Annotated in this window: 35 protein-coding genes (1 of these 35 running past the window's edge); 17 read left to right on the forward strand and 18 right to left on the reverse strand. The window is 68.8% G+C overall.

What is annotated here, in order from left to right; translation table 11 throughout:
- From AB0P18_RS11730 to AB0P18_RS11745, 4 genes are all read right to left on the reverse strand, one after another.
- A protein-coding gene (locus AB0P18_RS11730) for an NADP-dependent oxidoreductase (protein WP_363360157.1) crosses the window boundary here: on the reverse strand, positions 1-537 show its 5' portion. Its footprint begins 492 nt before the window's first position; only the first 537 of its 1,029 coding nucleotides appear in the window; it begins with the start codon at positions 535-537; its stop codon lies off the left edge, out of view.
- Between the two features lie 135 nt (positions 538-672).
- Positions 673-1,128, reverse strand: a complete 456-nt coding sequence (locus tag AB0P18_RS11735; protein ID WP_363360158.1) for a MarR family transcriptional regulator — start codon at positions 1,126-1,128, stop codon at positions 673-675.
- An 11-nt stretch (positions 1,129-1,139) separates the two neighbouring features.
- Complete coding sequence (locus AB0P18_RS11740; RefSeq protein WP_363360192.1) at positions 1,140-2,801, reverse strand: MDR family MFS transporter; 1,662 nt, start codon at positions 2,799-2,801, stop codon at positions 1,140-1,142.
- 211 nt (positions 2,802-3,012) lie between these two features.
- On the reverse strand, positions 3,013-3,678 hold the full coding sequence (locus tag AB0P18_RS11745) for a YqaJ viral recombinase family protein (RefSeq protein WP_363360193.1): 666 nt from the start codon (positions 3,676-3,678) through the stop codon (positions 3,013-3,015).
- Between the two features lie 327 nt (positions 3,679-4,005).
- Here AB0P18_RS11745 and AB0P18_RS11750 point away from each other — a divergent pair, with 327 nt between their 5' ends.
- The 3 genes from AB0P18_RS11750 to rplL all read left to right on the forward strand — a co-directional run bounded on the left by AB0P18_RS11750 (position 4,006) and on the right by rplL (position 6,256).
- Positions 4,006-4,932, forward strand: coding sequence for a hypothetical protein (locus AB0P18_RS11750; RefSeq protein ID WP_363360159.1), 927 nt, complete (start codon positions 4,006-4,008; stop codon positions 4,930-4,932).
- A gap of 373 nt (positions 4,933-5,305) precedes the next feature.
- Entirely contained in the window at positions 5,306-5,821 is a 516-nt protein-coding gene (rplJ, locus tag AB0P18_RS11755; protein ID WP_344055394.1) for a 50S ribosomal protein L10, read from the forward strand.
- A gap of 45 nt (positions 5,822-5,866) precedes the next feature.
- Positions 5,867-6,256: a 50S ribosomal protein L7/L12 gene (gene rplL, locus AB0P18_RS11760; RefSeq protein WP_179434199.1), complete on the forward strand. Its 390-nt coding sequence runs from the start codon at positions 5,867-5,869 to the stop codon at positions 6,254-6,256.
- A 79-nt stretch (positions 6,257-6,335) separates the two neighbouring features.
- Here rplL and AB0P18_RS11765 read toward each other — a convergent pair whose 3' ends face one another.
- A complete protein-coding gene (locus tag AB0P18_RS11765) occupies positions 6,336-7,385 on the reverse strand; it encodes a LacI family DNA-binding transcriptional regulator (protein WP_363360195.1) in 1,050 nt (349 codons plus the stop codon).
- A 253-nt stretch (positions 7,386-7,638) separates the two neighbouring features.
- Between AB0P18_RS11765 and AB0P18_RS11770 the strand changes: the two genes are divergently transcribed.
- From AB0P18_RS11770 to AB0P18_RS11780, 3 genes are all read left to right on the forward strand, one after another.
- Complete coding sequence (locus tag AB0P18_RS11770) at positions 7,639-8,970, forward strand: ABC transporter substrate-binding protein (RefSeq protein WP_363360160.1); 1,332 nt, start codon at positions 7,639-7,641, stop codon at positions 8,968-8,970.
- Between the two features lie 110 nt (positions 8,971-9,080).
- Positions 9,081-10,076 carry a sugar ABC transporter permease gene (locus AB0P18_RS11775; protein ID WP_363360161.1) on the forward strand — a complete coding sequence of 332 codons (996 nt, stop codon included), beginning with the start codon at positions 9,081-9,083 and terminating at the stop codon, positions 10,074-10,076.
- Positions 10,073-11,026 (forward strand): carbohydrate ABC transporter permease, encoded by a 954-nt coding sequence (locus AB0P18_RS11780; RefSeq protein WP_363360162.1) that lies wholly within the window; start codon positions 10,073-10,075, stop codon positions 11,024-11,026. The genes AB0P18_RS11775 and AB0P18_RS11780 overlap by 4 nt, the downstream gene beginning before the upstream one ends.
- A 54-nt stretch (positions 11,027-11,080) precedes the next feature.
- Here the strand turns inward: AB0P18_RS11780 and AB0P18_RS11785 are convergent, their stop codons facing one another.
- Positions 11,081-13,318 carry an alpha-galactosidase gene (locus AB0P18_RS11785; RefSeq protein WP_363360163.1) on the reverse strand — a complete coding sequence of 746 codons (2,238 nt, stop codon included), beginning with the start codon at positions 13,316-13,318 and terminating at the stop codon, positions 11,081-11,083.
- Positions 13,319-13,382: 64 nt separating this feature from the next.
- On the opposite strand from AB0P18_RS11785, the gene AB0P18_RS11790 reads away from it, so the two are divergent.
- Complete coding sequence (locus AB0P18_RS11790) at positions 13,383-15,845, forward strand: HAD-IC family P-type ATPase (protein WP_363360164.1); 2,463 nt, start codon at positions 13,383-13,385, stop codon at positions 15,843-15,845.
- On the opposite strand, the gene AB0P18_RS11795 is transcribed toward AB0P18_RS11790, so the two are convergent.
- Genes AB0P18_RS11795 through AB0P18_RS11805 form a run of 3 tightly spaced genes read right to left on the reverse strand, consistent with a single transcriptional unit; the run spans position 15,796 to position 17,599 of the window.
- Positions 15,796-16,194, reverse strand: a complete 399-nt coding sequence (locus AB0P18_RS11795; RefSeq protein WP_363360165.1) for a hypothetical protein — start codon at positions 16,192-16,194, stop codon at positions 15,796-15,798. The two genes, AB0P18_RS11790 and AB0P18_RS11795, sit on opposite strands and share 50 nt — an antisense overlap.
- A 4-nt stretch (positions 16,195-16,198) precedes the next feature.
- Complete coding sequence (locus AB0P18_RS11800) at positions 16,199-16,876, reverse strand: DUF305 domain-containing protein (protein ID WP_344055385.1); 678 nt, start codon at positions 16,874-16,876, stop codon at positions 16,199-16,201.
- Positions 16,877-16,879: 3 nt separating this feature from the next.
- Positions 16,880-17,599: a DUF3105 domain-containing protein gene (locus AB0P18_RS11805; protein WP_363360166.1), complete on the reverse strand. Its 720-nt coding sequence runs from the start codon at positions 17,597-17,599 to the stop codon at positions 16,880-16,882.
- A gap of 303 nt (positions 17,600-17,902) precedes the next feature.
- Here AB0P18_RS11805 and AB0P18_RS11810 point away from each other — a divergent pair, with 303 nt between their 5' ends.
- The 4 genes from AB0P18_RS11810 to AB0P18_RS11825 all read left to right on the forward strand — a co-directional run bounded on the left by AB0P18_RS11810 (position 17,903) and on the right by AB0P18_RS11825 (position 24,219).
- On the forward strand, positions 17,903-19,132 hold the full coding sequence (locus AB0P18_RS11810; RefSeq protein WP_363360196.1) for a multidrug effflux MFS transporter: 1,230 nt from the start codon (positions 17,903-17,905) through the stop codon (positions 19,130-19,132).
- Between the two features lie 114 nt (positions 19,133-19,246).
- Positions 19,247-19,927 (forward strand): phosphatase PAP2 family protein, encoded by a 681-nt coding sequence (locus AB0P18_RS11815; RefSeq protein WP_363360167.1) that lies wholly within the window; start codon positions 19,247-19,249, stop codon positions 19,925-19,927.
- A 9-nt stretch (positions 19,928-19,936) separates the two neighbouring features.
- Positions 19,937-21,847: a helicase HerA-like domain-containing protein gene (locus AB0P18_RS11820; protein WP_363360168.1), complete on the forward strand. Its 1,911-nt coding sequence runs from the start codon at positions 19,937-19,939 to the stop codon at positions 21,845-21,847.
- Positions 21,848-21,918: 71 nt separating this feature from the next.
- Positions 21,919-24,219 (forward strand): FdhF/YdeP family oxidoreductase, encoded by a 2,301-nt coding sequence (locus tag AB0P18_RS11825; RefSeq protein WP_363360170.1) that lies wholly within the window; start codon positions 21,919-21,921, stop codon positions 24,217-24,219.
- On the opposite strand, the gene AB0P18_RS11830 is transcribed toward AB0P18_RS11825, so the two are convergent.
- Genes AB0P18_RS11830 through glp form a run of 3 tightly spaced genes read right to left on the reverse strand, consistent with a single transcriptional unit; the run spans position 24,220 to position 26,269 of the window.
- Complete coding sequence (locus tag AB0P18_RS11830; protein ID WP_363360171.1) at positions 24,220-24,486, reverse strand: DUF6457 domain-containing protein; 267 nt, start codon at positions 24,484-24,486, stop codon at positions 24,220-24,222.
- Positions 24,483-25,073, reverse strand: coding sequence for a molybdenum cofactor guanylyltransferase (locus AB0P18_RS11835; protein WP_363360172.1), 591 nt, complete (start codon positions 25,071-25,073; stop codon positions 24,483-24,485). Before AB0P18_RS11835 ends, AB0P18_RS11830 begins: the two co-directional genes overlap by 4 nt.
- Positions 25,070-26,269 (reverse strand): gephyrin-like molybdotransferase Glp, encoded by a 1,200-nt coding sequence (gene glp, locus AB0P18_RS11840; protein WP_363360173.1) that lies wholly within the window; start codon positions 26,267-26,269, stop codon positions 25,070-25,072. Before glp ends, AB0P18_RS11835 begins: the two co-directional genes overlap by 4 nt.
- A gap of 178 nt (positions 26,270-26,447) precedes the next feature.
- On the opposite strand from glp, the gene fdhD reads away from it, so the two are divergent.
- The 5 genes from fdhD (at position 26,448) to AB0P18_RS11865 (ending at position 33,586) form a co-directional block, all read left to right on the forward strand.
- Positions 26,448-27,326 (forward strand): formate dehydrogenase accessory sulfurtransferase FdhD, encoded by an 879-nt coding sequence (fdhD, locus tag AB0P18_RS11845; RefSeq protein ID WP_363360174.1) that lies wholly within the window; start codon positions 26,448-26,450, stop codon positions 27,324-27,326.
- A 241-nt stretch (positions 27,327-27,567) separates the two neighbouring features.
- On the forward strand, positions 27,568-28,197 hold the full coding sequence (locus AB0P18_RS11850) for an N-acetyltransferase (protein WP_363360175.1): 630 nt from the start codon (positions 27,568-27,570) through the stop codon (positions 28,195-28,197).
- Between the two features lie 9 nt (positions 28,198-28,206).
- Positions 28,207-29,748, forward strand: coding sequence for an SDR family oxidoreductase (locus tag AB0P18_RS11855; protein ID WP_363360176.1), 1,542 nt, complete (start codon positions 28,207-28,209; stop codon positions 29,746-29,748).
- A 99-nt stretch (positions 29,749-29,847) separates the two neighbouring features.
- The gene (locus AB0P18_RS11860; protein ID WP_363360177.1) at positions 29,848-32,508 is read left to right on the forward strand and encodes a multicopper oxidase domain-containing protein; all 2,661 of its coding nucleotides are present in this window, start codon (positions 29,848-29,850) and stop codon (positions 32,506-32,508) included.
- A gap of 58 nt (positions 32,509-32,566) precedes the next feature.
- The gene (locus tag AB0P18_RS11865; protein WP_363360178.1) at positions 32,567-33,586 is read left to right on the forward strand and encodes a cytochrome P450; all 1,020 of its coding nucleotides are present in this window, start codon (positions 32,567-32,569) and stop codon (positions 33,584-33,586) included.
- Here the strand turns inward: AB0P18_RS11865 and narI are convergent.
- From narI to AB0P18_RS11885, 4 genes are read right to left on the reverse strand one after another with little or no spacing between them, the layout of a single operon-like run.
- Positions 33,583-34,344, reverse strand: coding sequence for a respiratory nitrate reductase subunit gamma (gene narI / locus AB0P18_RS11870; protein ID WP_363360179.1), 762 nt, complete (start codon positions 34,342-34,344; stop codon positions 33,583-33,585). The genes AB0P18_RS11865 and narI overlap by 4 nt on opposite strands.
- Positions 34,341-35,048 (reverse strand): nitrate reductase molybdenum cofactor assembly chaperone, encoded by a 708-nt coding sequence (gene narJ / locus AB0P18_RS11875; protein ID WP_363360180.1) that lies wholly within the window; start codon positions 35,046-35,048, stop codon positions 34,341-34,343. Before narJ ends, narI begins: the two co-directional genes overlap by 4 nt.
- Positions 35,045-36,730, reverse strand: coding sequence for a nitrate reductase subunit beta (narH, locus tag AB0P18_RS11880; protein WP_363360181.1), 1,686 nt, complete (start codon positions 36,728-36,730; stop codon positions 35,045-35,047). Before narH ends, narJ begins: the two co-directional genes overlap by 4 nt.
- The gene (locus AB0P18_RS11885; RefSeq protein ID WP_363360182.1) at positions 36,730-40,476 is read right to left on the reverse strand and encodes a nitrate reductase subunit alpha; all 3,747 of its coding nucleotides are present in this window, start codon (positions 40,474-40,476) and stop codon (positions 36,730-36,732) included. The genes narH and AB0P18_RS11885 overlap by 1 nt, the downstream gene beginning before the upstream one ends.
- A 192-nt stretch (positions 40,477-40,668) precedes the next feature.
- On the opposite strand from AB0P18_RS11885, the gene AB0P18_RS11890 reads away from it, so the two are divergent.
- Positions 40,669-41,910, forward strand: coding sequence for an MFS transporter (locus AB0P18_RS11890; protein ID WP_363360183.1), 1,242 nt, complete (start codon positions 40,669-40,671; stop codon positions 41,908-41,910).
- Between the two features lie 54 nt (positions 41,911-41,964).
- Here AB0P18_RS11890 and AB0P18_RS11895 read toward each other — a convergent pair whose 3' ends face one another.
- Positions 41,965-42,582: a vitamin K epoxide reductase family protein gene (locus AB0P18_RS11895; RefSeq protein WP_363360184.1), complete on the reverse strand. Its 618-nt coding sequence runs from the start codon at positions 42,580-42,582 to the stop codon at positions 41,965-41,967.
- Positions 42,579-43,652 (reverse strand): tellurite resistance/C4-dicarboxylate transporter family protein, encoded by a 1,074-nt coding sequence (locus tag AB0P18_RS11900; protein WP_363360185.1) that lies wholly within the window; start codon positions 43,650-43,652, stop codon positions 42,579-42,581. The genes AB0P18_RS11895 and AB0P18_RS11900 overlap by 4 nt, the downstream gene beginning before the upstream one ends.
- Positions 43,653-43,787 lie beyond the last annotated feature (135 nt).

Here is a 43,787-nt window from a genome sequence, read left to right on the forward strand (position 1 = left end):
GCTGCCGGCGTGGATCAGCATCCGCTGACCCTCGTGCGCGTGAGCGGTCTCCACGACCAGCCCCCACGCGGTCAGCGCCGCCAGCGGAACGCCGGCCGCCTCGACGTGGGACAGCGCCGAGGGCTTGCGGGCCACCGACTGCGAGGGGACCACGACGTACTCCGCGTAGCTGCCGCCCGTGCGCGGGAAGGGCACCATCCCGAAGACCGGGGTGCCGGGGGCGAGCGGGTGCGACTCGTACGGGGAGCGCACCACGATGCCGCTGAAATCGAAGCCGAGCGCACTCGGGAAGTCGGTGATCGCCGCCGCGACGCCCTTGCCGCTGCGCGTCTTGGCGTCGATCGGGTTGATCCCGGCGGCGACGACGCGCACGAGGAGTTCGCTCAGCACAGGGGAAGGAACCGGCACGGTCGCCTCGTGCAGCGCGGCCGGGGTGCCGGTCTCATCGATCACCGCCGCGCGCATCGTCTCGGGCGGATCCGCCACCGGGGCAGGCGTCTCGGCGGCGGGGGCTGGTCGCAGCGGCCGGAATCTCATGGGTCGCTCCTTCCGGGTGCATGTCGGCTTCGGCAGCACTCTTCTGCTGTTCCCACAGTCAAGCGCGACTATGTCTCTGCCGTGTTACGCCGGTGCTACCGGCTCGGGAAGCCCGCCGGTGAGTTCGCCTTCAGCTCAGGGCATCTCGCCCGAGGTCAGCGCGTGCAGGAGCCGGGTGAGGTCGCGGATCTGCTCGACCGGCCAGCTCTCCAGGGACTCCATCAGGATGCCCTCCTGCGGCGCACGGGCGAGCGAGAGGCGCTCCAGTCCGAGCGGCGTGGGGGAGAGCAGGCTCGATCGCCCGTCCGACGGGTCGGGAGTTCGGGAGACGAGGCCGAGGTCCTCGAGTTCGCGGACCGTGCGGCTGATCTGACCCTTGTCGGCCATCAGCGAGTCGGCGAGGGCGGAGAGGGTCACGCTCTCCCGACGGACGATCGTGGTGAAGACCTTGTAGGCCCCCGGCAGCATCCCCGGACTGACGCGATTCGCGTTCTCCGCGATCACCCTCCGCACCCGCGTGATCAGCTCGCTGAACTCGGACTCGAGGGCGCGCACCGCCTCGGCGCGCTCCTCGCCCGTCGTCTCGTCCATCACCGTCGAATTTACCGTGCGCGGCGCGAGGCCCGTGTCGGGGTCGCGGGAGCCGCATCCGCCTTCGCGTCGTCAGCGGTGGCGGCGACGGCGTCCATTCCCTCGGAGACCGACACCGTGGCGAGGTCGGCCTCGCTCGCGCGGATGCGCTCCGTCGTGGTCATTCGGGTCAGCGGCGTGTTGGGCAGGAACACGATCGCGATCAGACTGATCACGGCGAACGGCACCGCGATGAGGAACGAGTGCGAGATGCCCTGCGCGTAGATGTCCTCGAAGATCACGCGCAGCGCCGCGGGCATCGCCGAGACCTGCGGGAGGGTTCCCGAACTGAGCGTGTCCGCCCATTTCTGCGCGTCCGCGCCGAGGCTCATGACAGTCGCGGTGATGTCGTCCTTGCCCGCGGTGACGAGCTCGCTCACGCGCGAAGCGAGGGCCGCGCCCATGAGGGAGACGCCGATCGTTCCGCCGAGGCTTCGGAAGAACGTGACGCCCGCGCTCGCGACGCCGATCTCGTTGGGGTCGGACGTGTTCTGCACCACCAGCACGAGGTTCTGCATCGTCATGCCGACACCCGCGCCGAGCAGGAACATGTAGAGCGAAACCAGGAGGAAGTTCGTGTCGTAGTGGATCGTGGAGAGCAGGAACGAACCGGCCGTCAGGAAGACTGCACCGAGGATCAGGAACGGCTTCCACGTCCCGAGGCGGGTGATGAGCGCCCCCACTCCGACGGACGCGATCAACAGCCCCGCGATCATGGGGATCGTCATGAGACCGGCCTCGGTCGGGGTCGCTCCACGGGCGAGCTGCATGAACTGGCTGAGGAAGACCGACGCGCCGAACATCGCGATCCCCGTGGCGATCGACGCGATCACGGCGAGCGTGAAGGTGCGGTTGCGGAAAAGCGACAGCGGGATCAGCGGCTCCTTCGCGCGCAGCTCGGTGACCACGAACAGCACGGTGCCGAGGATCGCGCCGCCGACCATCAGGACGGTCTGCAGGCTCCACCATTCGAACGAGTCGCCGACGAGGGTCACCCAGATCAGCAGCAGGGCGACCGCGGTGGACAGCAGCACGATCCCGACGTAGTCGATCGACACCTTCCGGCGCGCACGGGGGATCACGTGCAGGGTCCGCTGCAGGATGATCAGGGCGAGCACGGCGAAGGGGAGGGCGACGTAGAAGTTCCACCGCCAGCCCAGCGTGTCGGTGATCACGCCGCCGAGCAGCGGGCCGCCGATCGTGGCGACGGCCATGACCGCCCCGAAGAGCCCCATGTAGCGGCCGCGCTCCCGCGGGCTGATGATGTCGGCCATGAGCACCTGGCTGAGCGCCGCGAGACCGCCGGCGCCGATGCCCTGCACGGCCCGGAACGCGATGAGCATCTCGGGCGACTGGGAGAAGCCCGCGGCCGCGGTCGCCAGGACGAAGATCACGATCGCGATCTGGATCAGGAGCTTGCGGTTGAACAGGTCGGCGAGCTTGCCCCAGATCGGAGTCGAGATCGCCGTGGTCAGCAGCGTCGCGGTGACGACCCAGGTGAAGGACGCCTGCGTGCCGCCGAGGTCGTGGATGATGACCGGCAGCGAGGTCGAGACGACGGTCGAGGCGAGCATCGAGACGAACATGCCGAGGAGGAGTCCCGAGAGGGCTTCGAGCACTTGGCGGTGCGTCATGGCGGGCTTGTCGGGAAGCTCGACGGTTTCGGACGTCGTGAGAGAAGTGGCGGACATGGCGATCCTTCGGCGGGAGGCGGCGGGACGCGGCGACGGTGGCGCGACAAGTTGATCTGAGTCAACTGTTGATCTGTGTCAACCATAAGGTAAATGGTTGAGACGCGTCAACTATTCCCGTTCCGCGGCTGCTGATCGCGCGCCGGGCACGGGGTCAGTCAGCGAGAGCGAGGGCGCGGAAGGGCTCGCGCGGCGGCCGAGGGGCCGGCATCCGCTCGGCGGGAGGCTGCGAACGAGCGAGCATCGTCCGGCGGTGGAGTTCGTCGATGAGGGTCGTCGCCAGGTGCACGAGGCGGCCGATCTCGACCTCGTCGCGATCGACCCACGCGCACTTCGGCTCGTCGCCGACCGGGACGAAGCCGTCGTGCTCCTCCCACGCGACGAGCGTGCGCTCGGCGCCGAGGACGTGCTGCTGCCACCAGATCTGCCGCAGATACGTGCGCGGGATGCTGCGCCACGACTTGTTGGTCGTCTTGATCTCGCAGAGGATCACCCGACCGTCGCCGTCGACCGTGACGCCGTCCGGGGTCGCGAGGTGGCGCTTCTCCACTTCGGCGTGGAAGAGCGCGCTGGAGGGCAGGATGCCGTGGGTGGCCGCCACCCAGCGTGCGATCTCGGGTTCGCGGACCCGGCCGTGCGCGGTGTAGGCGTTGCCCGAGAACCCCGAGCCCATGAGCTTCGCATCCGCGGCCTTCGCGATCGCGTTCGGCGAGGTCAGCGTGGCGACGTCCGTCGCGGTGATGCCCCGCGATCGAGCGCGGATCCAGGCCACGCGATCGCGCGAGTCCGCCACCACCCGGGCGGCGAGCCCGGGGTGCAGGGCGGCGAGTTCGGGTGACACGCCTTCGAGGCTAACCCCGCTCGCCCCCACGCGGTGGCGCGACACCCGCGTCCGCGGCCCCTGCTGCGCCGAGTGCACGAGTTCCTGCCGAGTGCACGGCATGCGCACGTTGAAAAGTCGTGCGCTCGGCGCGGACCCGTGCGCTCGGCGGGTGCGATCGTCTCCTCCACACGGAGCGCGCGCGCTCCGGGTGTCCACAGATGCCGGGATCTCAGACTGCGGGTCGCTGCGGGGCCTGACTCTGAACCGATGCGACGTGCCTTCTCCCTAGCGGAACTGTCCCCCCTCGTTCGATCGAGATCCGGTTTGCGCGAGGACGGGTGGACCGACCGCGCGATCGCCGGTGCGGTCGATCGCGGTGAGCTGCTCGTGCTGCGTCGCGAATCCTTCCTCGAGGCGGCGGATGCCGCGCAGATGTGGCCGGAGGGTCGACATCTCGCGCACGTGATCGCGGTGGCGAGGGACTCGCGCGGCGGTGCGGTGGCCTCCCACGAATCCGCCGCCGTGCTGTGGGGCCTCCCTCTGTACCGTCACCGACCCGATCGTGTGCACCTGACCACGCCCGCCCCGGTGCGGATCTCGAGCGGCTCGGATGTCCGCAGACACGTCGCGCCGTTGCGCGCGGACGACATCGTCGTGCGGTGGGGCATCAGGTGCACGTCACTCGCGCGCACGGTCTTCGACGTCATCCGGACACTTCCGCTCGAGACCGCGCTGGCTTGCGCCGATGCGGGCGAGCGTCAGATGGCACTGCGGGGGAGGGCGTGGGATCAGGATGCCGTACTGGCGTGGCGGGAAGGTCTGCAGCGGCGGCTCATCGATGCCGACGGCGCACGGGGGATTCGGCAGGCGCGGTGGGTCGCGGACTTCTCCGACGGCAGAGCGCAGCTCCCGGGCGAGAGCGTGAGTCGCCTGCGACTGGTCCGATTGGGATTCGCGCGCCCCCACCTGCAGGTGCCGGTGCCCGCTCCGCGCGGACGTCGGTACTTCGTCGACTTCGGCCTCGATGACGTGCGCACGTTCGGGGAGTTCGACGGCCAGGGCAAGTACACGGACGAGGCGATGCGCCGCGGCATCCCGCTGCAGCAGGTGCTGCTGGAAGAGAAGCGACGTGAGGACTGGATCAGAGGCACGACCCAGTGGAGATTCGTACGCTGGGAGGACGAGCACATCGTGAGCGCGGCCGCGCTCGGCCGGAGGCTCGCGTCCTTCGGCATCCGGCCGCCTTCGTGACCTGCGAGCAGTCCCGCGGCCGAGCGCACGACTTTGCACCGACCGCACGGCCTCGCGCCGCGGCCGAGCCGTGCGCTCGGTGACACGTCGTGCACTCGACGCCAGGCGGCGCGGATTTGGAGCGAACACCGGGGGTGCGTACACTGGGATACAGCCGAAGACCGCTGGTCATCGACGTGCGCGCAAGCGCATGACGATCGAAGCTCTGCAGTGCAGGGGCCCGCGCAGGTGTACGACACGAATCTCGTTCTGAGAATCCAGCTCCGTGCGCTTGCGCCGGAGCTTTTGTCATTCCGGGGCGAGATCCGATGAGCGGATGCCGTCGGCCGACGCCCCGGCACCCCGGAGCGTCTCGTACACACAAGGAGTGGCCATGGCGCAGAAGGATGCATCGGTCGCCGAGCTCACGAAGCATTTCGAGGACTCGACCGCCGTTCTGCTGACCGAGTACCGCGGTCTGACGGTTGCCCAGCTCAAGGAGCTGCGCAACAGCATTCGTCAGGATGCGGAATACGCCGTGGTGAAGAACACGCTCACCAAGATCGCCGCCAACAAGGCGGGGATCTCGTCGCTGGACGAGGACCTCAAGGGTCCCTCGGCCATCGCGTTCGTGCACGGAGACCCGGTCTCCGTCGCGAAGGGTCTGCGCGCCTTCGCCAAGGCACACCCTCTTTTGGTGATCAAGGGCGGCTATTTCGATGGCAACCCCCTCACCGCGGAAGAGGTCAACAAGCTCGCCGATCTCGAGAGCCGTGAAGTCCTGCTGGCGAAGCTCGCCGGTGCGATGAAGGCCTCGCTCACCAAGGCGGCCTATGTCTTCAACGCGCTGCCGTCGAAGGCCGTTCGCACGGTCGACGCGCTGCGTGAGAAGCAGGAGTCCGCGGCCTGATCTCAGGTCCCGGCATAGCAAAACCCCGAATCAAGGAGAATCATCATGGCAAAGCTCAGCACTGAGCAGCTGCTCGACGCGTTCAAGGAGCTCACGCTCATCGAGCTCAGCGAGTTCGTCAAGGCGTTCGAGGAGACCTTCGACGTCACCGCCGCCGCGCCCGTCGCCGTGGCCGGTCCCGCCGCCGGTGGCGCGGGTGCCGCCGCTGAAGAGGTCGAGGAGAAGGACTCGTTCGACGTCGTTCTCGAGGCCGCCGGCGACAAGAAGATCCAGGTCATCAAGGTCGTCCGCGAGCTCACCTCGCTCGGCCTCGGTGAGGCGAAGGCCGTCGTCGACGGCGCTCCGAAGGCCGTCCTCGAGGGCGCCAACAAGGAGACCGCTGACAAGGCGAAGGCCGCTCTCGAAGAGGCCGGCGCGACCGTCACGCTCAAGTAATCTCGTCCTGAGATTCACGAAGACCCCGGATGCTGCATCCGGGGTCTTCGTCGTCGGTCGGGGAGAAGCGGGGTGAGAGTCAAAGGCCGCTCTGCCGCCGGCCATCGATCGCGACCGCCGACGCGCGGGGGTCCAGCGCCGCGGTGGAATTGCGTACGACCAATTGGGACGTCATGCGCACGGTCTTCGGGGGCTGCGTCGGGTCGTCCAGGTGCTCCAGGAGCAGCTGCACCGCGACCCGCCCCTGCTCGCGCGGAGTCTGCCGCAGCGTGGTGAGGGCGAACATGTCGGCGAACTCGTGGTCGTCGATGCCGATTACGCTCAGATCGCTCGGCACCTGCACGCCGAGGCGCCCGGCGGCGATGATCGCCCCGATCGCGACCTCGTCGCACGTGGCGACGATCGCGGTGGGCCTTCCGCGCGCTTCCCCGAGCGCGTCCACGGCCGACGCATAGCCGCCCGGCAGCGTGACGTCGGAGTAGATGTGGCGGACGTGGTCGGACAGGCCGGCGGTCTTCATCGCATTGAGGTAGCCGTCCAGCCGGCGCCGGTCGACCTGCGCCCAGTGGGTGCTCAGCCCGCCGCCGATGAAGGCGATGTCACGATGGCCGAGTGCGATCAGATGCTCGGTCGCTCGGCGCGCGACATGGTCGTCGTCGATCTCGACCACGGTGGTCACGTTGCTCGATCCGACGACGCTCACGATCGGCCGGCCGATCGCGACGAGTCTGTCCAGCTCCTGGTGATCCGGTTCGAGTCCGACGGCGATCAGGCCGTCGAACCGTTTGCGGGCGAGGAAGTCCTCGAAGATCCGATTGCGTCCCTCGGTCCCGGGCTTCGCGTCGTACAGCGTGAGGTCCAGGCCCTGTGCCAGGAGCACCTGCTGGATCCCCTCAAGGACTTCGGCGAAGAACCAGCGGTTCACGTACGGCATCACCACGCCGATGTTCTGCGTCCGTCCGGTCGCGAGGCTCACGGCGCTCGTGGACGGTACGTAGCCGATCGACGCCGCGGCCTGATGGACGCGCTGACGGGTCTCCTCCGAGACGTAGCCGGTGCCCCCGAGCGCGCGGCTCGCGGTGGACTTGGAGACTCCCGCGAGTCGTGCGACCTCAGCGATGCCACTCACGTCCGTCACCGCCTCCGAGGCCGCTCTGCCGATCCGCACGCCCGTGCGGCTGGCGATCAGCATACGAGATCCGAGCGTTTCTGGGAACGGTTCCGGGGATAGAACCCATAACGATCGCCCGAGTTTGCAACGATCAGAGCGCATTCGAAGAACAACTGTTGTGTACCGGGGCGATTTCCCCTAGCTTGTGTGGAAGCGGTTCCCGAAGTGACCGCGACGCGGACACGCGTGAACTCGAAGAGGAGAAGCACACATGGGCATGTCACAGCGCAGACGTATCCTGATCCCGCTCGCCGCCCTGGGCGTCGCGGGCATCGCACTCGCCGGCTGCACCGGCGGGGGAAGCGACGGGGGCGGCGACAGCGGCGGCAGCGGTGGCGAGGTCACCATTCTGGGCGGGTTCACCGACGCCCAGGCCGAGGCCTTCCAGGCCGACCTTGACAAGTGGGGCGAGACGTCGGGCATCAAAGTCCGCTACGACGGCAACACCGACTTCCAGACTGCAGTCATCGCCCGCGCCACGGCAGGCAACCCGCCGGACATCGCGATCTACCCCCAGCCGGGCGTGCTGAAGAGCCAGACCCAGCAGCTGTTCCCGCTGGAGGACCTGGGCATCGATGTCGAGGCGATCACGGCGGACGAGGCGAACGGCCTCGGCGACATCGCCGTGGTCGACGGCCAGACCTTCGGCCTGCCGTACTCGATCAACGTCAAGTCGCTCGTCTGGTACAACCCGGCGGCCTTCGAAGCGGCGGGGCTCACCGTTCCGACGACCGATGAGGAGCTGACCGCAGTCCAGCAGCAGATCATCGACCAGGGCCTCGGCTACCCGTGGTGCGTGGGTCTCGAGTCCGGCGGCGCGACCGGATGGCCGGCCACCGACTGGCTCGAGGAGTACGTCCTCCGCTACGGCGGGCTGGAGGAGTACAACTCCTGGATCGCTGGCGACACGCTGTTCAACAGCCCGACGGTCAACAAGGCCGGCGACAAGGTCGCCGAGGAGCTGCTCACCGAGGGCAAGATCAACGGCGGCGGCCCGGCTGCGGCCACGACCGCCTTCCAGACCGCGGGCAACCAGCTCTTTGTCAGCGGGAAGGAGAACGGCCAGTGCTTCATGATGCGCCAGGGATCGTTCATCGCGGACTTCTTCCCCGACGACATCAAGGCGCAGATCCAGGAGGGCGACCTGTCGAACATCGACTTCTTCCAGCTGCCCTCTCCCGACGGGACCGACACCGCGATGCTCGGTGGTGGTGACCTGGTCGGCGCCTTCACCGACTCCGATGAGGTCAAGCAGGTCGTGGAGTACATCACGGGGAAGGACTTCGGCACGAACGGCTACGCCAGCCAGGCCATCTTCCTCTCTCCGCACAACGACTTCGACACCTCGAACTACACCACGGAGTTCCAGAAGAAGGCGCAGGAGCTGCTCGCTGCATCCACGCTGTTCGGCTTCGACGCGTCCGACCAGATGCCGGGTGAGGTCGGCGCCGGTACCGAGTGGAGTGAGCTGACCAGCTGGTTCGCCGGTCAGAAGACGATGGAGCAGGCCTTCGACGCGATCGACGCGTCCTGGCCGCGGTAATCCTCCGTCACCGCTCCGAGTGAGCGAACAAGGAGCGGCGCCGGTGATGTGCACCGGCGCCGCTCCCCACTAGCATCACATCAACCTCACAACGACGTCAGGCGGTATCGATGGCCATCTTCAGTGCACTCATATCCGTGGTCTTGGGCCTCGGTATCTCGTTCGTGATCTTCTGGCTCCTCAACTTCTTGGTCGAGCGAACCAACGACAAGACCAAGGCCCGGCTGCTGCCGTATGTCTTCCTGCTTCCGGTGATCGTGCTGGTCGCGGTCTTCCTGCTCTATCCGGCTCTGCGCACGTTTGTGGAGAGCTTCATGAAGCAGAGCCAGCGCCGCGGGGAGAGCGCGACATTCGTCGGCTTCGACAACTACATCTCGCTGTTCACCGACCCGAACTTCATCAGCGTCCTGATCAACAACCTGCTGTGGGTTCTGGTGGTTCCTGCCGCGACGGTGCTCGTCGGACTCCTGGTGGCGATCCTCACCGACCGTCTCGGCAAGCGGCGCGAGCAGTCGTTCAAGGCGATGATCTTCATCCCGATGGCGATCAGCGGCATCGCGGCGGCGGTCACCTGGCGCTTCATCTACTTCTACGCGCCGCCCGGAAACCCGCAGATCTACCTGCTCAACGCGATCTGGACGACGGTGACGGGGCAGGATCCGATCCCCTGGCTCACGATCGACGCGGCCCGGGTCAACAGCTTCCTGCTGATGTTCATCGTGATCTGGCTGCAGGTCGGATTCGCGATGGTGCTGCTGTCGGCGGCGATCAAGGGCGTGCCCGAGGAGACGATCGAGGCGGCGCGCCTGGATGGCGCGACCGAGCGGAAGACGTTCTTCCTCGTGATCGTCCCGCAGATCCGCGGCACCGTGCTCGCGGTGTTCGTCACGGTCACGATCTTCGTCATGAAGAGCTTCGACATCATCTACGCGATGACCGGCGGGCAGTACAACACGAGCGTCCTCGTGGTCGAGTTCTACACGCAGCTCTTCAGCTTCCAGAACCCGGGCAAGGCCGCGGCCGTGGTGATCGTCCTCATGATCGCCGTGATCCCGCTCATCGTGTATCAAGTCCGTAGCTACAAGTCGCAGGAGGAACTCCGATGACATTCGTACCGACTCCGATCGTCGATGAAGATGCGGGCAAGCGCGAGATCGTCGACACCCAGAAACGGGCGAAGAAGCTCAATAAGGACGGCACGGAAAAGGCGAAGCCGCGCGTCCTCATCACGATCATCATGGCGATCATCGCGATCGCCTGGCTGTTCCCGCTGCTGGGTCTGCTGATCACGAGCTTCCGCAGCAAGGCCGACGTCGACGCCAGCGGATGGTGGACGGTCTTCCTGAACCCGTTCGGTCAGGACTGGACCTTCGACGCGTTCTCGCAGGCCTGGACGGCGCTGGACGCCGGGACGACGTTCTGGAACTCCGTGGCGGTCACGGTGCCGGCGACGGTCCTGCCGGTCATGATCGCGGCCATGGCCGCGTACGCGTTCACGTTCTTCCAGTTCCGTGGCAAAGAGGTCTACTTCGCGATCATCCTGGCGCTCATGGTGGTGCCGATCCAGATCGCGGTGATCCCGATCCTGCAGCTGTTCGTCTGGTTCGGGAACACCACCGGCATCCAGATCATCGGGCAGTATCCGGCGGCGTGGATCGTGCACGCGACGTTCGCGATGCCGCTGGCGATCTACATCCTGCGCAACTACATGCAGACGCTGCCGAACTCGCTCATCGAGGCAGCGCGCGTGGACGGAGCGAGCCACTTCCAGATCTTCTGGCGGCTCATCGTCCCGATGTCGGTGCCGGCGCTGGCCTCGTTCGCGATCTTCCAGTTCCTGTGGGTGTGGAACGACTTCTTCGTGGCGTATCTGTTCATCCAGAGCGGTCCCAACCAGGTGCTGACCCAGGGGCTCTACACGCTCCTCGGTCAGTACGGTCAGGGCTGGCAGCGGGTCGCGGCGGGTTCGTTCATCACCCTCGTGGTCCCGCTGGTGATCTTCTTCGCGCTGCAGCGTTTCTTCGTCCGCGGTCTCACCGCCGGATCGGTGAAGTAAGCCGCACGAACGCGAAAGGCCGGGAGCGACGCTTCCGGCCTTTCGTCGTGGGCCTCAGTCGACGGCCACCGCCCGGTAGAGCACGGCCTGATCGGGGTGGATGCGGGGCGCGGCCACGCCGACGCGCGCGAGCACGTCTCCGCGGAACCGCGCGCCCGGGTACGACACATCCTTGCGCTGCGCGCGGTCCCAGTACTCCTGGGCGGCGAGCGCCTCCGCGTCGCTCGGCTCGCCCCACCAGCGCGGGGGGATGAGCCCGGACGGCAGCGGTCCGATGATCAGCGGCTGCAGGTGGTACGTGCGCTCCGGATCGAGGGCCCGCAGCTTGAGCCGAGCGGCGGGTTCGGGAACGGTGGTGTCCAGGAGAGCGGAGGAGAACAGGGCCTCGGAATCATCGGGCGCGATGATTCCGTGGACGATGACGCGAGGGTCGATCGTATCCATGCGCACGACCGTCCCGCCCATCAACAGCGCGCGATGCTCCTTGTGCAGGGCGATCCAGCGTCGCAGCAGAGTGAGCTCGGCATCCGTCGCCTCGTTCAGGTCCCACTCGATGCCGAGGTGCCCGAAGATCGCCGTGCTCGCCCGGAAGGACAGGTCCAGTCGCCGGCCGGTCGTGTGCGAGCGGTCCGACGCGATGTGGGCGCCGAGGTACTCGGGCGGTGCGAGTTGCACCGACCAGCGCATCATCGACTGCCGGTCGTGGGGGTCGCTGTTGTCCGAGACCCAGATGCGGTCCGTGAGCTCGAGCACCCCGAGGTCGACCCGGCCCCCGCCGGACGAGCACGACTCGATCTCCAGTCCCGGGTGCGCGTCCTTCAGCTCGCGGAGGAGTCGGTAGAACGCGAGGGTCTGCGCGTGCACGACCGGCCGACCGCCGTGCTCGCGGTCGCCGGCTTCGGTGAGGTCGCGGTTGTGATCCCACTTGATGTAGTCGATCGGGTACTCGTCCAGCAGCGCGAGCATCTGGGTCTTGACGTGCTCGTACGCACCGGGGGCGGCGAGGTTCAGGACGTGCTGCGCGCGCGATTCGACCGGCAGCTCGTCGCGCGCCGCCATGATCCATTCCGGATGCCGTCGGGCCAGGTCGCTGTCCAGGTTGATCATCTCGGGCTCGAACCACAGCCCGAACTGCATGCCCTTCGCCCGGACGTGGTCCACGAGCGGGTGCAGACCGTCCGGCCAGACGTCGGAGGCGACCACCCAGTCGCCGAGTCCGGCGCGATCGGTGCGTCGTGCGCCGAACCAGCCGTCGTCCAGCACGAAGCGCTCGATGCCGATGTCGGCGGCCTTGTCGGCCAGGGCGATCAGCTCGCCCGCGTCGTGGCGGAAGTAGACGGCCTCCCACACGTTCAGGGTCACGGGGCGCTCCGCCGGTCGGCCGGAGCCCACCGCGCGCAAGTGGTCGTGGAAGCGGTGGGCGACCTCGTCGAGCCCATCGCCGTACGAGCCGTACACCCAGGGCGTGACGTACTGCTCCGCCGCCTGCAGCACCACTTCGCCGGAGAGCAGCACCTCGCCGCCACCGAGGACCTGCTCGCCGGTGTACACGCGCTCGGCGTAGTGGCGGTGATTTCCGCTCCACGCGGTGTGCACCGCCCAGACCCGGCCCTTCTCGAAGCCGAAGCCGGCCTCGCCGGCGTGCAGCACGAACGCGCTGTCGGCTCCCGTGCGTCCGCGCCGGTTCTCCCGGAGATGGATGCCGGCCCGGAGCGGCCCGCGCTGCGGGAAGCGCTCGTAGTTGTGCTGGCCGGTGAAGTCCAGGAGCTCGGTGGCCTCTGCGGGGAGGGGGAAGGCCAACGAGACGTCGTCCACCGTGTAGGCAGCGTCCCGTTCGTTGCGGAGCGCCGCTCGTGCTCGGATGAGCCCGCTGTCCAGGAGTTCGAGCTCCAGCCGCAGCGACAGCTCCCCGCGGTCGTCGACGGCGTCGAAGACGAGGAGTCCGGCATCCGCCTGGACGAAACCGTCGACCCGCGCCCCGTCGAGCGTGAGCGCAGTCGTGCGGAACAGCGGCGACCAGCCGCGCCCCTGCGCCGAACCCGAGATGCCGGGCCGGCCGGTCCACCCGGTGTGGTGCTCGGGGAGGAGGGCGACGCGCGGCGGAGTGTCGACGTTGTTGGACCCGACGACAGGGACCGTCGCATCACTCAGGCTCGCCAGCGCGGTCTCGTCGAACTCCTCGAGCTGCTCGCCCCAGTGGACGATCGCGGGGAGCGCGCCGGCGCGGGCGTCGACGACGAGGGAGACGCCGGCGTGCGCGAGGTGGATCAGGGCATCGGGAGGGGTGCTCACAAGCGACCATTCTCCGGCATCGACCGCGCCACCGCACGGCCGTGCGGGTCATACAGTGTGATCCATGGATGCCGCCACCGACGTCGCCGCGGACGCGCCCCGCACCGATCCCGACCGCGGGCTCGCCCCGGGGGAGGTCGCGGAGCGTCAGGCGGACGGCCGCTCGAACGCCTTCACCGCCGATACGAGTCGCAGCGCATGGAACATCGTGAGCGCGAACGTCTTCACGCTCTTCAATGCGATCGTGGGCGGCTGCTTCCTCGTGCTGCTCCTGCTCGGCCGGTGGCAGGACGCGCTGTTCGGCCTCGCGGCGTTCGCGAACGCGATCATCGGGTGCGTCCAAGAGTTCCGGGCGAAGTCCAAGCTCGACAGGCTGGCGCTGCTGAACGCCCCCCGCGCCCGCGTCCGGCGCGACGGCGTCGAGGTCGAGATCGCCCCGGGCGACGTGGTGCAGGACGACATCCTGGTCCTCCGGGCCGGGGACCAGGTGCCCGCGGACGCGGTGGTCGTCCGCGCCCGCGCACTGCAGATCGACGAGTCCATGCTCACCGGCGAGTCCGACGCGGTCGACAAGAACGACGGCGACGAGGCGCTGTCGGGCTCGGTCGTCGTCGCGGGGGAGGGCGATGCGCAGGCCACCCGTGTCGGAGCGGATTCGTACGCGAACAGGTTCGCCGATGAGGCCAAGCGCTTCTCGATGGTCGCCTCCGAGCTGCGCACCTCGATCGACCGCGTGCTCACGTGGGTCGGCTGGGGCATCGGGCCGATCGGCCTCCTCGTGCTCAACGCCCAGATGATGGTCGCAGGCGGCTGGGTACAGGCCTGGCAGAGCGGCACGTGGGTGCAGGCGGTCGTCAACACGATCGCCTCACTCACCGCGATGATCCCGCTGGGCCTCGTGCTCGTGACCTCGATCGCGTTCGCGGTGGGGGCCGCGAAGCTCGCGGGCCGCCAGGTACTCGTGAACGAACTGCCCGCGGTGGAGGGGCTCGCCCGCGTGGATGTCATCTGCCTCGACAAGACGGGCACGCTCACGGGCGGCGAGATCGCATTCGACGACGCCCACGCGCTGGACGTCACGGCTCCCGGGTGGGAGAAGACGCTCGCCTGGTACGGCGCCGCCCCGGACGCGAACGCGACGGCGCGCTGCCTCCGCGACCCCTTTCCCGTGTCCGCGCCCGAGGCGGTGGCTGCGTACATCCCGTTCTCGTCCGCCCGGAAGTGGAGCGCCGTCTCCTTCGCGGGTGCACCCGGTACGTGGGTGCTCGGCGCGCCGGAGATGGTGTTCGGGGATGCCGCGAGCGACGTCACCGCGGAATTCGGGCGTACCGTCGTCGAGCGCGCGTCGTCAGGTCGGCGCACGCTCGTCCTCGGCTTCACGCCCGCGAGCCTCGACCCGGGCGATGTCGACGCAGAGCGCCTGCCGGACGGAGTGGAGCCGGCGGTCGTGCTCACCTTCCGCGAGCAGGTGCGGCCCGATGCGCGGCAGACACTGTCGTACTTCGGCGAGCAGGGGGTCGGCATCAGGATCATCTCCGGCGACAATCCGCGCACCGTCGCGGCCATCGCCCGCGAAGTGGGGCTGGATGTCGCGGACGGCTTCGACGCGCGGATGCTCCCCGAGGATGATGCGGCGCTCGCCGAGGTGCTCGAGGAGCACACCGTCTTCGGGCGGGTGACCCCCGAGCAGAAGAAGCGCATGGTGCTCGCGCTGCAGTCGCGCGGGCACGTCGTCGCGATGACCGGCGACGGCGTGAACGACGCTCTCGCGATCAAGTCGGCCGACATCGGCATCGCGATGAACTCGGGCGCGGCGGCCACGAAAGCCGTCGCGCGTCTCGTGCTGCTGGACGGGCAGTTCTCGCACCTTCCCGATGTCGTCGCAGAGGGGAGGCAGGTGATCGCCAACATCGAGCGCGTCTCGATGCTGTTCCTCACCAAGACGGCGTACGCCACCGGACTCGCGGTCCTGTTCGGGATCCTCGTGATGGAGTTCCCGTTCCTGCCGCGTCAGCTCTCGATCACCGACGGCCTGACGATCGGCATCCCGGCGTTCTTCCTCGCGCTCATGCCGAACACGCAGCGCTACGTCCCGGGGTTCCTGCGTCGGTCGCTGAGCTTCGCGATCCCGTCCGGCCTCATCATCGCGATCGCCCTCACCCTGTACACGCGGGGTGCGATGGCGCTCGGCGTCGACGAGCCTCAGCTGCGCACGGGGTCCACGATCATCCTCGCGATCGTCGGCATCTGGGTCCTCACCGTGCTCTCGCGGCCGATCAACCGGTACAAGGCGGTCGTGATCGGCGCGATGTTCATCGCGCTCATCGCGATCTTCACGATCCCGCTGTCCACCGAGTTCTTCCAACTCGTGGATCCCGGCGAGGAGTGCGCCTACCTCGTGACCCTCGTCACGATCCTCACGATCGGCGCGATCGAGATCGTCCGGTTCTTCCACCGGCGCTACGTGGCGCGCATCCTCAGCGGAAGTAGCGCGACCCCGGCGGTGTCCAGACGGCGAGGCCGATGAAGGCGTAGAGCGCCACTTCGGCGATCGAGGTCCAGTCCCACGTGTCGGCCGTGACGATCGTGACGATGTGCAGCACCGTCTGGATCACCAGGTAAATCGTCAGGAGAAGACGCGCCCCCGGGCGGCCCCGCGCGATGCCCGAGGCGACGGCGACCGTGAGGAGTCCGAAGAGGATCACGCCGGCGCCGAGCAGCGAGACGGGCAGGACCTCCGCCCTGTCGACCTGGTACCGGCTGAGCAGGACCAGGATGCCGATCGCGACGCTCACGAAACCGCTGAGGTAGACGAGCACGACAGCGACGCGCACCAGCAGCGGCTGGACCTTCACGGTGGGTGCGGCGTCGCTCACCCGATCACTGTAGCGAGGCGGTGCACCCCAAGCGCGCCTGCATCGCGGTCATCGCGTCGATCTCGGCCGTCTGGCCGGCGCGCATCGCCTCGGCGACCTGACGCACGCGCTCGACCGAGCCCAGGTCGATCGCCGCCTGCGCCATCGGGATCGCTCCCTCGTGGTGGCGGATCATGAGCTCGAGGAACAGGCAGTCCGCCTCGGAGCCGGTCGCCGCCGCGAGGGCGTCGAGCTCGGCATCCGTCGCCATGCCCATCGCGGCCCGCGCCTCGTCGTCGCTGAGGGCGGATCCGCCACCGCCGTGCTCGTGACCGCCGGGAGCCCCGCTCATCCACGCCATCATGGGGCCGCCGGATTGCGGCAGCCCCCACTGGACGAGCCAGTCGTACATCTCGCCGCGCTGCCCGGCTTGCCCGGTCGCGATGTCGTACGAGAGCACGCGCAGCTCGTCGTCCTCGGTCTTGCGGTAGATCTCCATCGCCATCGCGATCGCCTGTGCGTGGTGGACCTGCATGTCGCGCGCGAAGCCCGCATCAGCGGATGCCGTGCCCGGGGTCGCCGGCACGGAGCCGAACGTCGAGAAGCGGCCGACCGCGAAAGCGAGACCGCCGATCGCGAGACACGCCAGCACGATCGCGAGCCAGCGCGGCAGCGACGAGCGGGGGGCGTCCTCGGACGTCATGCGCTACTGCTTGCCGGGGGCGTTCAGTGCACCCGAGCAGGAGGCGTTGGGCTCCGGGGCGTTCTGGCTGCGCCAGTAGGCCGAAAGGAATTCGGACACGCGTGCGTCATCGGCGGAGTCGAGCTTCAGCTGGGCGTTCCATGCGCTCATCACGATGGGGGAATCCAGGCCCTCGTACGGCGAGAGCACGATGTAGGAGGAGGGCAGTTGGGCCTTCAGGGCGTCGAGTTCGGCGCCGGCGACCTGCTCGGCGTCGTACGTGATCCACACCGCGCCGTGCTCGAGCGAGTGCACCGCGTTCTCGTTCGGCACGGGCTGGTCGTAGATGCCGCAGTTGAGCCAGATCGCGTTGTGGTCCCCACCGGTCGGCGGGCTCTGCGCGTAGTCGACGGAGCCCTCGACGTGGTTGGCGGTGTTCTCGAACGTCTCCACACCCTGGATCGACGATCCGTCCCCGTCGCCCGGCTGCAGCGTCGGCGCCTGCGCCGGAGCGAACACGATCGACGCGATGATCGCGGCGACCACGCCGACGGCGACCACCGAGCCGACGGTCCACCAGACCACCTTGCCGCGCCGGCGCTTCGCGAGCTGCTTCTGGTACTCGACCAGCTTCTCCTGGCGCTTCTGCTCGCGCTGCTGCTTGACGGTCTGGTTGATCTGGGCCTGGGTCGCGGGGTTGCCGCTGGTCTTCTTGTCGGCGGGGCGCGGGGGTGTCGGGGTCATGGATCTGATCTCGGCTCGGGCGCCCTGAAGGCGGCTCGGAAGGTAGGCACATCCTATGCGAGCGCATACGAGAGGGGGCTGTGAGGAAGGGGCCTGTGTCCGGTATCATGGGAGTTCGAATCGATTCGACGACGCTCTGTCGCGATTCCCGCCGCACCTCCGGCACCCCCCCCCGTCACCCGCGCTGCCACGAAACGAATCCCTGTGCTCGATACCGCCTCCACGCCCACCCAGAAGCCGCACGTCCCCCGCACGACCGGTGCGATCCGCACGCTCGGGAGCAACCCCGCGACGGCGCCGATCATGCTGCATCCCGGGGATGCCATCACGCACCGCCGCCGGGTGCTGTACATCGTGCTGCTCGGCGCCCTCACGGCGCTGGGGCCGTTCACGATCGACCTGTATCTGCCGGCCTTCCCGGTGCTGGAAGAGGACTTCCAGACCACCGCCGCCGTGATCCAGCTCACGCTCACCGGGACGATGGTCGGCTTCGCACTGGGCCAGCTCATCGTCGGACCGCTCAGCGACAAGGTGGGTCGCCGCGTTCCGCTCCTCGTGGTGACGGCTCTGCACGTCGTGGCGAGCACGGCGGCCGCACTGGCCCCGTCCATCGAGCTCCTCATGGTGGCGCGCGTCGGCATGGGAATGGGCGCGGCCGCGGGCGGCGTCGTCGCGATGGCGATCGTCCGTGACCTGTTCGGCGGAAAGCGCCTCGTGGTCATGCTGTCGCGCCTCGCGCTCGTCTCGGGCGTCGCGCCGGTCGCCGCGCCGCTGGTCGGATCGGCGCTCCTGGCCGTCATGCCGTGGCGCGGCATCTTCGTCGTGCTCGGAATCTACGGAGCCGTCCTGCTGGCCTGCGCCATCTTCGTGATCCCGGAGACCCTGCCCAAGGCCCGGCGCAGCGACAAGGGCAGCACGACCGTGCTGCAGCGTTACCAGAGCGTGCTCCGCGACCGCGTCTTCATCGGAACGCTCGTGATCGGGGCGATGACGTTCAGCGGTCTGTTCTCCTACCTCTCGGCATCCTCGTTCCTCTTCCAGCAGTCGTTCGGCTTCGACGCTCAGCAGTACGGACTGCTGTTCGCCGCGAACTCGCTCGGCGTCGTCACCGGCGTGCAGTTCGCCTCCCGGCTCGCCGCGCGCTTCGGACCCCAGTGGGTGATGGCGTACTCCACCGGCGTGCTCGTCGTCTCCGCGGCCGCGATCATCGTCTTCGACCAGTTGGGCTTCGGCCTCTGGGGAACGGTGATCCCGCTGTTCTTCTTCATGACGGCGTGCGGCTTCACGTTCCCGTGCGTGCAGGTGCTCGCCCTCGACCGCCACGGCAAGGCGGCCGGTACGGCCGCGTCGCTCATCGGAGCGACGAACTTCGGCATCGCGGGCGTCATCTCGCCCGTGGTCGGCTGGATCTCGCGCGATGCGGGCATCACGGCGACCACGATGGCGGCGGTCATGTTCGGGTGCGCCGTGATCGGCGTGATCGCCCTGTGGGCGATCGTGCGGCCCAGTACGGTCGCGATGCTCACTCCCTGACGGAGACGACGCCCCGCCGGCGACCGGAATCAGCGGGAGCGTCGGGAGCATACACGGTCGTGACCGTGCGCCGCGGCCCGCGATTTCTGCGGCGATACCGGCCAGAATGGGCGGATGACGACGGTTGACAGCGCGCGCGCGGAGAATCTGAATCGGCCGCTGCTCTTCGGGGTGGGGGCGCTGCTGCTGCTCGCGGCCGCGGGCCTGGGCACCCTGATCTATTTCCGCACCGAGACGTTCGACGTCGACGTGTGGTGGAACGGGATCCTCGCCGCCAACGACGTGCCGTTCCTGGACACCTTCTCGTACGTCATGAACTTCATCGGCGCCGGATGGTTCGGCGTCTTCGCGATCCCGATCGTGGCGACCGTGGCACTGCTGCTGCTGAAGCGGCCGTGGTCCGCCGTGTTCTTCATCGTCGCCGAGGTCGCCGCGGCGGGCGTCGTCCAGGTGCTCAAGCACGTGTTCGGCCGCGCGCGTCCCGAGGAGATCATCGTCATCTCGGACTTCGGATCCTTTCCGTCCGGTCACGTCGCGAACGCGGCGACGCTCGCGACCGCCGCCTTCATCCTGTTTCCGCGGCTCGTGATCGCGCTCGTCGGGGTCGCGTACATCCTCCTCATGGCGCTCAGCCGCACGGTGCTGCACGCCCACTGGCTGACCGACACCATCGGCGGCGCGCTCATCGGGATCGGCGTCGTCCTCATCGTCGCCGGGATCTTCGCGCCGAAGCTGATCCAGGAGCGGCCGAGCAGGCAGAAGACGGTCGAGTCCGCCCCCGCGCCGCCTCAGTAGGCTGTGCGCATGAGTGCCGCCGAGCCCGTCGATCCGTCCGTCGCCGCAGCCGAAGCGGAGCTCGCGAGGCTTCGCGCAGAGGCCGAGGCAGCTGAAGCGCAGCTGAAGGCGGCGCAGGCCCGGGCAGCGCTCGCGGCCGCCGAAGCCGCGGCCGCGAGGGCGGCGGCCGCACCGGCGGGGCAGGCGACATCGACGTCCCCGGAGCAAGCCGCGCCCGCAGCGGACGTCCCGCCGGCCCCCGCGGAGTTGCCGTCGACACCCGCGGCGGAGGCTGCACCGCAGGCAGTGCCCGCCGGGCCGCTGAGCCCCGAGCAGGTGCAGACCGTGATCACGGGGTACACCTTCGCGGCGGAGACCCTCGACCTCGGCGCGCTCATGAACGGGGATGCCGTTCCCGATGCGCAGATCCGCATCCCGCTCGGCATGATGAACCGTCACGGCCTCGTCGCGGGAGCCACCGGGACCGGCAAGACCCGCACCCTTCAAGGGCTCGCCGAGCAGCTTGCGGCCAAGGGCGTCCCGGTTTTCGCCGCCGACATCAAAGGCGACCTCTCCGGGGTCGCGACACCGGGCGAGTCCAGCGAGAAGCTGCTCGCGCGCACCAGGGCGATCGGGCAGGACTGGTCGCCGGCGGCATCCGTCACGGAGTACTACGCCCTCGGCGGTGTCGGCAAAGGCGTGCCGGTCCGCGCGACCGTGTCGGGATTCGGTCCGCTGCTGCTGAGCAAGGTCCTGGGGCTGAATGCCACACAGGAGTCGAGCCTCGGGCTCGTGTTCCATTACGCCGATGCGAACGGTCTCGCCCTCGTCGACCTGTCCGACCTCCGGGCGGTGCTGACCTACCTCACCAGCGCCGAGGGAAAAGCGGAGCTGAAGAACCTCGGCGGTCTTTCCGCCGCGACCGCGGGCGTGATCCTGCGCGAGCTCATCACGTTCGCCGACGGAGGGGCCGACGTGTTCTTCGGCGAGCCCGAGTTCGACGTGCGCGAGTTCCTGCGCACGGCGCCGGACGGGCGTGGCATCGTGAGCCTCCTGGAGGTGCCCGGCGTCGCCGACAAGCCGGCGCTGTTCTCGACGTTCCTGATGTACCTCCTCGCCGAGCTGTTCGAGCTGCTCCCCGAAGTCGGCGACCTGGACAAGCCGAAGCTCGTGTTCTTCTTCGACGAGGCGCACCTGCTGTTCCGGGACGCCTCCAAGGACTTCACCGCCGCGATCGTCCAGACCGTCCGCCTCATCCGCTCGAAGGGCGTCGGCGTCTTCTTCGTGACGCAGACCCCGAAGGATGTCCCGTCCGACGTGCTGGCGCAGCTGGGCTCACGCGTCCAGCACGCGCTACGCGCATTCACCCCCGACGATGCGAAGGCGCTCCGCGCCACGGTGGGCACGTACCCCCGGTCGGGCTACGACCTCGAGCGCGTCCTGCAGGAACTCGGAACCGGTGAGGCGATCGTGACCGTCATGAGCGAGAAGGGCGCGCCCACTCCCGTCGCCTGGACACGTCTGCGCGCCCCGCAGGGACTGATGTCGCCGACGCCGGACGCCGCGATCGACGCCGCCGTGGCGGCATCCCCTCTGCTGCCGAAATACGGCACCCCGATCGATCGGGAGTCCGCCCGCGAGATCCTGACCGCCCGGATGAACGCGGCGAACGACGCCGCGGCGGCGCAGGAGGCGGCGCTGGCCAAGGCGAAGGCGGATGCCGAGTACGCGAAGCAGCAGGCGGCGATCGACAAGGCGAAGGCCGCAGCCGACAAGAAGGCGCAGGCCGAGTACGAGCGGCTGCTCAAGAAGACCGCCGGCACGAGTCGCACCTCGCGGTCGAGCCAGAAGTCGCCGCTCGAGCAGATCCTCGGTTCGAAATCCACGCAGACGATCCTCAACGGAGTGATCCGCGGCATGTTCGGCACCGGCCGGCGCTGACGCGTCGGAACGCGCGGGGAAGCCCGGGGGAGGCATCGAGGCGCGGATCGCCCGCGCGTAGCATGGCGGGTATGGCGACGAAGCCCCCGAGGGATGACATCGACGAGAGCCGGGTGCACGTCACCGGGCGCAAGAAGGTCGCCGTCGGTGTGCCCGCCGTGCTGCACGCCCTCAAGATCTCGAACGATCAGATGGGCGTCGCGCGCAGCATCCAGACCCTGCTGCAGGTCAATCAGAAGGACGGCTTCGACTGCCCGGGCTGCGCGTGGCCCGAAGAGGACAAGCGGCACATCGCGGAGTTCTGCGAGAACGGGGCGAAGGCCGTCGCCGAGGAGGCGACGATCCGTCGGGTGACGCCGGAGTTCTTCGCGGAGCACCCGCTCGATGCGCTGCGCGCACACGATGACTGGTGGCTCGGTCAGCAGGGACGGCTCACCCACCCCATGATCCTCGAGGAGGGTGCCACCCACTATCGGCCGATCTCGTGGGATGCGGCGCTCCGCGATATCGCGGACGCCCTGCGCGGGCTCGACGACCCGAACGAGGCGACGTTCTACACGTCGGGCCGCACCTCGAACGAAGCGGCCTTCCTGTACCAGCTGCTCGTGCGTGGGTTGGGGACCAACAATCTGCCCGACTGCTCGAACATGTGCCACGAATCCAGCGGGTCGGCGCTCGTCGAGACCCTCGGCATCGGCAAGGGCACCGTGTCGATCGACGACATCCACCAGGCGGACCTGCTGATCGTCGCGGGGCAGAACCCCGGCACGAACCACCCGCGCATGCTGAGCGCCCTCGAGAAGGCCAAGCGCAACGGCGCGACGATCGTGGCGGTCAACCCGCTGCCCGAGGCCGGCCTCATGCGGTTCGAGAACCCGCAGACGCCGCGCGGCGTGGCCTTCGGAGGGACGAAGCTCGCCGACGAGTTCGTGCAGATCCGCCTCGGCGGCGATCAGGCGCTTTTCCAGGCGATCGGCAAGCACCTGCTCGAGGCGGAAGAGCGCGACGGAGGTGTTCTTGATCACGACTTCATCGATGCGCACACCACCGGGTTCGGCTCTTACGCCGCGGCGGTCGCGGCGGTGCCGTGGCGCGAGCTCGTGGCCGCGACCGGTGTGCCGGAGAAGGCGCTGCGGCGCGTCGCGGAGCGCGTGCGGACCTCGACGGCCACGATCGTCTGCTGGGCGATGGGGCTCACACAGCACAAGCACTCCGTCGCCACGCTCCGTGACGTCGTGAACGTGCTGCTGCTGCGGGGCGACATCGGCCGCCCGGGTGCGGGCGTCTGCCCGGTGCGCGGTCATTCCAACGTGCAGGGCGACCGCACGATGGGCATCTACGAAAAGCCGGCCGAGCACTTCCTGCAGTGGCTCGACGATGAGTTCGCGTTCCACGCCCCCCGCAAGCACGGCTATGACACGGTCGAGGCGATCCGGGCGATGCGCGACGGCAAGACGCGGGTGTTCATGGCGATGGGCGGCAACTTCGTCAGCGCTACCCCCGACACGAACGTCGTCGAGGCGGCGCTGGGCAACGTCGATCTGACGGTTCAGGTCTCGACCAAGCTCAACCGATCGCACGTCGTCACGGGAAAGCGGGCGATCATCCTGCCGACGCTGGGCCGGACGGATCGCGACGTGCGCGGGGGAGCGGAGCAGAGAGTGACGGTGGAGGACTCGATGAGCGCCGTGCACGCCTCGCGCGGTCGCCTCGCGCCACCGTCCGACGACATGCTCAGCGAGGTCGCGATCGTGGCGCGCCTGTGCGCGATGGTCTTCGACGGGCGCGAGAACGTGCCGGATGCCGACTGGGCGGCCCTCGAGCGCGACTACGCGCGGATCAGGGAGCACATTTCGAAGGTGGTGCCGGGCTTCGACGACTTCGAGGAGAAGATCGCCAAGGGGCGCACCCTCTACCTGCCCAATGCGCCGCGCGACGATCGCCGTTTCGCAACAGACTCCGGCAAGGCCGTGTTCACGGCGAACCCCCTCGAGTACCCGTTCATCCCGCAGGGGCGGCTGCTGCTGCAGACCCTCCGTTCGCACGATCAGTACAACACCACGATCTACGGCAAAGACGACCGCTATCGCGGCATCCACGGCGGGCGCCGGGTGATCATGGTGAACGCCAAGGACATCCAGAAACTGGGGTTCACCGAGGGTGAGATCGTCGACCTGGTCTCGGAGTGGCGCGACGGCGTCGAACGCCGCGCCGAGGAGTTCCGCATCGTCGCGTACTCGACCCCGCGGGGCAATGCCGCCGCTTACTATCCCGAGACGAACGTTCTCGTGCCGCTCGACTCGGTCGCCGACGTGAGCGGAACCCCTACCTCGAAGTCGGTGATCGTCCGGCTGGAGCGGCGATCGGCCTGATCAGTCGTCCTCGCGCCAGCCGTTCGCGCACGAGGTGATCGCGGAGACGGCTCTGCGAACCTGCTCGGGCGAGCCGCCGGCTCTTCCGGCGGCGAGACCGGCGACGAATGCGCTGAGTGGTGCGGCTGGCCGGGCCACGCCCACCGCCACATCCCGCGCGAGGTCGAGGATCAGCGGAATGGGGATGTCTTCGGGGCTCAACCCGAAGAGCCGGCGCAGCTCTTCCGCCCACGCGTCCAGCGCCTCCGGCGGCAGTCTCTCGCTCACGGCTCCTCCTTCGTGTCTCGGTCTCGTCGTGCCTCGTTCAGATCGTCCCACGTGTCGATGTCGAAAGCGACGGCATCGGATGCCGCGACCGCCGTGATCGCCAGGCTGCCGAGCAGGCTGCGCACGGGGGCGTTGCGGCCGGCATCCGGGATCGTCGTCGCCGCCGCGCGGAGCGCATCGGTGCGATAGACGCCCGTGAGCCACTGACGGCGGCCCTCGGCGTCTTCGAGGCAGACGCCGTCCGCCATGTCGGGGGCGGCGAGAAGCACGCGTACCGCGTCGGCGACGCGCGGAAGGTCGCACGCCAGGACGAGCACCCGCGGCGCGGCGACGAGCGGGAGTGCCGTGACGATCGCCGCTGCCGGTCCACCGAACGGCGGCTCTTCGCGCACCCAGGTGAGGTCGGCGTGGGCATCGTCTGCCGGGCCGACGACGATGATCGGGTCGCACCCTGCGTCGAGCGCGGCGCCGAGGGCGGCGTCCAGCAGCGTCCGGCCGCCGACCTCGAGCAGCGGCTTGTGCACGCCGCCCATGCGGGAGCCGCGGCCGCCGGCCAGCAGGATCGCCCCGATGCCGCCGGCGTTCATGAGAAGAGCATGACCTCGACGGTGTCGCCGGGGCGGATCTCGTCGGTCCCGACCGGGACGACGGCGTAGCCTCCGGCCCGGGCGAGTCCGCCAGCCCGATGCGACCCGCGATCGGTCGCCGGGGCGACTCCGCCGTCGGTGACGACGATGGGAAGGTATTGGGTGCGCCCGTGCGGCGACCGCCAGCCTTCTGTGGCGGGGAGGCGCAGCATCCGCCGATCGATGTGCGTGCGCCCCTGCATCGCGAGCAGAGCGGGTCGCACGAACACCTCGAACGAGACCGCCGCGCTCACCGGATTGCCCGGCAGGCCGAACATCAGTGGGTCGCCCGCGGCGAAGCCCTGCGGTCTGCCGGGCTGGATCGCGACCTGCACGAAGGTCATTTCCGACACCGAGGTCTTGACGACCTCGAAGGCGCCCGCGCTCACGCCGCCCGAGGTGATGATCGCATCGGCGCCGTCTGCGGCGGCGGCGGCGATCGCGCTGCGGAGATCGGCATCGACGTCGCCGACCGTGGTCTGCGTGATCACATCCGCTCCCGCTTGACGGGCGAGCGAGGCCAGCAGCAGAGAGTTCGACTCGGGGATCTGCCCGCGACGCAGGGGTGACCCTGCGGGCACGAGTTCATCACCGGTCGCGATGACCGCGACCCGGGGTCGGCGACTCACGGTCACCTCGGCGACGCCGGCGGCCGCGATCGCCGACAGCTGCAGCGGACCCAGCTCGACACCCGCGGGGACGAGTTCGGTACCGGCGGTGCAGTCCTCGCCGCGACGCCGGATGTGCGCGCCGATGTCGCGCGGCGCCTCGACGACCTGCGCGATCCGGAGCGAGTCGGCCAGTCCGCCGACGGTCGCCTCGAAGGGCACGACGGTGTCGGCGCTCGCCGGCAGCGGCGCACCGGTCATGATGCGCACGGCCTCGCCCGGGCCGAACGGCGGGTCGAGCGCGCTGCCGGCGGGCAGGTCGGCCACGACACGGAGCGAGACGGGGGATGCCGCGCTCGCCGCCGCGACGTCGGCGAAGCGCACCGCGAAGCCGTCCATCGCCGAGTTGTCGAAAAGGGGCAGATCGACGGCGGCGTGCACGGCAATTCGGAGAGTCGTTCCCAGCGCGTCGGACAGCGGGACCGTGTGCCGGTCGAGCGGGCGCACAGCGGCGAGGATGGCCTGCTGGTGCTGTTCGACCGTGATCACGGCGTCGCCGGAGCGGAGACGACGGGGTCGACGCTGTGTTCGGATGCCATGGGTTTCAGGCTAGCGGCCGCCGCCGGTCTGCCCCCGGGTTGCGGCGACGGAATGCGATGACCGGCGCGAGGACTCAAGGTGTCGGCGCGGAGGCTCCCCCGTACCGTGACGCGCGTAGGCTGGCGTGATGGGTCGGATCACCGTCCGGCGCCCGGTGACGAAGCTCACCGCCGGTGCCGCACCAGTGCGTCGGTCCGACACGCTCGCGGTCGAGGAGCCGCTCGAGATCCGCGTCGGCGGGCTGCCGCTCGCGGTCACGATGCGCACTCCGGGCAACGATGTCGAGCTCGCGGCCGGCTTCCTCGTCTCCGAGGGGGTCATCTCCCGCGGCGACCAGTTCCGCTCCGCGATCCACTGCGGGGGGCCCGGCACCGGCGGTCCGATCACAGGCATCTCGGTGGGCGCGCCGGGGGAAGGCAACACCTACAACGTCCTCGACGTCAGCCTCGCGCCGGGCGTGAAGCCGCCCGATCCCGACCTGGCGCGCAACTTCTACACGACCAGTTCGTGCGGACTCTGCGGCAAGGCATCGATCGACGCGGTCGAGACCGTGTCGGCGTACGACGTCGCCGGCGACGACGTGACAGTGGATGCCGAGACCCTCACGGGCTTACCAGAATCACTTCGCGCGCAGCAGGCGGTGTTCGACAAGACCGGCGGCCTGCACGCCGCGGCGCTCTTCGACGCGGCATCCGGCGAGCTGCTCGTCCTTCGGGAAGACGTCGGCCGGCACAACGCGGTCGACAAGGTCATCGGCTGGGCGGTGCTGAACGACCGGCTGCCCCTGCGAGGTGTGGTGCTGCAGGTGTCAGGACGCGCGAGCTTCGAGCTCGTGCAGAAGGCGGTGATGGCCGGCATCCCGATCCTCGCCGCCGTCTCGGCACCCTCCTCGCTCGCGGTCGAGCTCGCGGCGTCGTCGGGTCTCACGCTCGTCGGGTTCCTCCGAGGGCGGACGATGAACATCTACTCGCGCGACGAGCGCGTGCTCGCCGGCGCCGGGACCTGAGGTCTGAGGTGCCGTCCCCGCGAACGCCGCCGTTTCCTGCGAGAGCTGCCGCTACTCGGGGCGTCGTTCCCGGCGAGGATCGCTGGTTGCCGCGAGCGCTGCAGTTTTCTGCGACCGCTGCGTAGCCCGACGGCGCGCTCGCAGGAGACTGCAGCACTCGCGGGGCGCGCTCACCGCTGCGGCCGCCGTATGCGCCGCCGGCTCCTCGGCTCGCCGAGACCCGCCGTCCTAGACTCGTCGGATGCCGCAGATCCGCCCGTTCCGCTCCGGCGATGAGGCTGCGGTCGCCGACATCTGCCTCAAGACCGCGGATGCCGGAACCGACGCCACCGGAGTGTTCGACGACGACACGATCTGGGCCGAAGTGTTCGTGCTGCCCTACGTGCACCGGCATCCTGATCTGGCGTACGTCGTCGAGTCCGACGACGGCCGGGTCGTCGGCTACATCGTGTGCGCTCCCGACACGGATGCATTCGAGGACTGGTTCCACGATGAGTGGTGGCCGCGCCGCGGTGCGCGCTGGCCGCGGCCGCACACCGAGCGCACCCGCCAGGACGGCACTCTCATCTACGCGTACTCGCGTCGCAGCGGGGCCGAGCCCTACGCCGACGAGTACCCGGCACACCTGCACATCGACCTGCTGCCGGAGGCGCAAGGCCAGGGCTGGGGGCGTCGGCTCATCGAGACCGTCGTCGCCGATCTCACCGCGCGCGGTGTGCCCGGAGTGCACCTCGCGGCGGCATCCGAGAACGAGTCCGCGATCGCGTTCTACCCGCGAGTCGGGTTCACGCCGATTCCTTCGCACCCCGGCGTGCAGGCGTTCGGAATGCATCTTGGCCCGAACGGCCCGAGCCGTTCGCGCCGGGCGTAGCCTGCCAGGATGGACGATCTCACTGCGCCCACGGGTCGCGAAGACGCGCTGCGCGCCCTTCCTCGCGACGACGGGTCGGAGCCTCGGGCGCTCGTGCTCGGCGCCACCGGCTACCTCGGCGGGCGACTCGTGCCGCGACTGCTGAACGGCGGGTACCGGGTGCGGGTCCTCGCGCGCGACGCGCGACGGGTCGCCGCGTTCGACTGGGGCGACAATGTCGAAGTGGTCGAGGGTGACGCGACCGACCCGGATGCCGTCCGCGACGCGGTGCAGGACGTCGACGTGCTCTACTACCTCGTCCACTCGATGGGAGCGGGCAAGGGGTTCGAGAGCGCCGACCGCGTCGCCGCGCAGACCGTGGCGCGTGCCGCCGCGGCGGCCCACCTCGGCCGCATCGTCTACCTCGGCGGACTGCATCCCACCGGAACGGAACTCTCGCCGCACCTGCGCTCGCGCGTCGAGGTGGGGCAGATCCTGCTCGACAGCGGAGTGCCGACACTCGTGCTGCAAGCCGGTGTCGTGATCGGTTCGGGCTCGGCGTCGTTCGAGATGGTGCGCCACCTCACCGAGGTGCTGCCGTACATGCCCGCACCGAAATGGGTGCGCAACAGGATCCAGCCGATCGCGGTGCGCGACGTGCTCCACTACCTGCTCGGTGCCGCCCGCGTCGCGCCCGATGTCAACCGCGCCGTCGACATCGGCGGCCCCGACGTGCTGCGCTACGGGCAGATGATGAACGGCTATGCGGTCGAGGCGGGGCTCAAACAGCGGGGAATCGCCGCGCTGCCGGTGCTGACCCCCCGGCTCGCCTCGCACTGGGTGAACCTCGTGACCCCCATTCCGCGTCGCGTTGCGATGCCGCTCGTGGAGTCGCTGCAGAACGAGTGCATCGTGAAGGACGGCGACGTCGACACGCTGATCCCGCCGCCCGAAGACGGACTGACGCCCTACCGTCGTGCAGTGCAGCTCGCGCTCGGCAAGGTCAAGCTCGACGCGATCGAGACGAGCTGGCAGGACGGCGAAGTGCTGGGCGTGCCGAGCGACCCGCTGCCGAATGACCCCGAGTGGGCCGGCAAGACCGTGTTCACCGATCTGCGCACCGCGCACACGGATGCCGCGCCCGATGCGCTGTGGCGCGTCGTGCAGGGGATCGGCGGTGAGCGGGGCTGGTATTCGAACCCGCTGCTGTGGGCCGTCCGCGGCTGGATGGACAAGCTCGTCGGGGGCGTGGGTCTGCGCCGCGGGCGCCGGCACCGTGACCGCCTCGTCGTCGGCGACGCCGTCGACTTCTGGCGCGTCGAGGCGCTCGAACCCGGTTCCCTGCTGCGGCTGCGGGCCGAGATGAAGGTTCCGGGCCTCGCGTGGCTCGAGATGCGGGTGGCTCCCGACGGCGCCGGGTCGCGCTATGACCAGCGGGCCGTGTTCTTCCCGAGGGGACTCGCGGGCCGCCTGTACTGGCTCGCGGTGCTGCCGTTCCACGGCTTCATCTTCGCGGGCATGGCCAACCGCATCGCCGCGGCGGCCATGGCGGCGGATGAGGCGAGTACGTAAGAGCGCGACACGTTCGGCACTGCCGCTCGGCGGCGCCGGCGCGAATTATCACGGTCCTCAGCCGGTGCCCTGACCCGGGTGCGGCGTAGCGTGAAAATCATGGATACCGCGCTCTCGCGCTCTCACTACGCGCGCTCGCGCACTGTGTCGCGGCGGGACTGGTACCTCGCGACGAACGCGATCGTGCTGGCGTGGATCCTGCTCGCACTCATTGCGGTCGGGGTGCACAGGTTCGTCGATCAGCCCCTGTGGCTGCTCGTCCATGTGCCGCTCCTCGGCGCGGCGACGGCCGCGATCCTCATCTGGTCGCAGCACTTCGCCGACACGCTCCTTCGTCGTCCGCCCCCGGGAGGCCGAGTGGGTCTCGGTGTGCGGCTCGGACTGCACACCGTCGGCGCCGCGCTGGTCGTCACGGGTGTGCTCACGGCGACGACTCCGCTCGTGGTCGTCGGCGCCTCGATCGTCGCCGTCGCCATCCTCGCTCACGGCGTGATCCTCGTGCTTCAGAGCCGAAGAGCGCTCCCGACACGATTCGGACCGCTCGCGCGCTACTACGTCGCGGCGAGCGTCGTGTTCCTGTTCGGCATCGGCGCGGGGGTTGCGCTCGCCGTGGATCCCTCCCTCGTCGACCGCCTCGTCACGGCGCATCTCGTGCTCAACGTGTACGGCTGGATCGGTCTGACCGTGCTGGGGACGCTCGTGCTGCTGTGGCCGACCGTGCTGCATGCACGTGTTCCCCCGACAACGGATGCCGCATCTCGCCGTGCGCTGCCCGTGCTGGTGGCCGGCATCCTCGTCACGGCCGCGGGTCCTGTCGTCGACGTCAGGATGCTCGTGCCGGTGGGCATGGCGGTGTGGATCGGCGGCGCGGGTCTGCTCGCTGTCGAGGGATGGCGTGAAGCGTGGACGATGCCGCCGGGGACGTTCGCGGGGTGGAGTCTCGCGGCGGGGTTCGGGTGGCTCGTGGTCGCGGCCGTCGCGCTCGGCGCTCAATCGGTGATCGCGCCGGACTGGGCGGGGCTGCGGGCAGGCTACCTCGCGATGCTGGGACCCCTCGTCGTCGGGTTCACAGTGCAAGTGCTCACCGGCGCGCTGAGCTACCTGCTCCCCGTCGTCGCGCTCGGCAGCCCCGCAGCGGCGAAGGCCGGAGCCGAGGTGCTCGACGCTGCGGCGGCGTTCCGCGTCACCGCGTTCAACGGCGCCCTCTTGCTCTACCTCCTTCCGATGCCGTCGCTTGCGCGTGTGCTCTTGTCGTTCGTCGCCGTCGGGGTCGTCGTCGCGTTCGTCGTGCTCGCGATCCGGGCAGTCGTGGTCGGCAGACGCGTGCGACGCTCGGAGGGCGCCGACCCCGATCGCACAGGACGCGTGGCGCTCGGCATGCCGAGCGCCACACCGCCTCCGGCACCGTCGCGCCGTGCGAGGGGCGTCATCGCGGCGCTGGGCCTGCTCGCCCTGAGCGTCGCCGCGGGAGTCGCTGCCGACCCCGCCGCCGCGGGTATATCGATAGCCGGCCGGGCCGAGAGCATCGTCGCGACCGGCAACACGACCGCGGTCACCGTTTCGGTGGAGGGCATGCGCTTCGACACTCCGGTGCTGGTGGTGCCCTACGGCGATCGGCTCGTCGTGACCTTCGAGAACACGGGCGACGACGTCCACGACCTCACCTTCGCGAACGGCGTGCGCACTCAGCGGCTCGCTCCGGGAGACTCGGAGACGATCGACGTGGGGATCATCGGCGCGGACTTCCAGGCGTGGTGCTCGATCGCCGGACACCGGCAGATGGGAATGGAGCTGATGGTGCGGGCGCTCGGTGCGCCCCCCGCCGATTCGGGCGACCACGCCGACATGGACATGGACTCGGCGTCTGTCGACGCGCCGGGTGATGCGGCCGCCGACATCGATCTGGAGCGCGAGCCTGCCGACGACTTCGAGCCCGCGCCCGCCGCCCTCGCGCCGGCACCGGCCGAGTCCGCGCACCGGGTGACGCTCCGCGTCGAAGAGGTCGTATCGGAGGTCGCCTCCGGCATCTCGCAGGCCAGATGGACGTTCGGCGGTAGTGCGCCGGGGCCGGTGCTGCGCGGCGAGGTGGGTGATCGATTCGAGATCACGCTGGTCAACGACGGTACGATCGGCCACTCGATCGATTTCCACGCGGGCGCTCTGGCTCCCGACGGTCCGATGCGCACCATCCAGCCTGGGGAGAGTCTCACGTACGCCTTCACCGCGGCGAAGGCGGGCATCTGGATGTATCACTGCTCGACGATGCCGATGTCGATGCATATCGCCAACGGCATGTTCGGCGCGGTCATCATCGATCCGCCCGATCTTGAGCCGGTCGATCGCGAGTACCTTCTGATCCAGGGTGAGCTCTACCTGGGCGCGCAGGGCGACACGGCCGACGCGGAGAAGATCGCCGCGCAGACTCCCGACTTGGTGGCGTTCAACGGCTACGCCGACCAGTACGCGCATCTCCCTCTCGAAGCGGGCGTCGGCGAGCGGGTGCGCGTCTGGGTGCTGGATGCCGGGCCGAACACCCCGACGTCATTCCATGTCGTGGGAGGCCAGTTCGACACGGTGTACCGCGAGGGAGCGTACGCGCTGCGAGCGGGAGATCCCGGCGGCTCGCAGGCGCTCGCACTCGAGCCCGCGCAGGGCGGGTTCGTCGAGCTCGTCTTCCCCGAACCCGGTGACTATCCGTTCGTGACGCACCGCATGAGCGACGCGGAGAAAGGTGCGCGCGGTGTCTTCAGGGTGGAGTGAGAGGGGTTGCCCGCGCGATGACCGGGGTCGGCTCGTCGTCGCGCGCCACTCTGATGTCGTGAACATCGCGAACAGCCCGGACCTGTTCTCGAACGCCGTCTCACGCCACCTGCAGATTCCCAACGGTCTCGACGGTGAACGCCACGCCGAGGCGCGCCGCATGCTGGCACCCTTCTTCCACCCCCCGGCGCTCGGCGCATTGGAGCCGACGCTGGCGCGGATCGCCGCCGACCTGGTCGGAGGCCTCGGCGAGGACCCTTTCGACGCCGTCGAAGACCTCGGCGTCGTCTTCGCCGTCCGCGCGGCATCGGCGTGGCTCGGGTGGCGCGACGATCTGGAGCCGGAGCTCATCGCGTGGGTTGCCGAGCATCGGGCGGCCGGTTGCAGTCGCCACCCCGAGCAGATCGCCCGCTCCGCTGCGGGCTTCGAGGGCCTCGTGCGAATGCTCATCGACGAGCGGCGCGGGCGGCCGTCATGCGATCTCACCGGACTCCTCATGACCCTGCGCTGGAAAGGTCGGCGCATCACCGACGAAGAGGTCGTCTCGATCCTGCGCAACTGGACCGGCGGAGACCTGTCGTCGCTCGCCCTGTGCGTCGGGGTGGCCGTGCACTGGGTAGCCACGAACCCCGATCACTTCGGTCACCTTGTGGCGTCCGACGACGCGGCGCTCGACCGGGCTGTCGATGAAATGCTGAGGCTCGATGACCCCTTCGTGTCGAATCGGCGCATCGCGGTGAGCGACACCGTCGTTGCAGGGTGCCCGGTGGGTGCCGGTGAGGAGATCGTGCTCGACTGGCGGGCAGCCAATCGCGACGGAGGCGTGTTCGCAGACCCGGGGTCATTCGACCCGGACGGTCACGGCCCGGACAATCTCGTCTACGGCGTCGGGCCGCACGTCTGCCCGGGCCGAGGGCTCGCCACCCGGCAGCTGCGCATCCTGCTGCGCGCCGTGATGACCGCGGGAAGACCTGAGCTGATCGCCGGCCACCCGCCCGTGCGCGAGCAGCCGCCGTCTGCCGGCTTCCGCTCGCTTCCGGTGCGCCTCGCGCCGCAGCCGACGGCACTGCGCGGCTAGAGCTTGTGCAGCTTCTCGGGATCCGGTGCCTGCACCGGATCCCACCCGCGCCGGTTCGGGCGGGCTCCCCGCTGCTGGTCGTCGCGCGAGCGGTAGACGATGTATGGGCGGAAGAGGTAGCCGACCGGGGCTGAGAAGACGTGTACGAGGCGCGTGAACGGCCACAGCGCGAAGAGGGCGAACGCGGTCAGGACGTGCAGCTGGAACAGCAGCGGCACCTCCAGCATGAGCTCGGGCTGAGGCTGGAACAGCAGGATGCTGCGGATCCAGGGCGAGATCGTCTCGCGGTAGTGGAATCCCGAGCCGAACACCTGGTAGATGACCGTCGCCAGGGTCCCCAATGCCAGCGTCACGCCGAGGAAGACGTACATCACCTTGTCCATACGCGTGGTCGCCAGGAACACGGGGCCCACCGTGCGGCGACGGTAGATCAGGATCGCCAGGCCCGCCAAGGTCAGCACCGCGGCGGCGGTCCCCAGTGCGGTGGCACCGAAATGGTAGATCTCTTCGGAGATCCCTATCGCGTAGAGCCATTCCCGGGGAATCAGCAGTCCCACGACATGGCCCGCGATGACCATGAGGATGCCCAGATGGAACATCGGCGACCCCCAGCGCAGCATCCGGCTCTCGTAGGTCTGGCTCGATCGCGTCGTCCAGCCGAACTTGTCGTAGCGGTACCGCCAGATGTGGCCGACGATGAAGACGGCGATGGCGGCGTACGGGATCGCCACCCACAGGATGATGTCCAGGGTGTTCACGGTGTCTCCCCTCTCTGTGAGACAGGCTGGAAGGGCGGAAGGTTGCCGAGGAAGCTGAGACCCACGGTCTCGGTCGGCGGACCCTCGCTGACCAGATTGAGGTACCGCTCACGCGTGCGGGCATCGATCGGCGGAAGCGAAAGCGAAATCACGCGCACCACGTCGGCCCACGGACTCTGCATTCCCTCCAGCGCCGCGCGCAGCACTTCGATGCCTTCCCGGTGCGAAGCGATCAGCGCGCCGGCGATGGGCGAGTCGCTCACCGCTGAGAACTCGAGCACCGCGGGAAGGTAATCCGGCAGCTCGGGCGCGTCGAACTCCCAGCCGGCGGCGCGGTAGGCCTCCAGAAACGTCACGAGCGCCGTGCCGCGCTTGCGGGTGTCTCCCGTCGCGTAGTAGCTCAGATACAGGCTGCACTTTCGCTTCAGATCGAACGTGAGCACATACCGCCGCTGCCACTCGGTCGATCCCGCGGCCTCGGCGGCATCCACGAAGACGGCGATCGGTTCGACGATCTGGGCGGGAAGTCCACGCAGGCCCTCGCGAACCACGCTGAGTCGCGCGAACCATTCGGCGTCCGGATAGTCGAGCAGGAGCGAGGCGATCATGTGCGTGCTCGACCGCTGCGCGGCTGACAGCGAGAGCGGTGTCACCTCGCGCGGCAGCGCCTTGCGCGGGGTGACCCGTGGGAGCACGGTGCTCACGGCGCACCTCCATCGACGCGGCGTCCCTTGCTCGTCGTCTGCACCGGGCCGGCATCGGTCGGGGGGAACAGGCCGTCCGGGGTGCCGTTGCCGTCCCAGTTGAGCAGGTTGACCCGCCCGGGACCGGACGGGCGATCAGCGGTCTGCCGGTCGGCGAGAATGTGGAAGTTCTCCACCGCGACCGGCACGCTCGGACCGCTGGACGTGCCGAACGGACCAGCCCCGCCCATTCCCGGGCCGCCGTCGTAGTCCAGCGAGCACGCCATCTCCTCGAGCTGGTGCGCCTGCTCGGTGTGCGCGGACGGGATGACGTAGCGGTCCTCGTACTTCGCGATCGCGAGCAGCCGGTACATCGCCTCGATCTCCGCGCCCGACATGCCGACGGCCCGCGCGATCCGTTCGTCGCGCTCGTCGTCGAGGTTCACTCCCCGCATGTACGAGCGCATCGCCGCGAGACGGCGCAGAGCATGATCGACGGGTCCGATCTCGCCCGCGGTGAACAGTTCCGCGAGGTACCCGATGGGAATGCGGAGCTTGTCGATCGCCGCGAACAGCGTGCGCGCGTCTTCGCCGTCGTTGCCCGATTCGCTCACCACATCGACGACGGGCGACAGCGGCGGGATGTACCAGACCATCGGCATCGTGCGGTACTCGGGATGCAGCGGCAGAGCGACCTCGTACTCCTGGATGAGTCGCCAGATCGGGCTGCGCTGCGCGGCCTCGATCCAGTCCTCGGGGATGCCGTCGCGGCGGGCCTGCTCGACCACGGCGGGATCGCGGGGGTCGAGGATGATGCTCCGCTGAGCGGCGAGCAGGGCCCGCTCGTCTTCGACGCTGGCCGCCTCGGCGACACGATCCGCGTCGTACAGGACGAGGCCGAGATAGCGGAGCCTGCCGACGCACGTCTCGGAGCACACGGTCGGCAGGCCCACCTCGATGCGCGGGTAGCACATCGTGCACTTCTCGGCCTTGCCGGTCTTGTGGTTGAAGTACACCTTCTTGTACGGGCAGCCCGACACGCACATGCGCCAGCCGCGGCACTGGTCCTGGTCGACCAGGACGATTCCGTCTTCAGCCCTCTTGTACATCGCCCCCGAAGGGCACGACGCGACGCACGAGGGGTTGAGGCAGTGCTCGCAGATGCGCGGGAGATAGAACATGAAGGCCTTCGAGAACTCCGCGTGGACCTTCTCGCTCATCTTCTGCAGGATCGGGTCCTGCTGCATGGTCTCGAGCGACCCGCCGAGATCGTCGTCCCAGTTCGCCGACCACGAGATCTTCATGTCTTCGCCCGTCAGCAGGCTCTTGGGCCGAGCAACCGGCACCTGTCCGCCGCGCGGGGCGTTCAGCAGCATGTCGTAGTCGTACGTCCACGGCTCGTAGTAGTCGTGGATCTCAGGCAGCTTCGGGTTCGAGAAGATGCGGGCCAGCTTGGCCAGGCGGCCACCGCTGCGCAACTTCAAGCGCCCGCGCTTCGTGCGCACCCATCCGCCGCCCCACTTCTCCTGGTCTTCGTACCCGCGCGGGTAGCCGACGCCGGGGCGGGTCTCGACATTGTTGAACCAGACGTACTCCACACCGGTGCGGTTCGTCCAGGCCTGCTTGCACGTCACAGAGCATGTGTGGCAGCCGATGCACTTGTCGAGGTTCATCACCATCGACATCTGGGCCATGACCTTCATCAGTACTCGACCTCCTGGCTGCGGCGACGGATGACGGTGATCTCGTCGCGCTGGTTTCCGGTGGGGCCCAGGTAGTTGAACGCCCACGCGAGCTGCGCGTAGCCGCCGATCAGGTGGCTGGGTTTGAGCAGGATCCGGGTGAGTGAATTGTGGATGCCGCCGCGCATGCCGCTCGTCTCGGCGATCGGCACGTCGACCGTGCGGTCCTTCGCGTGGTACATGTACACGGTGCCCTCCGGCATCCGGTGCGACACGATCGCCCGCGCGACGACCACTCCGTTGCGGTTGTACGACTCGATCCAGTCGTTGTCGCGCACGCCCACCTTGCCGGCGTCCTGCGGGCTCATCCAGATCGTGGGACCGCCGCGCGAGAGCGACAGCATGAAGAGGTTGTCCTGGTACTCGGAGTGGATCGACCACTTCGAATGCGGTGTGAGGTAGCGCACAGCCACCTCGGTCTGACCGGGCGCCCCAGGGCCCGCGATGCGCGTGACCGTCCCCACATTCGGCGAATCGAAGAGCCTGTGCATGTCCAGCGGCGGGCGGAAGGTCGGCATGTTCTCGCCGAGCTCCTCCATCCAGTCATGATCGAGATAGAAATGCTGACGGCCGGTGAGGGTGTGCCAGGGCTTCAGATGCTCGACGTTGATCGCGAACGCGGTGTAGCGCCTGCCGCCGTGTTCGGACCCCGACCATTCGGGGGAGGTGATCACCGCTCGGGGCTGCACCTGCACATCGGCGAACGAGATGCGCTTGCCCTCCTCCTCTTCGGCGAGGTAGGCCATCTTCTGGCCGGTGCGCTTCTCGAGGGCGCGAAAGCCCTGCACCGCGAGGCGCCCGTTGCTCGTTCCCGAGAAGGCGAGGATCATCTCGCACACGCGCTTGTCGGAATCGAGGCGGATGCGGCCCGCCGATGCGCCGCCCTCCACCACACCGTTCAGGTGCGCGAGGCTCTGCAGCTCCTTGTCGGGGTGGTAGGTGATGCCCTTCGTCGTCATCCCGAGCTTCTCGGTCAGGGGGCCGAGCGACTTCCACCGGTCGGCCAGCGCCGGGTAGTCCCGCTCCACCACGACGAGCTTGGTCATCGTGACCCCGGGCACGAGCGGCGGGTCCTCGGGCACTGCTCCATGGGCGTACGCCATCACATCGGGGGTGTCGTGCTGCAGCGGCGAGGCGACCACGTCGCGTCGGACGCCCAGATGGCCCTCGCACAGTGCGCTGAACCGCTCTGCGAGTTCGCGGAACAGGTCGTAGTCGGTCTTAGTCTGCCAGGGCGGGTTGATCGCCGGGTTGAAGGAGTGCAGGAACGGGTGCATGTCGGTCGAGGACAGGTCGTACTTCTCGTACCAGGTGGCGGCGGGGAACACGAGATCGCTGAACAGCGTCGTCGAGGTCATCCGGAAGTCCGCCGTCATGAGCAGGTCGAGCTTGCCGTTCGGCGCGTCGTCTCGCCAGACGATGTCACGGGGGCGCGCGCCATCGGGCGTCTCGGTGGCACGGATCGCGGCGTCCGCGCCCAGCAGGTGCTTGAGGAAGTACTCGTTGCCCTTCCCGGAGGAGCCGAGCACGTTCGCGCGCCAGATCGTGACGATCCGGGGGAAGTTCTCGGGGGCATCGGGATCTTCGCACGCGTAGTGCAGCGATCCGTCGGTGAGGGAGTCGACGACGTGCTGCGCGGGCTCCTTGCCCGCCGCTTCGGCCTCGTCGCAGAGGTCGAGCGGGTTGCGCGAGAACGTGGGGTAGCTCGGCATCCACCCCCGCTTGACGGATTCGACAAGGCAGTCCGCGGTCGTGCGGTCGGCGAACACGCCGCGGGCGAGTGGCGAGGCCAGTTTGTCGGCGGGCAGTCCGTCGTAGCGCCACTGGTCGGTGGCCAGGTACCAGAACGCGGTGCCGATCATCTGTCGCGGCGGACGGTTCCAGTCGCCGGCGGTCGCGTACTGCGAGTAGCCGGTGATGGGTCGCACCTTCTCCTGGCCGACGTAGTGGGCCCATCCGCCGCCGTTGACGCCCTGGCATCCGGTCATCGTCGTCAGCGCGAGGAATGTGCGATAGATCGTGTCGGAGTGGAACCAGTGATTGGTGCCCGCGCCCATCAGGATCATCGAGCGCCCACCTGAGCGCTCGGCGTTGTCGGCGAACTCGCGTGCGATGCGCGTGGCCTGAACGGCAGGCACCGCGGTGATCTCCTCCTGCCACGCGGGGGTTCCCGGGGTCGAGGGGTCATCGTAGCCGGACGGCCACACCCCGGGCAGCCCTTCCCGGCCGACTCCGTACTGCGCCAGGAGCAGGTCGAACACCGTCGTCACCGTGCGACCGGCCACCTGCCGGGTCGGAACCCCCCGCACGACGATCCCCGAGCCGCCCGCGTGCTCGTCTCCGGGTTCGGGGGCGAGGTCGAAGCGGGAGAGGGCGACCTCGGCCGACTCACCCGTCCAGTCGCGCAGGTCGGCGATCGACAGCGGCGGAACCACGTCGCCCAGGTCGAGGTTCCAGCGTCCCTCGTCTTCGGGGGTGAAGCGGTGGCCGAGCGATCCGTTCGGCACGACCGCGTTGCCGGCCTGATCGAGGAGCACGGTCTTGAAGTCGGCACGCGCTGCGTCGGCATCCGTTCCGCCGAGGTCGGAGGCGGTGAGGAACTTGCCGGCCACGAGGCGCTCGCCGTTGCGCTCGAGTGTCACGAGATAGGGAGCGTCGGTGAAGCGGCGCATGTAGTCCTCGAACCGCGGCGTGCGCTTGTGAACGAAGTGCTCGGTGAGGATGACGTGGCCCATTGACAGCGCGAGCGCGGCATCCGTTCCGGGGTGTGGCGCGACCCACTCGTCGGCGAACTTGGTGTTGTCGGTGTAGTCCGGAGAGACGGTCACCACTTTCTGGCCGCGGTAGCGCGCCTCGGCCATGAAGTGCGCATCGGGGGTTCGCGTGACCGGCACGTTGGAGCCCCACATGATGAGGTAACCCGCGTTCCACCAGTCTGCGGACTCGGGCACGTCGGTCTGGTCGCCGAAGACCTGCGGGCTCGCCACCGGCAGGTCGGCGTACCAGTCGTAGAACGACAGGATCGTGCCGCCGAGGAGATTGAGGAACCGGGCGCCGGCACCGTGCGAGACCATCGACATCGCCGGAATCGGCGAGAAGCCGGCGACGCGGTCGGGGCCGTACTGCTTCACCGTGTACACGTGGGCGGCTGCGGCGATCTCAAGCGCCTCGCCCCAGGTCGTACGAACCAGGCCGCCTTTGCCACGCGCCGACTTGTAGGCGCGCGACGCCTCAGGATCCTCGACGATCGACGCCCACGCGTCCACCGGGTCGGGGTGAATGGTGCGCGCGGCGCGATAGAGCTCTGCGAGCGTGTCGCGGATGTACGGGTAGCGCACGCGAGTGGGGGAGTACGTGTACCAGCTGAAGGCGGCTCCTCGCGGGCAGCCGCGGGGCTCGTACTCGGGCGAATCCGGGCCGACCGACGGGTAGTCGGTCTGCTGCGTCTCCCACGTGATGATGCCGTCTTTGACGTACACCTTCCACGAACACGACCCGGTGCAGTTGACACCATGCGTGGAGCGGACGACCTTGTCGTGGGCCCAGCGATCGCGGTAGAAGACATCGCCCCTGCGGCCGCCCTCGAGGAAGAGAGTGCGCAGATCTTCACTCGTCTTGCCCCGACGCAAGAAGCGTCCGAATGTCAGCAGGCCGTCGGCGAGGGGCCCATCAGTGGCCGGGTGGATCGAGCGGGCATCAGGGGTCATCGAGTCCTCCAGCAAGGCGGTAGGGCCTCAGTATTCGCTTCCTCGCGGTCGGGCATCGAGCCCTTGACCGTATTTAATCGCCACGGGCGCGCGGTGGCAACGGGGCGCGTGGAACTCGACGAATATCCACGGTGGTCACTGGTGACGCGTGCCCACTCTGGGGCTATCTTGAACTCGACGAATGGAGGCGCCATGTCGCAGAGCGTCGCAATCGAGACGGCCGTCGAGTCTGCCCCGGACCTCCGCGGCGGACTCGCCCAGGTCATCCTGGCGACGATCGCCTCTACGGCCGGCTTCTGGGCGTGGATGTCCATCGCGCCGCTTCAGAACATCTACGCCGAGCAGATGGGGCTGGACCAGGTCCAGGTCTCTCTCATGCTCGCCACGCCGGTTCTCGTCGGCGCACTCGGGCGCATCGTCGTGGGGGCGCTGACCGACCGATTCGGCGGGCGCCGGATGTTCACTCTCGTGCTGCTGGCGTCGGTGCCGGCGGTGCTCCTCGTCGCGCTGGCCGGCGCCGTGGGCAACTACTGGCTGCTCATCGGGGCCGGATTCCTCCTGGGTGTGGCCGGCACGATCTTCGCCGTCGGCATCCCGTTCTCGAGCGCGTGGTTCCCCGCGTCGCGGAGGGGTTTCGCCACCGGTGTCTTCGGAATGGGGATGATCGGCACGGCGGTGTCGGCCTTCGTGACGCCGCGTCTTGCCCAATCGATCGGCTTTCTGGCCACGTATCTGGTGATCGCCGGAGTACTGGTCGTGGTCGCGATCGTCGTCTGGCTGTTCCTTCGCGAGTCGCCCGCCTGGAAGCCCAGCCACGAGCGGCTCATTCCGAAGGTCACCGGCGCGCTCAAACTCGCCATCACCTGGCAGATGTCGTTCCTCTATGCGATCGTCTTCGGCGGCTTCGTCGCCTTCTCGACCTACCTCCCCAAGTACCTCCTGACGATCTATCCCGACGACGTCGACGCCGTGGGTGCGGGCACGCGGACAGCCCTCTTCGCCGCCGCTGCGGTGATCGCCCGACCGGTCGGCGGTGTCCTCGCCGACCGGTTCGGTCCGAAAGTCATCTCACTCATCTCGCTGGCGGGCATCGTGGCCACCGCCTATGTCGTCGGGCAGCAGCCGCCCGAGGGCGTCTTGACCGGCGTGGTCTTCCTGCTTATGGCCTCGGCGATGGGACTCGGGATGGGCGCGGTCTTCACCTGGGTCGGTCCGTCGACGCCGCCCGACAAAGTGGGCGCCGTCACGGGCGTCGTGGCCGCCGCGGGCGGCCTCGGTGGATACTTCCCCCCACTCGTCATGGGCGCGACCTATAGCGCCGAGACGAACTCGTATGTCCTCGGCCTGTGGTTGCTGGTCCTCGTCGGAGCGGGCGCCATGGTCGTCGCCGGGATGCTGCGCGACGCGCGGGCGGCGAAGGCCACGCCGTCCTGATCCCACGCCCGCGCGGTGCCTCGACCCCGGCTCAGCGTGAGCCCGACGCCCCGTTCAGGCCAAGAGGCTCAGGAGGTCGAGTCGCACCTGCGCGGCGACGGCGATGACGGCGTAGTCGACGACGACGATGAGTGCGAGCCAGGAGCGGATCACCGAGCCGACTCTGCGCGCAGCGGACCCCCAGACGCCCGACTGGAGCGTCCATCCGGCCACGGACCAGAAGAGCGGAATCGTCATAAGCCAGACGATGAGGCACCAGGGGCACAGCGAACCGAACTCGAAGATGCTCCGGTAGGCGAAGACATGGACGAGCAGGTAGCCGCCCAGCACGAACGTGGCGAAGGCACGCCAGTACCACGCATGCATTCCCGCGGGAGAAGCCAGGGCTCCGACCCCGGCGAAGATCGGACCCAGGAAGAGGACCATGCCGAGGATCGCGTTGGTGAAGCCCAGCAGGTTGCCCGCCGGGGCCAAGAGGTTCGGACCGCACGTGATGAACGGGCTGATGTTGCACGAAAGCATCGGCGGTGCGTCGGTGAGCTGACCGATGTACTCGCGGTACAGCAGGAACGACACCGTCCACGACACGACGGCGGTCACGATCCAGAGGATCGCCGTCCCCGTAGCCGGTCGGTACGTCGGCGCGTCTCGGCCGGTCATGGTCATGCTCATGCGCGTACCTTTCTGCGGGTGAATCGCCGCGCGATATCGGCGATCATCGCCGTCGCGGTGAGAGCCCACACAGCCAGGCCCAGCCAGAACCAGTTGGCGCCGACCGCCTCTACGACGGGGAGTCCGTCCGCGCGCCCGAGGTAGATGCTCGCAGTCGCGTACATGCCCATCGGGAAGACGAAGCTCCACAGCGTCGGCTGATATCTCAGCGGCACTCGATGCACACCGTGGCGCCAGACCCCGGCAGCGAGAAGGAGGGGGATGAGCCAGGTCGCGAACGCCCAGAAGATCACCGAGAGCCCTGCGATGAGCTCGCGTGTGACATCGACCATCGGCGCTTCGTCCATCTCGACGATCCGGGCGCCCGCCACCACGGTGATCGCGACGGCTCCCATCGACACCCAATAGGGCGGCTCGAGCTTGCTCGGCTCGATCGGATACAGCACGAGCCGCAGCAGCACCAGCACTGCGCACGCGGCGTAGAGGACCACTCCGACCGACCACGTCACGACCGCGAGGATCGCCAGACCTTGTCGCCATTGCGGGAAAAGCGGCTCGAGCCCCGCCGCCAGCACCGCGACCGACTGGCTTGCCACCACGCCGATGAACCAGGTGCCGTTCGCGCTGTCGAGGATCGGACGCCTCTGATTGCCCAGCACCGCCGTCCACGGGACCACATACCCCAGAACGAGCCAGGCGGTGGTCGCGACGCCCAGGAGCACGGCCGCAGGCGTGACGAGGCCGATTCCCACCAGCATCGCGCCGGTCACGTTGGTCGCCGCGACGAAAGTGAAGAACCCGAAGGCCCTGGCGGGATCATGAAGATCGGCGACCATGTGCTGTCGGAAGGCGATGAACCGCCAGAGATTGAGGGCCAGCAGAACGATGTAGAACACGATCGCCAGCCAGAACAGCACTGAGGCCAGCACCCGCTGCCCGATCAGCTGGGCGCCGATCGAGACGATGCCCGTGGCCATGACGCCCGCAAAGTAGCCCGGGGTGAGCTCCGCAGGGCCGATCACACTCGCCTCGGCGACCACGGGCCCGGACATCGCATCGAGACCGCTCATGGAGCCTCCTCGGAACGCTGCTCGTCGAGCACAGGCTAGGTGTACCCGGCTGAGACGTTGGTGACGTTTCGGGGGTTGCGCTGAGGAGAACCTCCGGGGCTTAGTGGAAGTGCTTACGTTCCCTAATCTCCCCGG

The sequence above is a fragment of the Microbacterium sp. NPDC064584 genome (assembly GCF_040687315.1).
Classification (GTDB): domain Bacteria; phylum Actinomycetota; class Actinomycetes; order Actinomycetales; family Microbacteriaceae; genus Microbacterium; species Microbacterium lacus.

Coding starts and splice junctions, on each gene's coding strand:
- AB0P18_RS11735 (WP_363360158.1), bottom strand. CDS start 1,128: ATGGACGAGACGACGGGCGAGGAGCGCGCCGAGGCGGTGCGCGCCCTC.
- AB0P18_RS11740 (WP_363360192.1), bottom strand. CDS start 2,801: ATGACGCACCGCCAAGTGCTCGAAGCCCTCTCGGGACTCCTCCTCGGC.
- rplJ (WP_344055394.1), top strand. CDS start 5,306: ATGGCGCAGAAGGATGCATCGGTCGCCGAGCTCACGAAGCATTTCGAG.
- rplL (WP_179434199.1), top strand. CDS start 5,867: ATGGCAAAGCTCAGCACTGAGCAGCTGCTCGACGCGTTCAAGGAGCTC.
- AB0P18_RS11770 (WP_363360160.1), top strand. CDS start 7,639: ATGGGCATGTCACAGCGCAGACGTATCCTGATCCCGCTCGCCGCCCTG.
- AB0P18_RS11775 (WP_363360161.1), top strand. CDS start 9,081: ATGGCCATCTTCAGTGCACTCATATCCGTGGTCTTGGGCCTCGGTATC.
- AB0P18_RS11780 (WP_363360162.1), top strand. CDS start 10,073: ATGACATTCGTACCGACTCCGATCGTCGATGAAGATGCGGGCAAGCGC.
- AB0P18_RS11790 (WP_363360164.1), top strand. CDS start 13,383: ATGGATGCCGCCACCGACGTCGCCGCGGACGCGCCCCGCACCGATCCC.
- AB0P18_RS11800 (WP_344055385.1), bottom strand. CDS start 16,876: ATGACGTCCGAGGACGCCCCCCGCTCGTCGCTGCCGCGCTGGCTCGCG.
- AB0P18_RS11805 (WP_363360166.1), bottom strand. CDS start 17,599: ATGACCCCGACACCCCCGCGCCCCGCCGACAAGAAGACCAGCGGCAAC.
- AB0P18_RS11810 (WP_363360196.1), top strand. CDS start 17,903: ATGCTGCATCCCGGGGATGCCATCACGCACCGCCGCCGGGTGCTGTAC.
- AB0P18_RS11815 (WP_363360167.1), top strand. CDS start 19,247: ATGACGACGGTTGACAGCGCGCGCGCGGAGAATCTGAATCGGCCGCTG.
- AB0P18_RS11820 (WP_363360168.1), top strand. CDS start 19,937: ATGAGTGCCGCCGAGCCCGTCGATCCGTCCGTCGCCGCAGCCGAAGCG.
- AB0P18_RS11825 (WP_363360170.1), top strand. CDS start 21,919: ATGGCGACGAAGCCCCCGAGGGATGACATCGACGAGAGCCGGGTGCAC.
- AB0P18_RS11835 (WP_363360172.1), bottom strand. CDS start 25,073: ATGAACGCCGGCGGCATCGGGGCGATCCTGCTGGCCGGCGGCCGCGGC.
- fdhD (WP_363360174.1), top strand. CDS start 26,448: ATGGGTCGGATCACCGTCCGGCGCCCGGTGACGAAGCTCACCGCCGGT.
- AB0P18_RS11850 (WP_363360175.1), top strand. CDS start 27,568: ATGCCGCAGATCCGCCCGTTCCGCTCCGGCGATGAGGCTGCGGTCGCC.
- AB0P18_RS11855 (WP_363360176.1), top strand. CDS start 28,207: ATGGACGATCTCACTGCGCCCACGGGTCGCGAAGACGCGCTGCGCGCC.
- AB0P18_RS11860 (WP_363360177.1), top strand. CDS start 29,848: ATGGATACCGCGCTCTCGCGCTCTCACTACGCGCGCTCGCGCACTGTG.
- narH (WP_363360181.1), bottom strand. CDS start 36,730: ATGAAGGTCATGGCCCAGATGTCGATGGTGATGAACCTCGACAAGTGC.
- AB0P18_RS11885 (WP_363360182.1), bottom strand. CDS start 40,476: ATGACCCCTGATGCCCGCTCGATCCACCCGGCCACTGATGGGCCCCTC.
- AB0P18_RS11890 (WP_363360183.1), top strand. CDS start 40,669: ATGTCGCAGAGCGTCGCAATCGAGACGGCCGTCGAGTCTGCCCCGGAC.
- AB0P18_RS11895 (WP_363360184.1), bottom strand. CDS start 42,582: ATGAGCATGACCATGACCGGCCGAGACGCGCCGACGTACCGACCGGCT.
- AB0P18_RS11900 (WP_363360185.1), bottom strand. CDS start 43,652: ATGAGCGGTCTCGATGCGATGTCCGGGCCCGTGGTCGCCGAGGCGAGT.